General features: G+C 48.5%; 43 protein-coding genes, 3 pseudogenes and 1 riboswitch. Of the genes and pseudogenes, 41 read left to right on the forward strand and 5 right to left on the reverse strand.

Annotated features, from left to right (window positions below; genetic code table 11):
- The 5 genes from ACLTD4_RS12735 to ACLTD4_RS12755 all read left to right on the forward strand — a co-directional run.
- Positions 1 to 294: HisA/HisF-related TIM barrel protein (locus ACLTD4_RS12735; protein ID WP_412331343.1), on the forward strand; the 294-nt coding region annotated here is incomplete at its 5' end.
- A gap of 26 nt (positions 295 to 320) precedes the next feature.
- Entirely contained in the window at positions 321 to 1,610 is a 1,290-nt protein-coding gene (hisIE, locus tag ACLTD4_RS12740) for a bifunctional phosphoribosyl-AMP cyclohydrolase/phosphoribosyl-ATP diphosphatase HisIE (RefSeq protein ID WP_117620800.1), read from the forward strand.
- 250 nt (positions 1,611 to 1,860) lie between these two features.
- Positions 1,861 to 3,087 carry a peptidase T gene (pepT, locus tag ACLTD4_RS12745; protein ID WP_117620731.1) on the forward strand — a complete coding sequence of 409 codons (1,227 nt, stop codon included), beginning with the start codon at positions 1,861 to 1,863 and terminating at the stop codon, positions 3,085 to 3,087.
- Between the two features lie 13 nt (positions 3,088 to 3,100).
- Positions 3,101 to 3,355, forward strand: a complete 255-nt coding sequence (locus ACLTD4_RS12750; protein WP_002604131.1) for a TfoX/Sxy family protein — start codon at positions 3,101 to 3,103, stop codon at positions 3,353 to 3,355.
- A 200-nt stretch (positions 3,356 to 3,555) separates the two neighbouring features.
- A riboswitch (NiCo riboswitch) is annotated at positions 3,556 to 3,650 on the forward strand.
- Positions 3,651 to 3,703: 53 nt separating this feature from the next.
- On the forward strand, positions 3,704 to 6,133 hold the full coding sequence (locus ACLTD4_RS12755) for a cation-translocating P-type ATPase (protein WP_412331344.1): 2,430 nt from the start codon (positions 3,704 to 3,706) through the stop codon (positions 6,131 to 6,133).
- A gap of 241 nt (positions 6,134 to 6,374) precedes the next feature.
- Here ACLTD4_RS12755 and ACLTD4_RS12760 read toward each other — a convergent pair whose 3' ends face one another.
- Positions 6,375 to 7,706 (reverse strand): MATE family efflux transporter, encoded by a 1,332-nt coding sequence (locus ACLTD4_RS12760; protein ID WP_181988558.1) that lies wholly within the window; start codon positions 7,704 to 7,706, stop codon positions 6,375 to 6,377.
- A gap of 187 nt (positions 7,707 to 7,893) precedes the next feature.
- Between ACLTD4_RS12760 and ACLTD4_RS12765 the strand changes: the two genes are divergently transcribed.
- The 7 genes from ACLTD4_RS12765 to ACLTD4_RS12795 all read left to right on the forward strand — a co-directional run bounded on the left by ACLTD4_RS12765 (position 7,894) and on the right by ACLTD4_RS12795 (position 20,201).
- Positions 7,894 to 8,352, forward strand: coding sequence for an Lrp/AsnC family transcriptional regulator (locus tag ACLTD4_RS12765; protein WP_117620729.1), 459 nt, complete (start codon positions 7,894 to 7,896; stop codon positions 8,350 to 8,352).
- A 124-nt stretch (positions 8,353 to 8,476) separates the two neighbouring features.
- Positions 8,477 to 9,076 (forward strand): biotin transporter BioY, encoded by a 600-nt coding sequence (locus tag ACLTD4_RS12770; protein WP_117620728.1) that lies wholly within the window; start codon positions 8,477 to 8,479, stop codon positions 9,074 to 9,076.
- A 269-nt stretch (positions 9,077 to 9,345) separates the two neighbouring features.
- A complete protein-coding gene (locus ACLTD4_RS12775) occupies positions 9,346 to 13,170 on the forward strand; it encodes a diguanylate cyclase domain-containing protein (protein WP_412331345.1) in 3,825 nt (1,274 codons plus the stop codon).
- Positions 13,157 to 15,778, forward strand: coding sequence for a response regulator (locus ACLTD4_RS12780; protein ID WP_412331346.1), 2,622 nt, complete (start codon positions 13,157 to 13,159; stop codon positions 15,776 to 15,778). The genes ACLTD4_RS12775 and ACLTD4_RS12780 overlap by 14 nt, the downstream gene beginning before the upstream one ends.
- Positions 15,779 to 15,806: 28 nt before the next feature.
- A complete protein-coding gene (locus tag ACLTD4_RS12785) occupies positions 15,807 to 16,154 on the forward strand; it encodes a hypothetical protein (RefSeq protein ID WP_147335860.1) in 348 nt (115 codons plus the stop codon).
- A gap of 18 nt (positions 16,155 to 16,172) precedes the next feature.
- Positions 16,173 to 18,284 (forward strand): response regulator, encoded by a 2,112-nt coding sequence (locus tag ACLTD4_RS12790; RefSeq protein ID WP_243008194.1) that lies wholly within the window; start codon positions 16,173 to 16,175, stop codon positions 18,282 to 18,284.
- Positions 18,285 to 18,296: 12 nt separating this feature from the next.
- Positions 18,297 to 20,201: an extracellular solute-binding protein gene (locus tag ACLTD4_RS12795; protein WP_117620723.1), complete on the forward strand. Its 1,905-nt coding sequence runs from the start codon at positions 18,297 to 18,299 to the stop codon at positions 20,199 to 20,201.
- Between the two features lie 52 nt (positions 20,202 to 20,253).
- Here ACLTD4_RS12795 and ACLTD4_RS12800 read toward each other — a convergent pair whose 3' ends face one another.
- Positions 20,254 to 20,760 carry a DUF6512 family protein gene (locus ACLTD4_RS12800; RefSeq protein WP_243008195.1) on the reverse strand — a complete coding sequence of 169 codons (507 nt, stop codon included), beginning with the start codon at positions 20,758 to 20,760 and terminating at the stop codon, positions 20,254 to 20,256.
- 224 nt (positions 20,761 to 20,984) lie between these two features.
- Here ACLTD4_RS12800 and ACLTD4_RS12805 point away from each other — a divergent pair, with 224 nt between their 5' ends.
- The 8 genes and pseudogenes from ACLTD4_RS12805 to ACLTD4_RS12840 all read left to right on the forward strand — a co-directional run bounded on the left by ACLTD4_RS12805 (position 20,985) and on the right by ACLTD4_RS12840 (position 28,391).
- Positions 20,985 to 21,290, forward strand: a complete 306-nt coding sequence (locus ACLTD4_RS12805) for an AraC family transcriptional regulator (RefSeq protein WP_412331349.1) — start codon at positions 20,985 to 20,987, stop codon at positions 21,288 to 21,290.
- Positions 21,291 to 21,438: 148 nt separating this feature from the next.
- Positions 21,439 to 22,422, forward strand: a complete 984-nt coding sequence (locus ACLTD4_RS12810) for a metal ABC transporter substrate-binding protein (RefSeq protein ID WP_117620720.1) — start codon at positions 21,439 to 21,441, stop codon at positions 22,420 to 22,422.
- Between the two features lie 64 nt (positions 22,423 to 22,486).
- On the forward strand, positions 22,487 to 23,194 hold the full coding sequence (locus tag ACLTD4_RS12815; protein WP_117620719.1) for a metal ABC transporter ATP-binding protein: 708 nt from the start codon (positions 22,487 to 22,489) through the stop codon (positions 23,192 to 23,194).
- Complete coding sequence (locus ACLTD4_RS12820; protein WP_117620718.1) at positions 23,181 to 24,017, forward strand: metal ABC transporter permease; 837 nt, start codon at positions 23,181 to 23,183, stop codon at positions 24,015 to 24,017. The genes ACLTD4_RS12815 and ACLTD4_RS12820 overlap by 14 nt, the downstream gene beginning before the upstream one ends.
- A gap of 28 nt (positions 24,018 to 24,045) precedes the next feature.
- Positions 24,046 to 25,023, forward strand: coding sequence for a CobW family GTP-binding protein (locus ACLTD4_RS12825; protein ID WP_117620717.1), 978 nt, complete (start codon positions 24,046 to 24,048; stop codon positions 25,021 to 25,023).
- 1 nt (position 25,024) lies between these two features.
- Positions 25,025 to 26,577: pseudogene (locus tag ACLTD4_RS12830) on the forward strand (permease).
- Positions 26,574 to 27,550, forward strand: a pseudogene (locus ACLTD4_RS12835) (TIGR03943 family putative permease subunit). The pseudogenes ACLTD4_RS12830 and ACLTD4_RS12835 overlap by 4 nt, the downstream one beginning before the upstream one ends.
- Positions 27,551 to 27,863: 313 nt before the next feature.
- Positions 27,864 to 28,391, forward strand: coding sequence for a hypothetical protein (locus tag ACLTD4_RS12840; RefSeq protein WP_243008196.1), 528 nt, complete (start codon positions 27,864 to 27,866; stop codon positions 28,389 to 28,391).
- 107 nt (positions 28,392 to 28,498) lie between these two features.
- Here ACLTD4_RS12840 and ACLTD4_RS12845 read toward each other — a convergent pair whose 3' ends face one another.
- Both ACLTD4_RS12845 and ACLTD4_RS12850 read right to left on the reverse strand, forming a co-directional pair.
- Positions 28,499 to 30,040 (reverse strand): response regulator, encoded by a 1,542-nt coding sequence (locus tag ACLTD4_RS12845; RefSeq protein ID WP_117620713.1) that lies wholly within the window; start codon positions 30,038 to 30,040, stop codon positions 28,499 to 28,501.
- Positions 30,037 to 31,824 carry a sensor histidine kinase gene (locus ACLTD4_RS12850; protein ID WP_181988545.1) on the reverse strand — a complete coding sequence of 596 codons (1,788 nt, stop codon included), beginning with the start codon at positions 31,822 to 31,824 and terminating at the stop codon, positions 30,037 to 30,039. The genes ACLTD4_RS12845 and ACLTD4_RS12850 overlap by 4 nt, the downstream gene beginning before the upstream one ends.
- Before the next feature lie 267 nt (positions 31,825 to 32,091).
- On the opposite strand from ACLTD4_RS12850, the gene ACLTD4_RS12855 reads away from it, so the two are divergent.
- From ACLTD4_RS12855 to ACLTD4_RS12935, 17 genes and pseudogenes are all read left to right on the forward strand, one after another.
- Positions 32,092 to 33,462: an ABC transporter substrate-binding protein gene (locus ACLTD4_RS12855; protein WP_117620711.1), complete on the forward strand. Its 1,371-nt coding sequence runs from the start codon at positions 32,092 to 32,094 to the stop codon at positions 33,460 to 33,462.
- A gap of 166 nt (positions 33,463 to 33,628) precedes the next feature.
- Complete coding sequence (locus tag ACLTD4_RS12860) at positions 33,629 to 34,519, forward strand: carbohydrate ABC transporter permease (protein WP_207729798.1); 891 nt, start codon at positions 33,629 to 33,631, stop codon at positions 34,517 to 34,519.
- 1 nt (position 34,520) lies between these two features.
- Complete coding sequence (locus tag ACLTD4_RS12865) at positions 34,521 to 35,363, forward strand: carbohydrate ABC transporter permease (RefSeq protein ID WP_117620710.1); 843 nt, start codon at positions 34,521 to 34,523, stop codon at positions 35,361 to 35,363.
- A gap of 16 nt (positions 35,364 to 35,379) precedes the next feature.
- Complete coding sequence (locus tag ACLTD4_RS12870) at positions 35,380 to 37,785, forward strand: glycoside hydrolase family 65 protein (RefSeq protein ID WP_117620709.1); 2,406 nt, start codon at positions 35,380 to 35,382, stop codon at positions 37,783 to 37,785.
- Positions 37,751 to 38,623, forward strand: coding sequence for an HAD family hydrolase (locus ACLTD4_RS12875; RefSeq protein WP_117620708.1), 873 nt, complete (start codon positions 37,751 to 37,753; stop codon positions 38,621 to 38,623). Before ACLTD4_RS12870 ends, ACLTD4_RS12875 begins: the two co-directional genes overlap by 35 nt.
- Positions 38,624 to 38,977: 354 nt before the next feature.
- A pseudogene (locus ACLTD4_RS12880) lies at positions 38,978 to 39,381 on the forward strand (hypothetical protein).
- Positions 39,382 to 39,737: 356 nt separating this feature from the next.
- Complete coding sequence (locus ACLTD4_RS12885) at positions 39,738 to 40,223, forward strand: hypothetical protein (protein WP_055652752.1); 486 nt, start codon at positions 39,738 to 39,740, stop codon at positions 40,221 to 40,223.
- A 51-nt stretch (positions 40,224 to 40,274) separates the two neighbouring features.
- A complete protein-coding gene (locus ACLTD4_RS12890) occupies positions 40,275 to 40,493 on the forward strand; it encodes a hypothetical protein (protein WP_055652753.1) in 219 nt (72 codons plus the stop codon).
- A gap of 31 nt (positions 40,494 to 40,524) precedes the next feature.
- On the forward strand, positions 40,525 to 41,166 hold the full coding sequence (locus ACLTD4_RS12895; protein ID WP_117620707.1) for a Vat family streptogramin A O-acetyltransferase: 642 nt from the start codon (positions 40,525 to 40,527) through the stop codon (positions 41,164 to 41,166).
- Between the two features lie 50 nt (positions 41,167 to 41,216).
- Entirely contained in the window at positions 41,217 to 41,705 is a 489-nt protein-coding gene (locus ACLTD4_RS12900) for a prolyl-tRNA synthetase associated domain-containing protein (protein WP_117620706.1), read from the forward strand.
- A 445-nt stretch (positions 41,706 to 42,150) separates the two neighbouring features.
- Positions 42,151 to 42,801, forward strand: coding sequence for a hypothetical protein (locus ACLTD4_RS12905; protein ID WP_055652755.1), 651 nt, complete (start codon positions 42,151 to 42,153; stop codon positions 42,799 to 42,801).
- A gap of 45 nt (positions 42,802 to 42,846) precedes the next feature.
- On the forward strand, positions 42,847 to 43,104 hold the full coding sequence (locus tag ACLTD4_RS12910) for a hypothetical protein (RefSeq protein WP_147335861.1): 258 nt from the start codon (positions 42,847 to 42,849) through the stop codon (positions 43,102 to 43,104).
- A gap of 461 nt (positions 43,105 to 43,565) precedes the next feature.
- Positions 43,566 to 45,431 carry a TIGR03960 family B12-binding radical SAM protein gene (locus ACLTD4_RS12915; RefSeq protein WP_117620703.1) on the forward strand — a complete coding sequence of 622 codons (1,866 nt, stop codon included), beginning with the start codon at positions 43,566 to 43,568 and terminating at the stop codon, positions 45,429 to 45,431.
- Complete coding sequence (locus ACLTD4_RS12920) at positions 45,415 to 46,125, forward strand: TIGR03936 family radical SAM-associated protein (protein WP_117620702.1); 711 nt, start codon at positions 45,415 to 45,417, stop codon at positions 46,123 to 46,125. Before ACLTD4_RS12915 ends, ACLTD4_RS12920 begins: the two co-directional genes overlap by 17 nt.
- The gene (locus ACLTD4_RS12925) at positions 46,118 to 47,317 is read left to right on the forward strand and encodes a ribonuclease E/G (protein ID WP_412331347.1); all 1,200 of its coding nucleotides are present in this window, start codon (positions 46,118 to 46,120) and stop codon (positions 47,315 to 47,317) included. The genes ACLTD4_RS12920 and ACLTD4_RS12925 overlap by 8 nt, the downstream gene beginning before the upstream one ends.
- Positions 47,314 to 48,669, forward strand: a complete 1,356-nt coding sequence (gene trkA / locus ACLTD4_RS12930) for a Trk system potassium transporter TrkA (RefSeq protein WP_055652760.1) — start codon at positions 47,314 to 47,316, stop codon at positions 48,667 to 48,669. Before ACLTD4_RS12925 ends, trkA begins: the two co-directional genes overlap by 4 nt.
- Positions 48,670 to 48,684: 15 nt before the next feature.
- Positions 48,685 to 50,124 carry a TrkH family potassium uptake protein gene (locus tag ACLTD4_RS12935; protein ID WP_117620701.1) on the forward strand — a complete coding sequence of 480 codons (1,440 nt, stop codon included), beginning with the start codon at positions 48,685 to 48,687 and terminating at the stop codon, positions 50,122 to 50,124.
- Between the two features lie 175 nt (positions 50,125 to 50,299).
- Here ACLTD4_RS12935 and ACLTD4_RS12940 read toward each other — a convergent pair whose 3' ends face one another.
- Entirely contained in the window at positions 50,300 to 51,475 is a 1,176-nt protein-coding gene (locus tag ACLTD4_RS12940; RefSeq protein WP_117620700.1) for an MFS transporter, read from the reverse strand.
- A gap of 225 nt (positions 51,476 to 51,700) precedes the next feature.
- On the opposite strand from ACLTD4_RS12940, the gene rplU reads away from it, so the two are divergent.
- The 4 genes from rplU to cgtA all read left to right on the forward strand — a co-directional run.
- Positions 51,701 to 52,009, forward strand: coding sequence for a 50S ribosomal protein L21 (rplU, locus tag ACLTD4_RS12945; protein ID WP_002604079.1), 309 nt, complete (start codon positions 51,701 to 51,703; stop codon positions 52,007 to 52,009).
- Positions 52,010 to 52,023: 14 nt separating this feature from the next.
- Positions 52,024 to 52,353, forward strand: a complete 330-nt coding sequence (locus ACLTD4_RS12950) for a ribosomal-processing cysteine protease Prp (protein WP_002604078.1) — start codon at positions 52,024 to 52,026, stop codon at positions 52,351 to 52,353.
- 3 nt (positions 52,354 to 52,356) lie between these two features.
- Positions 52,357 to 52,647 carry a 50S ribosomal protein L27 gene (gene rpmA, locus ACLTD4_RS12955; RefSeq protein WP_002604077.1) on the forward strand — a complete coding sequence of 97 codons (291 nt, stop codon included), beginning with the start codon at positions 52,357 to 52,359 and terminating at the stop codon, positions 52,645 to 52,647.
- Between the two features lie 74 nt (positions 52,648 to 52,721).
- A partial coding sequence (gene cgtA / locus ACLTD4_RS12960) for an Obg family GTPase CgtA (RefSeq protein ID WP_412331348.1) occupies positions 52,722 to 53,298 on the forward strand: 577 nt, incomplete at its 3' end.

Raw genomic sequence — 53,298 nt, forward strand, 5'->3', positions numbered from 1 at the left:
GAGAAGGTCAGCGAAATAACGGCGGCGGATCTATGCGGTCAGATGAAGGAATACGGCGTCCGCCATGTGGTTTATACCGATATTTCCAGAGACGGCATGCTCACCGGCCCCAATGTGGAGGCCACAAAGGCCCTGACAGAGGCAACCGGCATGGACATCATCGCTTCCGGAGGAATGTCTTCCATGGACGATTTGAGACGCCTTCATGAGGCTGGTGTAAAGGGAGCAATTATTGGAAAAGCTCTGTATGAAAACAGAATCAATCTAAGAGAAGCGGTGGAAGCATTCGAATGACAGTGGTGCGGAAGGAGAATGATGTTATGAACGAATATAAAAAGGTGATTCCGGGATTCGGTATCCGCGAGGGAAAAGCGGCCGCACTGTGGGGTGCAGACTGCTGTGAGAATGATGTCCTCGCGCTTTCCCGGTATTACGGTGACAGCGGCGCCGATGAACTGTTCCTCTATGATCTGTCCGAAACGGATGAGGATCACGAGCGTTCCATCGGACTGATCAAGGAAATCGCCAGAACGGCCGATGTCCCCATTATAACCGGAGGCCGCGTCAGACGTCTGGAGGATGTGAAGAAATACCTCTACGCAGGCGCAAAGGCCGTATTTCTCAATGTAGATGTAGATGAAAATGTAGACCTGATGAAGGAGGCCTCCGACCGTTTCGGTGATGATAAGATCTACGCCTGGCTGCCGGATTTCACCTGGCTGGAACGAACTGCGGAATACAGCCAGCTGGGCGCTTCCGTCATGATTCTCGGATGTGTTTGTCCATCGGAAGCGGAGATCGCGCGGCTGGAGGAGAAGGAAGAGACGTTTATCCTCTCATCGGATTGTCCCGACGCGGCTGTATTTTCCTCCATGATGGCTTCTGGCCGTGTATCCGGCGTCATCGGTTCCATGACCGGAAAATCACCTTCCTGCATGGAATTAAAGCAGCAGTTAAAGAAGAACGGCATTGCAGTCGATACCTTTGAAAGTGTGGTGGCGTGGGAAGACTTTAAGCTGAACTCCGACGGACTGATCCCCGTGATCGTCCAGGATTACCGGACCTCCGAGGTTCTTATGATGGCATATATGAATCAGGAAGCCTTTGAGGCGACGCTTCACAGCGGCCTCATGACGTATTTCAGCAGAAGCCGCCAGAGTCTCTGGCTGAAGGGTGAGACCTCCGGCCATTACCAGTATGTGAAGTCTCTCTCCTTAGACTGCGACAACGATACCCTGTTGGCAAAGGTCAATCAGATCGGCGCGGCCTGCCATACGGGAGCGCGCAGCTGCTTCTTCCAGACGTTGGTAAAGAAGGAGTATCAGGAGACGAATCCTTTAAAGGTATTTGAAGACGTTTTCGCCATTATTCTCGACCGTAAGGAGAATCCGAAGGAGGGCTCCTATACCAATTATCTGTTCGACAAGGGAATCGATAAGATCCTGAAGAAGCTGGGCGAGGAAGCGACAGAGATTGTGATTGCGGCTAAAAATCCTGACCCGGAGGAAGTGAAGTATGAGATTTCCGACTTCCTGTACCACATGATGGTATTGATGGCGGATAAGGGTGTAACCTGGGAAGATATTACGCGGGAGCTGGCAAACAGGTAAGTAAGAAATAAGATAGAGGCGATGAGTCGACATAATAATTTTATGTTAATCTGCATGGAAAAATCCTTTGAGAGAAGATAAATGCTATTTTCTTTTAAAGGATTTTTTGTGTTGAAAAATGAGGGCTTTCACCCTGTTCGTGTTTATGTTATAATTAGAAAATTGAGAGAAGAAGGTCTGAAGGGACAGAAACCGTCAGATACTTATCACAACGATACAGAGATCTATAGCTCAAAGGAGGACATGAATCATGTCAGAAGTTTTAAATCACTTTTTAAAGTATGTTTCCTACGATACCGAATCGAAGGAAGACGTGGAAGAATTTCCGAGCACGGAAAGCCAGCGTGTCTTAGCGGAGGTTCTGGCGGAAGAACTGCGCGCCATGCATGCACAGGACGTGCGCGTGGATCAGAACTCATACGTATATGCCACCATACCGGCCACCATGGACAAGAAGGTTCCGGTAATCGGTTTTATCGCTCATATGGATACGGCTCCGGCTTACTCCGGCGCCAATGTACACCCGCAGATTGTAAAACAGTATGACGGCGGAGACATCCTGATGAATCAGGAGACCGGTCTCACCATGAAGACAGCCGATTTCCCGGATCTGTTAAAGTATAAGGGACAGGACATTGTCACCACGGACGGAACCACACTGCTTGGTGCGGACGACAAGGCCGGTGTCGCAGAAATCATGACCATGGCAGAGTATCTTCTGGCTCACCCGGAGATTCCCCACGGAACGATCCGCATTGGCTTCACACCGGATGAGGAAGTGGGACACGGAGCAGATTTATTCGATGTGGCAGGATTCGCCGCAGATGCCGCCTATACCGTGGATGGCGGAGGATTAGGCGAATTGGAATATGAGAACTTCAATGCAGCCTCCGCGAAGGTGGATATCCACGGCTCCAGCATTCATCCAGGCTCCTCCAAAGGAAAGATGAGGAATGCGATACTCATGGCCATGGAGTTCCACAACATGCTTCCGGTCTTTGAAAATCCCATGTATACAGAAGGCTATGAAGGATTTTTCCATCTGGATTCCATGCGCGGGACCGTGGAAGAGGCTCATTTAGACTACATCATCCGCGATTTTGACGAGAAAAAGTTTGCGGAGAAGAAAGAGTTTATCACGCGTGTTGCCGTCTACTTAAATGACAGATACGGAAAAGGCACCGTGAATCTGGAACTCAAGGAAAGCTACCGCAACATGAAAGAAATCATCGAGCCGAATATCTATCTGATCGACATTGCCAAAGCGGCGATGGAAGAGATCGGCATCGAACCGATCGTAACTCCGATCCGCGGAGGCACCGACGGCGCCCGTCTTTCCTACATGGGCCTTCCGTGTCCGAATCTCTGCACCGGAGGCTATAATTTCCACGGTAAGTATGAGTTTATTCCAGTACAGTCCATGGAAAAAGTGGTTGAGCTATTGTTAAAAATTGTAGAAAAATTCGCAGAACGCTAAAGGAGGATTCTTTATGGGAGAACTGGCGAAACTGCCGAATATCGGCAAAGTAGTGGAGGAACAGTTAAACCAGGTCGGTATCACGACTTATGAGGAACTTAAGGAGCTCGGAAGCCGTCAGGCCTGGCTGCGTATCAAGGCCATCGATGACTCTGCCTGCATTCATCGTCTCTATTCGCTGGAGGGAGCCATACTCGGCATAAAGAAAACGGAGCTTGACGCGGAAACAAAGGCGGATTTGAAAGACTTTTATAATTCGTTTCGTTAGAATCGGGCTGCCTGGTTTTTCCGAAATTTATAAAGAACGACAGAGTGTACCGTGTTGTGCGGTATCCTCTGTCGTTTTTTATTGTAATCCCGCATTCGATCCTTTTGACAAATCCTTTGTCACATCTTTCTCACCTCCATCATAAAATAACATCAGATAATCTCTTTGCACTGCATTCCATCTGAAAGGATGCGGGATCAACAGTACAAACTGAGCAGGCAATGTCTGTAAATGACATGAAGCCGGGCCGTCGAGACGGCAGCAGATGGGTATCAGGCGCATCTGTGGGACAGTAGTATGTTCCACAGGTGCGCCTTTTTTGTCGTATTTTATTATGGGAGGTTCCTTATGGAGACTTGGAACAATGGAATGCCGGAAGGTCTGACAACCGCCGGGGCACAAAAGCTTCTCGAAAAATACGGAAGAAATGAACTGACTCCGCAAAAGAAAGAAAGTTTTTTTAAGAAAGCACTCCACGTCATGGCGGAACCCATGTTTCTCCTTCTGATGATCGCCTCGGTGATCTACTTCATTTTAGGAGAGCCACGGGATGGTGCAGTGATGCTCCTGTTTGTCACCTGCATGATTACCATTGATGTGGCCCAGGAATGGAAGACCGACCGCACGCTGCGTGCGCTCAGGGATTTGTCTGCTCCGCGTGTAACGGTGATCCGCGACGGTATCAGACAGGAGATTGCCAGCGCGGAGCTGGTACCCGGGGATATCATGGCGCTCTGCGAGGGCATTAAGATTCCGGCCGACGGGTCCATCGTATCCTGCAGCGATTTCTGTGTCGATGAATCAACGCTTACCGGTGAACCGGTCCGTGTCTGGAAGCATGCCCGGTCGTCGGAACCCGATCCTTCCCCGGAACCGGAGAGCAGCGAAGGCTACTGGAAACACGATTTCTGCTACGCGGGCACCCTGGCCGTGCAGGGAAATGCTTATGTTCTGGTGGAAAAGACAGGCGCAGCCACGGAATATGGAAAGGCGGGAAGCCACGTTCTGGAAGCGGAAAAGGTGATGACTCCGCTTCAGAAGCAGACGAAGAGCCTGGTCACCGTCTGCGCGGGAATCGCAGCGCTGTTATTTCTCCTCGTCAGCGCCTTCACTTACATCAATCTGACTGGTTATCCCTTCCAGGAACGGCTGATCAAGAGCATTTTGTCGGGAGTCACTCTGGCCATGGCCATGATACCAGAGGAATTTCCCGTGGTTCTCACCGTCTTTCTCTCTATGGGAGCATGGCGGCTGGCTAAGAAGCACTCTCTGGTGCGTCATCTGCCGTCGGTCGAGACACTGGGAGCCGTCTCTGTCCTCTGTGTGGATAAGACCGGAACCATCACGAAGAACCATATGGAAGTGAAAACGTTGTGGCCCGGGGCCGCCAAAGACAGCGGTCTGGTATTCCTTATGGGGCTGGCCTGCGAGACCGACGCCTATGACCCCATGGAGAAAGCCATGCTGGAATACTGTGAGAAGTCTGGAGTTACAAAGGAGAATCTCTTTCGCGGCACGCTTATTAAGGAGTATGCATTTACCAACGAATCCAGGCGAATGGGGCATGTCTGGGAGCTGGATGGGGAACGCCTCGTGGCTGCCAAGGGGTCTCCGGAAGCCATTCTCGAACTCTGTTCTCTCTCTGAAAATGAGCGGAAGGCGGTGGAAGAGAAGGTCGCAGAGCTGTCCGGCGAAGGACTCCGCGTCATCGCCATGGCGTCTGCGGCCCTGCCTCCGGATGAAAATATTCCAGACTCTCTGGCTGGGTGCAGCCTCCTGTTTTCCGGGCTTGCAGGACTTTATGATCCGCCGAGGGAAGGCATAAGGGAAGATATTGCCCTCTGCCGGAGGGCAGGTATCCGTATCGTCATGATCACCGGAGACAGCAGCTTAACTGCGGCGGCCATCGCCGCACAGACCGGAATCGACTGGGAGAGCGGCAGTGTAACCGGTGAGATGCTGGACCGCATGACAGAGGAAGAGCTGCTGCAGGCCGTAAAGTCGGTATCGATCTTCGCGCGGGTCATTCCCGAGCACAAAATGCGGATTGTCAAGGCTCTGAAGGATAGCGGGGAGATCGTCGCCATGACCGGGGACGGAGTCAATGATGCGCCTGCGCTGAAATATGCGGACATTGGAATCGCTATGGGAAAACGGGGAAGTGAGGTATCCAGGGAGGCCGCAGACTTAATCCTGATGGATGATAACTTTCACACCATTGTCGAGACCGTGCGGGATGGGCGGCGGATCTACGATAATATCCGAAAAGCGGTAGGATATATCTTCACCATCCATATCCCCATTGCCCTGGCCTCCCTGTCGGCCTCCATGCTGGGGATCGCACCTTCTGCGCTCATGTTTCTGCCTGTACACATCGTATTAATGGAACTGATGATTGATCCGACCTGCTCCGTGATCCTGGAGCGGCAGCCTGCGGAATCGTGCGTCATGTGCAGACCGCCGCGGAAACGATCGGAAAAGCTGCTGCGCCTTTCCTCTCTGACGAAAAGTATCGTGCAGGGGCTCGTCCTTTTCGGCACCTCCTTCGGAAGCTATTACCTGACGCTCTGTCAGGGTGAATCTGCCCCGCAGGCGCGCTCCATGGGGCTTTCCATCGTGATCCTGGGCAATCTGTTCCTTGTGCTGGTCAATGCTTCCGAGTGCGACAATGCCTGGTGCTCCGCGAAGAAACTGGCGCGGGACCGCGTCATGCGTCTGGCCGCCTTTATGACGCTGCTGCTTCTGGGAGTCAGCCTTTACAGCCCGATTCATTTTTGAAGCTGGCGCCCTTATCCCTGCTCCAATTCTTTACAGCACTCTGCATCGCTGCCGTTTCTGTACTCTGGTATGAGCCTGTAAAAGCAGTAAGAAATCGAAAATGCAAAGAAACGTGATCGCCCAAAGCATAAAATAAAAAGATGAAGTCCGGACCCTGTGATCCAGACTTCATCTTTTCATAATGACCGTAATATCTGTAATACGTATAATTCCCTTTCTATAACGTCCTGGCCTGACGCTTCTACAGCAGCCGCCGTCTGTACCGGATAAAGTACCCCAATCCGACCGCGTCCGCCAGAAACCACCCAATAGGCACCGACCACCAGATTCCAACCACGCCGACCGCCGGAATGGAAGACAGAACATGGGCGAGCAGGACGCGGGTTCCCAGGGAGATGACCGTAAGCACCACGGACATGCCTGGCTTTCCCAGCGCACGGTAAAGTCCGTAGAGCAGAAACAAACAGCCGATTCCGCAGTAAAAAGCCCCCTCAATATGAAGATAACGAATTCCTTCCGCAATAATAGCCGTCTCCCGTTCACTGACAAACAGAAGCATCAGCGGACGCGCAAAGATCCAGATAATCGCGGAAATCGCAAGGCAGAACAGAAAGGAGACGAGGACCGCTCCCTTAAATCCGGTCTGAATCCGGTCCTTCCTTCCTGCGCCGAAATTCTGGGCAATAAAGGAGGAGAAGGCGTTGCCAAAGTCCTGTACCGGCATATAGGCAAAGGAATCTATCTTCACAGCGACCGCAAATGCCGCCATCACCGTTGTACCAAAGCTGTTGACAAGGCCCTGCACCATCAGGATGCCGAGATTCATGACGGACTGCTGGACACACGTCAGCACGGAAAATCCGGCAATCTCTTTTAAACAGGAGCGGCGGATTCTCCTGTGTTCTTTTCCGATACGCAGCCATGGGCAGGAAAACCAGGAATAGACGGCAATTCCAATCCCTGAAACGTACTGGGAGATTACGGTGGCTTCGGCGGCTCCGGCGACACCGCGGTGAAGTCCCAGCACAAACCAGAGATCCAGAGCGATATTCAGCACGGCGGAAACAGCTAAAAACAGCAGAGGCGTGACGGAATTACCAATGGCGCGCAGGAGACAGGAAAAATAGTTATAGAGAAACACCGCCATGATACCGCAGAAAATGACGATCAGGTACTCCCGCATCATCCCCCGTATTTCCTCCGGCACTCTTAAAAAAACAAGGATCAGATCCGCACTCCAAAAGGCCAGCAGATTCAGAAGGATACTGATTACCGCAATGAGAAGAAAGGAGGTAAAGATACTTTCTTTCAGCCCGTCAAAATCCTTCTGCCCAAACCGGATCGAAAAGACGGCGCTGCTTCCCATACAGAGTCCCAGCAGGATCGAGGTCAGAAAAGTCATCAGGGTAAATGCGGATCCCACCGCCGCCAGTGCGTCCGGCCCGAGGAAACGGCCCACAATGAGAGTATCCGCCACATTATAGCACTGCTGTAAAAGATTGCCTAAAATCATGGGAACCGCAAAGAGAAGCATGGTTTTCATCACCGGCCCCTGTGTTAAATCACCTTTTATCATCGCGCAAAAACCTTTCTATATGTAATTTATAACTTACGTTTCGTAATTATTATATCGGTTAAAAGAGCGCATGTCAATTAATAGATTGCCTTTTGCAGCAAATGATTTTATAATATCAGGAGAGTAACTGGTGAAATGATTGTATCTATGATTGTAAAAAACGATCGTAAAAGAAGGAGATAACATGTTTCTTGAAGGTCTGGATGAATTGGATCAGAAGATTGTACAGCTGTTGATTAAAAATGCCCGCATATCCTATTCGGAAATAGGCAGCCTGGTCGGTATCTCACGGGTGGCCGTCAAGATGCGGGTCCAGTCGCTGGAAAAACGGGGCGTCATCGAAGAGTATACCACCATTATCAATCCCCAAAAGATCAGCGGAGCCGTATCCTGCTACTTTGAGATTGAGACAAGCCCGGACACACTGGCCCAGGTAACAGAGACACTGCGCCGGAACGAGACCATCACCCAGATCTACCGTGTCACCGGAAAGAACAAGCTGCATGTCCACGCGGTCGCCGCGTCGGGAGAGGAGATGGAGCAGCTGATCGAGGAAGTGATAGACCCGCTTCCCGGAGTACTCAGCAGCAGCTGCAATATGATTCTGTCCCGGATCAAGGATATCAAGGGGCTGCGGCTGTGACGCTGCGGTTTACGCCTTCAGTAAACAACGGGGGCCGTCTAAAAAAAGATTGTAAAAATTATTAAAAAAGTGTACAATCATCATGAGCACTGGCGAAAGGTGAGACAGAAAGGTGAGGATACAGATGAGAGAAAAAAATGGAGTGATGGCTCAAAGAAGAGAACTGACGAAGGATATGGCGATTTGCGGCCTTTTTGCCTCATTAATCGCGGTAGGGGCCTTTTTAAAAATAGTAATTCCGGTAGGCGTGGATACGATGAATTTTACACTTCAATGGCTTTTCGTGCTTCTGGCAGGTCTTCTGCTGGGATCGAAGCGGGCGTTTTACAGTGTCACAACGTATCTGGTCATTGGATTGGTAGGATTTCCGGTTTTTGCACGCGGCGGCGGCCCTGCCTATTTAATCCGGCCGACCTTCGGCTTTCTGCTGGGCTTTGCTTTTGCGGCCTATGCGATGGGAAAGGTATGTGAGATCCTGCATTCGTCGAAGATCAGGACCTGGATCCTTGCGGCAGCGATCGGTTACGTCATTTATTATGGAACGGGAATCTTATATTTTTACTTTATTACGCATTTTATCGTCGTTACACCGAACACCGTAGGCTGGGCGGCGATTTTCGCAGTCTATTGTCTGCCTACCATGTTTCCGGATGGCCTGCTGTGCATTCTTGCCATTATGCTTGCCGCAAGGCTGCGTCCGGTGGTGTCGCAGATGCTGTCATAGAAATGAATAAAAGAGGATAGATGGCGATTCTTTTATCTTCCTTCCATAGAATCAGGATTATAAGCAGCGGACTCTTCGGAGTCCGTTTTTCTATTTCGTGCGTTTATATCCCGTCTGCTGCCAGTTTCACTTTCCGGCTTCACTTGCTGCGTTCATTTGCCGATTTCACTCGCCGATTACTCTGTCCATATGTGGTTGAGTTTTTTTCGGTTATGCTTTATAATTATTATTTATATGATATGTCAGCGGAGAAAAAGTGAGGTGATCCTTTGGACGGGAAAGAAACTATATTAATTGCAGATGATGCAGATCTCAACCGGGCTATATTAAGAAACTTATTCGAGGATGAATATAACCTGCTGGAGGCAGAGAACGGAGAGCAGGCCCTTATTCTGCTGCGGCAGTACCGCGAACGAATCACCGTGGTTCTCCTTGATCTCGTCATGCCGGAAAAAGATGGCTACGAGGTATTAAAGGAGATGCAGGAGACCCGTTTTCTTTACCACTCACCAGTCATCGTGATCACGGCGGACGACAGCATGGGAAACCGCACCAGGGTATTTGAACTGGGCGCATCCGATGTCATCGCCAAGCCCTTCGATCCCGCTGAAATTAAAAACCGTGTTAAAAATATTATAGAACTGGGCCGTTACAGGCGGCAGCTGGAGACCATGGTCGCGGAACAGTCTGCCCGCACACGGGAGGCCAATGCCGCGGTGATCGATATGCTCACCTCAGTCATCGAATACCGCAGCCTTGAATCCGGTCAGCATATCCGCCGCATCCGGATGTTCACACAGATTCTGCTGGAGGACGTAGCGGAAAACTATCAGGTCTACAACCTGGACAGCCGGAAGATCCAGCTTATTACAGAGGCCTCTTCCCTGCACGACATCGGTAAGATTGCCATTCCCGACAGTATTCTCAACAAGCCCGGAAAGCTGACATATGAGGAATTCGAAGTCATGAAGACCCATACGCTGAAAGGCTGCGAACTTCTCACAGACCTGGACAGTCTGCGTGATCAGGAGTATTTTGAATATGCCTACCGGATCTGCCGCTATCACCACGAGCGATGGGATGGAAACGGATATCCGGATGGCCTGAAGGGGGACAGCATCCCCATCTGCGCACAGGTGGTGGCCATCGCGGACTGCTACGATGCGCTCACGACAGACCGCGTGTATAAAAAAGCCATCGCCCCCAGCCAGGCCTTCAGTATGATTCTGAATGGAGAATGCGGGAAATTCTCTCCGCGGCTTCTGGAATGCTTTAAAAATGTAAGGGATAAATTTGCGCAGCTTTCCGCAGAGTATGCCGACCATCTGCCCGGCAAGCTCAAGACGGCTCCGCATATTCCCTCCGCCTCCCTCTATGATACCGGAGACAACACGCTGGAACAGAGCCAGCTTAAATATTTCACCCTGCTGCGCCATATGGATTCAACGGTCATGGAACTGGATTACGATACCGGTGTCTATCATCTGGTCTACTTAGCGGATCAGGATTTTTCCGCACTACGGTCAGGCAACCGTTTCGAGGACGCCATCCGCAATTTTGCGGAAGCGGCGGTTCATCCTGAAGACCGTGCGCAGGTATTAGCCCTGCTGGACAATTATATCAGGGAGCTTTTCGACGAAGGACTGACCTGCCGCGACCGGAGGTACCGGATCCTGGACCGCATCAGGGATACATACGTCTGGTGCAGAGCCTCACTGCTTCGTATCAATCTGGAGAATCCCCGTCAGCACCGGGTACTGCTGGTGTGGCGCAAGGAAGAATTTCCGCAGACGGTTCAGACGGATCAGCCAGGCCATCCCGTTCCATTCGAACCGCTGCCAGTCGCTTATCCGGCTGCCGACCTGCTCTTAGGCGGCATTCAGAAGTGCCGGTGCGATCAGCATTTTACACTGATCCAAATCAGCCACAGCCTCGTGAATCTGCTGCATTATTCCGAGCGCGAGATCGAAACGCAGTTTCACAACCATCTGATGGAACTCGTATATCCCCCTGACCGGGAAAAGCTGGCAAAGCAGTTTAAGGAACAGCGCAACGAGGGAAAGATTCTGGAACTCGAATACCGTCTTGTGGCAAAGGATGGCCATACGGTCTGGGTATCCGATCACTGTATCATCACGGTGGAGAACGGTGCCGAGGTTGCGTATTGCGTGATTCTGGATGCAGCCCGACACCATCAGGCGGAGGAGCAGCTGCGTCTGTCCCTGGAACGGCACAATATCATCATGGAACAGACGAATGATATTATTTTTGAATGGGATATCCGTAATGATGAACTGTATCTCTCCCCCAACTGGAAGAATCTGTACGGTTACCAGCCTATTACTAAGAATGTGAGCAGTGATATCTCCAGAATATCGCATATCCATCCGGACGATGTTCCGGTATTCCAGGATCTGATGCAGACCATGAGAACCGGCCTCCCTTATAAGGAAGCCGAATTCCGTATTGCGGATGGAGCCGGCGTCTATCGCTGGAGGCTGGCGCGCGCCACCGCTCAGTTTGACAGTGACAACAAGCCATTTAAGGCTGTCGGGGTGATCGTGGATATCGATTCGCAGAAGGCCGAGAAAGCGTCCCTGGAGGACCGGGCGGCACGCGATGTACTCACCGGCCTCTATAACAAGGTTTCTGCCCAGGGCAGGATAGAAGCACACTTTTCGGTCTGCGCTCCCGATGACCTGTCGGCCCTGATGATTCTGGATGTGGATGATTTTAAACAGATCAACGACCGATACGGCCACATGTTCGGGGACGCGGTACTGGTGGAGCTCTCCTCAAATGTGGCGAAGCTGTTCCGCGGCCAGGATACGGTCGCGCGGATCGGCGGCGATGAATTTCTGATCTTTATGCCAAACGTCCGAAAGGAAGAGGTGGCAGAGCAGCGTGCAGAGGAAATCCTTTCGGTTCTGAGGGATCTGCTTCATGAAAACATGAGAGATATGACCTTTTCGTGCAGTGTCGGCCTGGCCTTTGCCAGGGGCGGCGCCTTGAGCTTCCGGGATTTATTTGAACACGCCGACCGTGCCCTTTACAGGGCCAAGGCAGCAGGCAAACAGCAGGCGGTCTGCTATCAGGATGAGATGCTGAATGGGCTTGTCGGCAGACCGGAGGAGGAAGCGGCAGTCTGCCGGACGGAGATTGATTCGGACCGTTTGAAGCAGTGGAATCTTCCCACCCTGATTTCGAGGGCGTTTGATATTCTTTACGGCGCTAAAGATTTCGGGAAGGCGGTGCAGTCCATTCTGGCCCTGATCGGGGAGATGTTTGAAATCAGCCGGACTTATATCGTTGAAAGCAGCAAAGATGGGCGGCGCTGCAACAACACCTTTGAGTGGTGCGCCGAAGGCATCGAGCCGCAGATCCATTACCTCCAGCAGGTTCCCTATGTGAGCAACGGCTTTGATTACCGGAAGAACTTTGGTGAAGACGGACTCTTTTACTGTCAGAATATCAGCAAACTGGCGGACCGGGAAAAGGGATTTCTGGAGGGGCGGGCAGTTGTCCACCCCTGGTACGCCATACGGGAAAATGGTATCTTCTACGGTCTGGTAGGCTTTGATGACTGCGGAATCCGCCGTTTCTGGACCAGGGAGCAGATCGAGGCGCTGACCTTTACAGGCAAGCTGCTGTCCGTGTTCCTACTCAAGTACCGGACCCAGGATGCCCTGAGTGAATCCGTGCTGAACCTGCACAGTGTTCTGGATCAGCAGGAGGTATGGCTGTATGTCCTGGATCCGGACACCTACACCCTGCGTTACCTCAATCGAAAGACAAAGGAACTGGTGCCAGAAGCAGAACCTGGCAGGCCCTGCTATGAGGTGTTTTATAAGCGGGACAGTCCCTGTGAAAACTGTGCGCTTAAACAAGCCCGTGAGACCGGCCAGAGCACCATGGAGCTATACAATGATATTCTGGGGATTTGGGTTCTGACTGACGCTTCGATTGTACAGTGGAACCGGATGGAAGCATGCCTTGTGTGCTGCCGGGACATTTCCCGTTACAAGGATAAGAAGAGCCAGGATTTGAAACAGCAGACGAAAGAATCAGGCGGAGGAGCATATGAATACAGATAATTACAGCCAGTTAAAGACACGAATCCTGGACATTCTATGGAACGAAACGGATTTTGATGCGGCAGTCCGCCGCGTGCTGGTATTAGTAGGAAACGAATTTTCAGCGGATATTGTATACATTTCGGAATATTCCGTTTCCGACAGTCAGTTTATCAACACCTATCTCTGGACCGCTCCGGGCTTCATGGATTCCGCCTGGAACAGGAAGGACACCGATCAGAAGAGACTGGACGCGCAGAGGGGAGCCTTCGCCATGGGCAGTACTACCGCCTTCTGGAGCACGGACACCCTGCCTGAGGAATCGGCTGCGATTCTGAAACGGCTGGGCACCCGTTCATTGCTTCAGGCGCCGATTAAGGCTCAGGGCCGTCTGGCCGCCTGCATTGGTTTGTCCGACTCCGTCCGCTTCCGCACAGACTGGGAAGGCGACACGAAGACCAGGGAATGCGTCATGACGATCGCCCAGATCATCGGCATCTTCCTGCTGAAAACCCGGTATGAACAGATCAATGGAGACTACCAGAATAAACTGGAAAAATCGCTTCTGGCGTCACAGAAACGGACGGACGCAGCATACGATCTGCTGGATTCCATTTCATCGGGTGTCATTCTCGTGCGTCTCTATCCGGATGGAAGGGCAAAACCGCTGTACGCCAACCTGGGGATGTACCGGCTTCTCAGAATCCCCCGGACCGCGGAGGATGCCATTGTTCCTGACCGTAACGCCGCCGTTCTGGAAAGTGAATATTTTGACGACTTTTTCGCCAATATTCCGGAGCCGGATAACCAACGGGTACGTCAGGAATATCGGGAAGGTTTCAAAACGGATCACTTCAGTGTCAAAAAGTACCGGCTGCTCCGCGGTGACGGTACTTACGTATGGGTCAGCTCAAATTTGAGCCTGCGTGAATCGACAGCGGAGTGCCGTATCTATTACGCTACCTACACAGATATGTCGGAGGAGATCAGCCTCCAGACGAATTTAATGGAGATGCTTCAAAAAGAAAAGCAGATAACGGCCGATTTAGAGAAAGCCAACCGGGCAAAATCAGATTTTCTGTCCCGGATGAGCCATGATATCCGCACCCCCATGAATGCAATCATGGGGCTGTCGTCCATTGCGAGAACTCACTTAAATATACAGGAGCGTCTGGTGGACTGTCTCGATAAGATCGATTCCTCGGCCAAGCTGCTGTTAAGTATTATCAATGAAGTTTTGGATATGTCCAAAGTAGAGAGCGGTAAGATTACGCTGTCTGAGGAGGAGGTTCATCTGGCGGAGCTGATTCACAGTGTGGTATCCATGGTGCAGCCTCTGGTCGATGAAAAGCAGCAGCAATTTCAGATCCATGTCAACGATATAGAGCATGAGTCTGTGCTCGGTGATGTGCAGCGGCTCCAGCAGCTGATCATGAATCTGCTGACCAATGCAATCAAATACACCCCGACGGAAGGGTTAATCCGGCTGGATATTTTTGAAAAGCCATCAAACGATCCGGAGAAAAGCTGCTATGAGTTCGTGGTGGAGGACAATGGAATCGGGATGCACACCGAATTTCTGACACGGGTCTTTGAGCCGTTTGAACGGGCGGAGGAGAAGCAGATCGACGCCGTACAGGGTACTGGCTTAGGCCTTGCCATCTGTAAGAGTATTGCAGAAAAGATGGGTGGCAGCATACAGGTAGAGAGCGAATACGGCGCAGGCAGCAGATTTACCGCCTCGGTGACATTAAGGAGAAGCGACGGAATTGCTGACGACGAAGCGCTCAGGGGACTGTCTGTCCTGGTGGCGGATGACGATGAAATCACCTGCCTCAACACCTGCACCCGTCTGGAAGCGCTTGGCATCCGGTGTGAATGGGTATTAAACGGCCAGGATGCGATAAAACGGGCCTCTGCGATGCATGAGAGCGGACGCGATTACTTTGCGGTAATCCTGGACCTGAAAATGCCGGAACTGGACGGAATCGAGACGACACAGAGGTTACGGGAGGTGTTGGGTAGCCGGATACCGATTATTCTGATATCCGCCTATGATTTCTCTGCGTATATAGACAGGGCAGCGGCGGCAGGAGCTAATGACTTCATTACCAAACCACTGTTTCGTTCCCGCCTGGTTTCGAAGTTGAAGCAGTTTCTGGACAGCGAAAGCACCGTACAGCCGGAAGTGCAGACACAGACCGGCTCACTATTTATGGGAAAACGAATCCTGCTGGTGGAAGACAACGATCTGAATCAGGAAATTGCCTCCGAAATGCTGGAAACGCTGGGAATTACTGTGGAGGTCGCCGGAAACGGGAAAGCTGCCCTGGAGCGTTTCATGGAATCCCCTCCCGGATACTACGATCTGATTTTTATGGATATGCAGATGCCGGTGATGGATGGCTGCACCTCAACCCGGAAAATCCGGGCAATAGAGAGAGACGATGCCAAAAGCATACCGATTATAGCCATGACCGCGAATGCCTTTGCCGATGACCGTCAGAAGACGGCGGAAGCCGGAATGAACGAACACCTGGCAAAACCCATTAATATGGAACAGTTGAAGAGGGCGCTGGACCAATGGCTAAAAAATAGTGCAGTGAGGTTTAAAACCGCTGATGAATAATAAAGCAAAATTTAATTGGAAGTTTCTTTTGGTAACAGCATTTACGCTGATTATCGCAATCATCCTGATTCTCTATCTTTCTATTATCCGGCAGACCATGTATCTGGAGAGCTCCGAGCATCTGGATGAGATTTCCCGTCAGATGGCTGTCTCCATAGAAAAGCAGTCTGAGAACCAGTGGAATATGGTGAATATCATCTACCGGTACTTTTCCGCTAATGCCGATCAGGAATGGAGCAGCATTAGCGATTATACAAAGGAAAAAAAGGAAGACTGGGGATTTGATTCTCTCTGTTTTGTGGATGAAAACGCCACCTATTACGATAAAGATAATTCGGTCTCCCTTCTTTCTTACAAAGAGGTCACCACGGATTAGCTCACGAATCACAAATCCGTGATTCTGGATAATACCATTTTTGAAGATGAGAACAAGCTGATCTTTCTGTCCCCGGTAAAAGATATGACCATTCATGGGAAGACATTTAAAGCCATAGGCGCGGCGTACAACAGCCGGAACATCTTTGATATTCTTGATATTAAAGCCTTTGACGGCAGGGCGGAACTGTATATCACCCACGGTAATGGAGTCGTGCTTTTCCGCACGGCCCAGGAACATGTCATGACCGGCTACAATCTGTTTAACAGCCTGGAGGAAGAACGATTCAGCAGAGGTTCGGTGCACCAGCTGCGGGAAAATATTAATACCGGTCACCAGCAGCTGATGACCGTACAGATAGGAGGTCAGGAGTACTATTTAAATCATACTCCGGTAGGCGTTGATGACTGGCAGCTGACTATGCTGGTGCCGGTGAAGGTAGTCAGCGGAAGAATGCAGCAGTCAACATTTATTACGTCTGCCTTCTTTCTCCTGATTGCCGCACTGATTATAGCAGCCTTTATTGTGCTTTATACCGATTCTGCAAGAAAGGTTCTTCAGGCAGAGGAATCGGCCCGAAAGGCGGCGGAAGGCGCGAATCTGGCCAAAAGCCAGTTTCTGTCCAACATGTCTCACGATATCCGCACCCCCATGAATGCAATCATCGGAATGACCAAAATCGCTTCTACGCATATGGAGGAGCCGGAAAAAGTAAGCGACTGCTTAAGAAAAATCGAACTTTCGGGACGGCTGCTGGTAGGACTGATTAATGATATTCTGGATATGTCCAGGATTGAGAGCGGCAAGATGACCCTGAATAATGACACAGCCTCTCTGGTGGAGGTCATGGAAAATCTGGTAGGCATTACCCAGCCCACCGTTCGTCAGAAAAATCAGAATTTCAATATCAGACTTCACAATATCGTCCATGAAAAACTGGTGTTCGATTCACTGCGTCTGAGCCAGATTTTGATTAATTTGTTGGGAAATGCGGTAAAGTTTACGCCTGACGGGGGCAGTATCAGCACAGAAGTAACGGAACTGCCGTCTCAAAAAGCTGGATACGCCCATTTTCTATTCCGTGTATCCGATAATGGAATTGGAATATCGCCGGAATTTCAGAAAAACATGTTCACTTCCTTCATGCGGGAGCGGGACAGCCGGATTGATAAGATCGAAGGCAGCGGTCTGGGCATGGCGATCACAAAGATGATTGTGGACATGATGGGTGGAACCATCGAAGTGGAGAGCGAATTGGGGAGAGGAAGTTCCTTTACCGTAGAACTGGATTTTCTGATTGACGAGAAACCGGAGGAACTGATTCTGCCTGCCATGCATATTCTGATTGCCGATGACGATCCGGATACCTGCCGCTCTGCATCCGATTTTTTAACAGAGATGAGAGTTGCAGCGGACATGGCCTTAAGCGGCTCGAAAGCCGTAGAGATGGCAAAGGCAGCCCATGATTCAGGAAACGACTATCAATTTATCTTTCTGGACTGGAAAATGCCTGATTTAGGTGGGGTCGAGGCAGCGAAATCCATCCGCAGATATGTGGGGGAGGAGGTCCCAATTCTGATTATCAGCGCCTATGACTGGTCTGGCATTGAGCTGGAGGCAAACGCGGCGGGAGTTAACGGATTCATTCAGAAACCATTTTTCAAATCAACGCTGTACGGCTGCATCCAGAAGTACTATCTTGGTCAGGAGGCGGAGGCCCCTGCTCCGCAGCAGGAGAAGCTGATTCTGACAGGACGAAGGATTTTGCTGGTGGAAGACAACGAAATCAATCAGGAGATTGCCAGAGAGTGGATGACGGAACTGGGGGCTCAGGTGGAAACGGCATGGAATGGGCGCGAGGCGGTGGAACGCTTTGGCAGCTCTCCTGTCGGTTACTACGATCTGATCCTTATGGATATCCAGATGCCGGTTATGAACGGTTATGATGCCGCGAAGGCAATCCGTGCATCGGACCGGAGGGACGCCCGGAGCATTCCTGTTTTTGCAATGACTGCAGATGCATTCTCGGAAGATATTGCGCTGGCCAAAGCGGCCGGAATGAACAGTCATCTGGCGAAACCTCTGGATTTGACTGTTGTATTAAGGGAGATCAAAAAATATTTTGAATAGTCGAGGGGCGAGATGAAAAGAAACAGAAATAAAAGTCGTCGGTTATACAAGAACGGAATACTGCTTTTGACCGCTGTCCTCTGGGTCTGTGTTATGCTGGGAGGCTGTACGGTTAAAAAGTCCGGAACAGATGAAAATATGCTGGGGGCCGATCTGGAATCTGAACCGGACCGAGTGGTGATCACCGTGACGACAAGCGTCAGCCTGGAGCATTTTGCCGCTGCCGTAGAAGAACGCTTCCCGGATATCCGCCTGGTACAGGACAGCTATATGGGGGATTTTCGTATTAATGAACACATTGCCCGGGTCAGCAACCGGGACTGGGGCGACCTGGTAATAATCGCTGCCGGACTGATCCCAAAAGCCGATATGTCCGGACTGCTGATGGACCTTTCCACCCAGCCATTCCCAGCCGGATATAACTCAAACTCGCTGCAAATGGATCATGAAGGGCATATCTATCTGCTTCCCGGTCCTCTTAATTTTAACTGCAATATCTACAACAAGACCTTGTTTGATGAAAACGGATGGACGGTTCCGGAAAGCTATGAAGAACTAATAACCCTTTGCCAGACGATTGACGAAAGCGGAATCCGTGGATTTCAGTACGTTCTTCGTGATACAAGTACCCAGAGCTATCAAATCTACAATTACTGCGTCCTCTCAGCACTGGATACTCTCACGCATCCGGATGGGCAGACCTGGCATAATCAGCTGATGGAAGGGAAAGCGGTTTCCCTGGAGCCAATGAAGGTCTCATTTCAGAATTTACAGCGTCTGATTGATGCCGGCATGGTCCGTGCCGAGGATATGGAGGTCACCGACACGATCCGAATGGAGCTTATGAAGAACCGGCAGACCGCCATTACACCCGGAGCAGTCAGCATCCTGAATCAGCTCAACGACGAAAGCGGCGATGAGTTCCGTTTCATGCCCCATTTCAGTATGACAGACAACCAGGGGTGGCTCTTAAATCTGGGTTATTATTTTGGTGCAAACCAGAACCTCCGGCAGAGCGGCAGCGAAAAGGAGCTGGAGGCTGCGATGAAGATTCTGAAATTTGTCGCGTCAGAGGAAGGGCAGCAGGCGCTGATTGAGGACCGGCTTGGCATCGTCCCTGCCACACGCGGCGCATCTCTGCCCGAACTCCCGGCATACGACGGGATCCGCGCACAGGCGGAGGGTGGGTACTACATTATGCGGCCCACCTATGATATGTTTACTTCTGTACTGGAAACAGAGATCGCCTCATTTATCCGGGGTGAGACTACCAGCGACGACATATTAGAAAAATGCAGCGCGCTTCTGAAAAAGGGCGCGCCCACAGCAGAAGCAATCGGACAGGCATCATCTGATTTTACAGTCCTGCAGACAGGCCTTTTAAAAGCAGACGCCCTGCGCAGCGCCGCAGGTACTGATATTGCCCTGATCAGTATGGCAGAGCCAGACTGCTTCGTTCCCATTGGAGGCACCCGTTCGAAACTCTATAAAGGGAGAATCACAGAGGACGATATCATCAGAATATCACAGAATACGTTGGGAGAAGATGTAATGTGCAGCCGCGCATCGATGACCGGTGCAAAATTGCTGGAGCTTTTGGATTACGGAGCGGCTTCTGCGAAAGAGCAGGAGAACGGCATGACTAACGGCTTCCATCCGTTTGCCGTTTCCGGTATCACACTTTCCTATGATTTAAATGGTGTAAAAGGGCAGAGAGTCCGCGGCGTAAAGCTGACGGATAAAAAGGAACTCAACCCGGAGGCAGTATATACGGTTGCATTTCTGGACGGTATGCTGACGGAGAGATTTTCATCAGAGCAGGAGAAGACCGGCTTGTCCATGACAGAGGTTCTAAAAGAGTATATCCGGTCGAAGAAAACCGTGTCCCCTGATTCTCACAGAATTACGTTTCACTGACCGGAAGAAAACCGATAAACCGTGATGAATCACGAGTTTATCGGTTTTTTATTCATAGCCCCGGTTCTGCAAATAATCCGATATCCGGCGGACAGTATGTGAAAACGAAAAACAGCACTGCAATCAGCGCAATTACGGCCACAAGAACAGGTTCATACTTTCGAACTTTCCCATTTGGAGTCAGACGCAGGGCAAGGACGAAGGCGGCCAGAACGCTCACCAGAAAGGTGATGATATCCAGGGAAAGCAGATGAAATCCAAGGACTCCCGAGTATGTGTAAAAAATGGTGGGGATCAGCGCACAGCCCGCAAGGTTTCCGACAGCCAGCGCCGATATGACACCAGGTTCTTCCTTCCGAAGACGAACTGACATCCACAGAGAATAGAACAGCATCGGGAAAAATAAAAGCTTGATATGTTCCCAGGTAGACTCCCCTACGGGAGCGAACAGTCCGACCAGAAAGCTGTTTCCCGACAGCTGATAGAGAAAATGTGACAAAGTACCGATCACGGAAACAAAAAAGATTCCAGCCAGTGTATAACGCTTAAGACGGTTCATAGAAAGCCTCATAACATAAAATTTCTCTTTATAGTATGCAGGAAGAGGGGAGAACTATGCCAAATCATGCCGGCGGAACCGGTGTACCGGTATGTGTATCCCTATAAGCAGCGGAAGCGAAAATGATTCCTTGACAATGACATAACTGTTGTTATAATATATAAAATGTAAAAATGCTGGAATGAAAATGCCAGTGAGATGGAAAGGAGGAGAGGAAGTGAACCATTTTTAAAAAAAACACACGACTCTATGCATTTCTTGCTGCGTTTCTTGTGACCGCAGTGATGCTTCTCTCCGGTCTTTTTATCGTCACACATGCTGAGCATGACTGTACGGGTGAAAACTGCCTTGTCTGCGCGGAGATCGAAGCCTGCGTATGTACCATACAGCTGTTGTCAAAAGCAGTTGGAACAGGAGCAGTTGTCATCTTTGCATATCTTGTCATTTCAAAAATCTTATCACTCTGTCAGACCGGACTCTTTCTGTGCCCGGTTTCTTTGGTCAGCTTAAAAATCCGTTTAGACAATTGAATCATCCTCCCACAAGGCAGTTAGCCGTTCACTTTATGTGTATGGCTTGACAGGATACGTCTGTCATGAAATCTGCCTTTTTTTGTGTACCCTTTTTCTCTGCCCTAAGGGCTGAATGACTGAAAACACAATCTGGAGGATTTATTTTATGAAATTTTATTCTATTAAGACGCTGCGTGCGCTGGCTATGACAGCGCTTGTTTCCGCTGCCATGCTTACCGGCTGCACAAGAGCCGCGGCGCCGAACCCGGCAGCAAAAACAGAAGCCATGGAGAGCAAAAAAATGCTGAAGGTCATGGCCAGCTTTTATCCCATGTACGACTTTGCAGCTAAAATCGGCGGCGACAAGGCGGAAGTGATTACCCTGGTTCCGTCCGGCACAGAACCCCATGACTGGGAGCCGGCTGCTGCCGATATCAGGAATCTGGAAGAAGCCGATCTGTTCATCTACAGCGGAGCCGGAATGGAGCACTGGGTGGACGATGTGCTGGCCAGCTTAGATAACAAAGACCTGATATCGGTGGAGGCTTCCAAGGGGGTGGCGCTTAGAGACGGCCACAGCCACAGCCATGAGGAGGAGGAAGGCGCCGGGGAACCGGAAGAAGAGGGGCCGTATGATCCCCATGTATGGCTCAGCCCTCTGAATGCGGAAAAAGAGATGGAAAATATCAAGAATGCCTACATAAAAGCAGATCCTGACAACAGGGATTACTATGAAGCCAACTACGAATTGTACGCCTCCAGGTTTGCTGACTTAAATCAGAAATTTAAAGATACCCTGTCTTCCCTGCCGAACAAGGATATTGTGGTTTCCCATGAAGCCTTCGGCTATCTCTGTGACGCCTACGGTCTCAATCAGGTGGGAATCGAGGGACTGTTCCCGGATTCTGAGCCTTCCCCTGCAAGAATGGCGGAGATTATCGATTTCGTAAGAGCCAATCATGTCAGGGTTATCTTTTTCGAAGAGCTGGTAAGCCCAAAGGTTGCCGAAACCATCGCAAAGGAAACCGGTTCGTCAGTACAGGTGTTAAATCCGCTGGAAGGCTTAAGCGATGAGGAACTGGAAAGCGGCGCCGACTACTTCTCGGTGATGGAGGAGAACTTAAAACGGCTGGAGGCTGCGCTGAAATAAGAAAACTGAATAAAAATGACAAAAGACAGACAAATGACAAAAGACAGACAAGGAGTATAACGTGATGGATGCCATTGCAGTCAGAGGACTGAACTTCTCTTATGGAAACACTCAGGTCCTGAAACAAATTGATTTTACGGTTCCCGAGAACCGTTTTGCGGTTCTGCTGGGGCAAAATGGAGCAGGGAAAAGCACTTTGTTAAAGCTATTGCTGGGGGAACTATACCCCGGTGAAAAAAAAGGGGGAATCTCTATCTTCGGATGCGATATCCGGCAGTTTAAAAACTGGAAGTGCTTAAGCTATGTCCCCCAGAGCGGCATGGCATCCTGTCAGAATTTCCCGGCCTCTGTGGAGGAGATCGTCCAGGCAAACCTATATGCCCAGATCGGACTCTTTCGTTTTGCCGGAAAAAGAGAAAAAGACCAGGTCCGCCAGGCACTGTTTCAGGTTGGGATGGAAGATTATGCAAAGCGGTTGATTGGACGGCTGTCCGGCGGCCAGCAGCAGAAAATCCTTCTGGCAAGGGCGCTGGTGAGTCAACCCAGGCTGTTGATTTTAGATGAACCGGCAACGGGAATGGATGAACGGAGCACGGAGGATTTTTACCGGCTGGTAAAGAGGATTAACCTGGAACAGGGGGTAACGGTACTGATGGTTACCCATGACCGGAAACGGCTGGAAGCCTTTGCAGATGATATCTGGCTTTTGGAGGATGGGGGCATGGAACTGATACGGGCCGGAGAGGGGGAATGCGCTCATGGAGATCTTTAATTACGGCTTTATGCAGCGTGCCTTTGTTGTCGGAATCCTTCTTGCGGCCGTTATTCCCTGTATTGGAATTGTCATTGTATTTAAACGGCTGTCCATGATTGGTGATGCGTTGTCCCATACTTCTCTGGCCGGAGTTGCGGCCGGACTGATTCTGGGCATAAATCCGGTGGCGGCCGCCGCGTTTGCCTGTATCGCCGCCTCCCTGGGAATTGAACTGATCCGCAGGAAGCTGCCGCGTTATTCCGAGGTATCCATTGCCATCATCATGTCCGCAGGAGTGGGGCTGGCAGGCGTCCTGTCCGGATTTGTAAAGAATGCGGCAAACTTCAACAGCTTTCTGTTTGGCAGCATTGTGGCAATCAGCGATATGGAGCTGCGTCTCGTGGTGGCAGTCAGCGCCGCAGTGCTTCTGATGTTCCTGCTGCTCTATAAAGAATTATTCTACGTGTCCCTGGATGAACAGAGCGCCAGGCTCGCCGGAGTGCCGGTGCGGACGGTAAATTTTCTGTTCACTTTTCTGATCGCCGTGACGGTTTCCGTCGCAGCCAGAACCGTAGGGGCGTTGATCGTGTCCTCCATGATGGTAGTTCCGGTGGCCTGCGCCATGCAGTTCGGTAAAAATTACCGCCAGACTGTTTTATGGGCGGTGGTACTCGATGTGATCTTTATGGTTACCGGACTGTTTGCCGCTTACTATCTGGGATTAAAACCGGGAGGAACCATTGTTTTAGTTGGCGTCTTATTCCTGCTTCTGGTATTTGCAGGAAAAAGGCTGTTCAGGAGGATTGGAAGTCAACTGAAACAGGAAGCCGGCCTGCTATGATAGGAAGGCTGGCAGAAAAGGAGAGTAAATGACAGATATTTATATTATATCCGGCTTTTTAGGCGCGGGTAAAACAACATTAATTAAAACCATGGTACGTTCTGTATTCCGTGATAAGAGGATCGTTGTCATTGAAAATGATTTCGGGAAGGCGGGGATTGACGCGGAGCTGCTCCGGGAATGCAGACTGACGGTCACCAGCTTGAATGCAGGCTGTATCTGCTGCAGCCTGACCGGCGATTTTGAAAAAGCCCTGGAACGGATTCAGAAGGATTATGCGCCGGACGCCATTGTGGTGGAACCGTCCGGCGTGGGGAAGCTCTCTGACATCGCCAGACTATGCTTAAAACAGGAGGATAAAGGAAACCTTCACCTTCAAAGAACAATTACCGTGGTGGATATCCGTTTCTTTGATAAGTATTTGAAAAACTATGGAGAGTTTTATAAGGACCAGATATCCTATGCAGATCTAATCCTGCTGAGCCACCAGGAGGAGTGTCAGAAAGAAATCGGACGGGTAAAAAAGAGTATTCTGGATATCAATCCACAGGCCAGAATTGAAGCGGACTTCTGGGATTCCATTCCACGCCCTGTCTTCCAGTATGGGCCGCGGAATATTGCCCTGTTTAAGCTGGGTATGGAGCAGTCGGTATCCATGAAACCGGTTCGGATCAGAACGGGATACCGGAAGGACAGCAAACAGAAAAACGGGATTCTTTTCCGTCATTTTGCCAGAGCGGTCTTTTCGGCAGTAACACTGGAGTGTGCGGAACCGCTTTCAGAAGCACAGCTTCGAAAAAAGGTGCTGCATGTCGTAAAACAGGCGGATGGAGAGATTCTGAGGGGAAAGGGAATTGTAAAAAGTTCTCCTCATGGTCTGATCTTTCATTTTATGCCGGGCAGCCTGGAGATAGTGCCTGCAAATATAGAAGGAAACCAGCTTTGTTTCATTGGAACAGGGCTTGACAAGCAGCAGATCAAGACATTATTCAGCGAGGAATTGTGATATGAGGACACCCACATGGGTCATAACCGGATTATTGGATTCGGGAAAAACAACACTGATTAACAAGTTGATAGAAGAGGTGCTGCATGAGCGAAACGTCCTGGTTATCCAGTTCGAGTCCGGGGAAGAGGCGCTCCGAAATGACAGGCAGATTCAAAAGCTGGTGTTCTCCAAGAGCCGGCTGGAGCAGTTCCCCATGAGTATTACCGACCGGATTCTGGAGTATTTAGAACAGTACAATCCGGATTTGATGCTGGTAGAATGGAACGGGATGGAGCACTTCCACAAACTGGAGGAAATGTTGCTCCAGTTTTCAGCCGCACCGATGGTGAGCGTGGAAAAAGTAATCTATATGGCGGATGAGACCGGACTGCAGCACAGGATTCCCGATGCCGGAGCCGCGGCGTGCAGGAAGCGACTGCGCTTACACAGAGCCACAAAACACATGGCAAAACAGACGCCAGTCTCCTTTATAACTGCAATCCGGATATCCGGGTGTTTTCCGAGCGGAAATGGGAGCGATTTGTCCGTGAAATGTTTCACTTCAACGCACAGCCGGGACACTGGTTCCTGATTGTTCTGACTGCTGCGTTGGCTTATCTGTTTGCGTTTAACCTGCTCGGAGATTTCGGGGTTCCTGTTGGACGTTATGCCAGCAGATTTCTCGGAGTATTTTTACAGGCAGCCCCGTTTCTGGCAATCGGAGTTTTGCTTTCCTCCGCCATCCAGGTTTATATACCACCGGACTGGATTCAGAGAAGGTTCCCGGAAAAAGTTCTGACAGGCCAGTTGTTTGCGATTCTGGCTGGCTTCTGCCTGCCAGTCTGCGACTGCGCCTCCATCCCGGTCTTTAAAAGTCTGGTTAAGAAAGGCGTCCCTCTGCCTGCCGCGGTAACCTTTATGCTGGTATCCCCGGTTATTAATCCTGTGGTAATTCTCTCCACCTGGTATGCCTTTAACGGCAATTACCGAATGATTGCGGTCCGCTGCGGTCTGGGGATTCTGTGCGCGGTGATCTGCGGACTGACCTGCCTGATCCGGACACCGGGGGATTATCTGCTGGAGGAGGCTGTGCCGGTACAGTCCGGCTGTGGAGATTACAGGCTTCCCACCGGTAATGAAAACACCCGGGCGGCCCGTTTTTCCATGATGATCCGTCATGCGCAGAACGAGTTCTTTGCCGTGGGAAAATATCTTCTCACTGGCATTTTTGTATCAACTCTGTTTCAGGACATCATTCCTTCTGCCGTATTGGCCGGAAGCGGGTCTGGCCCGTGGAAAGCCCTTCTTCTGATGATGGGGCTGGCCTTTATTCTGTCCCTCTGTTCATCCTCCGACGCGGTGGTGGCGAGAAGTATGGCGGGAAGCCTCCCCGCCGGGCCGCTGATCGGATTCCTGGTATTCGGACCGATGATGGACATGAAGAATGCTGCCATGCTGCTGTCAGGCTTTCGGTCTAAGTTTGTGGTCCGGCTGGCCGTGACTGCGTTTCTTGTCTGTTTCATTGTAGTCGCACTGTTTATGCTGTGCGGAAGCGGAGGAATATGGATATGATGCTGAAAGGAAAAGGCTGGAACCTCCAGGTGCTGACAGAATGCTGCTGTTATCTGATTTTCGGATATCTGCTTTTTCGTTTGACATACTCGGGCGAATATCTGAACTATGTGACGCCGAGAATGAAGCCGTACCTCTACGGAATGTCGGCTCTGATGCTTCTCTGGACTTTATGGGAAGGAAGAAATCTGCTGACACCGCAGTACAAAGCAAACCTGTCACGCTCCTTCGTTTTTATTATACCGATTCTGCTGCTCGCCGTTCGTCCGGCTGCACCGGGAGGAAGCAGTATGATTCAAAATTACGACGGTCCCGGGATCTCGATGGCAGCAGGAAATGGTGGCGGGCTTCTGTCTGCCAGAGGAAATCAGACGACGCCAAGTGAAAAAAAGGATTCCATGGCAGACAGCCAGGAAGCTTTTGAAACCGATACACCGTCAGAAAACAGAACAGCAACAAAAAACACAGGATCCCCGGAAGGAATCACGGAAGGAATCGCGGATGAATCCGTCGATGAATCGGCCGATGAAACAGTCGATGAATTCGTCGATGAAACAGCCGCCAGGGAAGACGAAAGTCCCTGGTACGACTTAAACGGTTTGGACGAGGATACAAAAACCATCATAATCGCAGACGAAGATTACTATACCTGGATGTATGAGCTGAGTTCCTTCTACGAAGGTATGAGGGCTACACCGTCGTGATGAAAGGATTTATATATAAAGACCCTGAGATAGAAAAAATCAGTGATTTCGCTTTGGTTCGTCTGTCTATGTGGTGCTGCGCGGCGGATTTATCACCGATCGGCTTCCTGGTAGACTGCAGCGGGACTTTGGATTTTAAGGAGGACGACTGGGTGGTCGTAAGAGGAACGCTCGAAGCCAGCACGGACGGCGAGAGCCTGATGCTGAAAGCACAGAGTATTGACAGAGCGGAGAAGCCGGCAACAGAGTATGTCTATCCATACTTTTAACCCTTAAAAAGGAGAACTGAAAATGGCAAAGGAATCGAAAGCCGAGAAAATAAAAAGGTAGCAGAAAACAACAGAACAATACGGGAATCAGCGCCTGAAAATAAAAGCAGAAAGAGACTATGCGTCTCTGGCTATGCTTCCCAGAGACGCCTCTGTGGTCAACCCTCAGAACCGCGGCTGGATTTCAGGGCGCCCTCCGGGGCAGCGGCGCAGATATGGAAGGGTCAGGGTTTTATTTCGGAAGCTCACCTGCCAGGGCGTGCTGTCAGTATTCCGAAACCTGCTGCCAGAACGAACCATGCAGCAAAACTGTATGAATTGTGTGTTGGAACAATGGAATCAGTACGAAGAGGCGGTCAAACGGCGCGCTGTTCAGAATCGGCGGATCACTGAGCTTCAGAAGCTGATCGGAGAGGTGCCGGTTGCTCAGCCGTCTGACCGCCAGTTCATAGATACCCGTTCGCGAAAAGCAGAAGCAGAAAGCAGAAGAATGGCTATGAACTGCGGACTCATGGTGATTGAACGTAATATTAAGCTTTTCCATACGACACTTTCCAGCCTTGACAAACCCGTCTGTCCCATATCCGATCAGTTGGTTTGCTCGACAGACAAAACGGATGTCCGTGAGGAGGTGTCCGCTGCTCTACAGAATAACCATCTCCTGCGCAGTTCCCTGAAAGAAAGAATAGAAAGCCAGAATACGATCATACAGGAATGCATTGCGGAAGAGCAGAATTACGTTTCCCAGAAGGCCGCATATGAGCAGTATCGAAGCTGGATTACGGAGCTGGACATTTATAATAATAATCTTACTATCATACCGCCCGAACCAATTGTCTGAATGTATTTTTGGCAATCCGCTCTCTTGAACGTAGAACAGGCGAACATGATTACAACACCTCCCCCTGCGGCATTTATGGCGTCCTCCTTAGCCCCCGGTTAAAGCCATCATATAGAGTGCATCTGCTTAAATTCCTTAGGACTCAGCCCGGTATATTTCTTGAAGATAGAAGAGAAGTATGACGGGTCATTAAACCCAACCTTCTCGGCCACTTCATAAGCCAATGTATTCGAAAAAGACAGCAGCTCCTGGGCCTTCTCTATTCTCACCTTGTTGATAAATTCTGTAATACTTTCCCCACACTCTTTTTTAAACGTCCGGCTCAAATGTGTTGGGTTCACATGGACATGGTCTGCAATGGTCTCCAACGACAACGCTTCATCCAGATGCAAGTGAATGTAAATCATAGCTTTTTCAATTAATGGGCTTAAGACCATACCTTTGTTGGCCAGCATTTCGGTTACCTGGTCAAACAGATGATTGATATTATCTTCCAGCTGGCTCAGCGTGGTACAGGACTGCAGCTGCTCGATCATAGCGGGAGAGGGCGGGATCAGATTCTTTTTGATCAGTATGCGGGAGCATATATAATAGATCTGTACGCACACACTTTTCACGTCAAAGGAGCGGGTCAGATTGACGCGGAGCCTTGAGAACAGGACGTGAATCCATTTGCGGGCGTCCTCAAACGCCCATTCTTTCATCATATTTTCAAAATGGTACAGTTCCATGGTGAATTCCGATTCCGTGTCAAAATACTCCCTCTCCATCCTTGTTTCAAAGACGGAGATGGAAGAGTCATTATAAAAATTCATGTTTAGGGCACCGATGGCCTCAATCGCAGCAGCAGATAATTCGCCCAGTCCGCGGTGAGGCAGACTGATTCCGGCGTTCAATCGGATATCATAGAGGGACTGCATACTGCTCAGCAGTTCATCACAGGTGTTCCTTAGCTCCTGAAGCCGCCTTGTATCCGCAGACTCTGTCCGGTACAGCCAGATCACCAGACGGTTCTCATAGCCATAGACGTAGCCAGTCTCTGACTGCCCTGCGAGAATGCTCTTCAGGGCGGAGATATCATGTTCGTTTACTTGATTGTGCGGTGCGTTGATCTGGAATGCTGCGGCGTAATACCTGTCTAATTCAATCTTATAGTTTGAACTGCGCTCCAGAAGCTCGATGTCGGTTCTGAGGGTGCTGGTGACCTCCGCCAGATATTGCTCCTGAAGGTAGGAGAAGTCTTCCTTCTGGATGACGGTTCGGTTCCGAAGTTCTGCGATGGCGGCCTGGGCTTTCTTCACGGCTTCAATCAGCTTATCCTTTGAGGTTGGTTTCAGTAAAAAATCGCTGACGGCATAGCAGATTGCCGACTGGGCATACTGGAAGTCGGCGTAGCCCGTCAGCAGGATCACTTTGATCTGAGGATATTCTTCGTATATGAATTTAGCCAGGGCGATACCGTCCACCTGAGGCATACGGATGTCTGTAATTACGATATCCGGCTGCTTCAGGCGAATCAATTCCATGGCCTCAGCTCCATCGCAGGCTGTGGCATCCACGATACTGTCTAAGGTGTCCCATTTGATAAAACTAGATAATCCTTTTCTTATGGTAGGTTCATCATCTACTATCATCAGATGAAAGGTCATAGTTCGTTTCCTCTTTCTTTTGGAATTTTAAAAGTAATAGTGGTGCATTTGTCCGGGATACTCATGATCTGCAGACGGCAATTCTCACCATACAGAAGTATCAGGCGCTTGTTTAGATTGCGCAGACCGATATGGGTGCGGGAGTCTTCCTTCGAGGGTTTCAAGGTATCAATATTAAGCGGTGAGTCTGCACTGCCGTGCTCTGTGGAAGATTTGGAATCTGCAAATCCTACGCCGTTATCTGCCACATTGATCTCTATAAAATCATCCTGTTCAATGATGTTCACGGCCAGTCTGCCAAAGGTTGCTTTCGGTTCCAGCCCATGGACGATGGAATTCTCCACAAGCGGCTGAATGCAGAAACGCGGCACTGTGATGTGTTTTGCGTCCAGGTCTGCGTGGATCTCCGCGGTAAATTTGTCCTCAAATCTGGTCTGCTGAAGGTAGATATAGAATCTTACATAGGTAAGTTCCTCCTCCAGACTTACAAAATCCTTTTCGTGGGACAGAATGTTGGAGCGAAGCAGCTCACCCAGGGATATGATCATCTGGTAAATGTCTTCATTTCCACTCATCTGTGCTTTCCAGGCGATGGTATCAAGAACATTGAACAGAAAATGGGGATCCATCTGTGACTGGAGTGCCTTGATCTCTGAGTTCTTCAGCAAAAGCTGTTTCTGGTAAATATCATTGTAATAGATATCAAGCTGTTCAAGCATGGCCTCAAATGCTCCCGCCAGATCATTAAATTCTGAATACAGGCTGACCGGAGCGCTTCCGGCTTGTTCCCGTTTGCCATCGGCGATACATTTAATGTGCTGTATCATTCGCTCGATGGGTGCCGTGATCAGATGGCTCAGAAGAATGGTGAAAACCAGTGTAATCGAGATGATGATCAGGAAGATAAAGAGGAAGCTTCGGAGCGTCTGGTTCAAATCCTTTAATAAGTACGGTTTTGGAACTGCCACAGCGGAGGTGATTCCGCTGGTACCCAACTGCTGGGAGGCCATGAAATAGCTGGTCTTGTCCAGCTTGATTTCCCTGAATGGACTTCCTCCGGTGGAAGCCTGTTCCATCAGACCTTGAAATACGGCAGTGTTGCTGGACTGTGCATGGCTTAACACCTGCATATCCTTGTTAAAGATGCAGATCAGCCAGTTCTCGTCCGTATTTCTACTGTATGACTGCTTCCAGGCCTCCTGGCTGATATCAAGGATAATGGTGCCAATCTGACTGCCTGTGTACATACTGTTCACGTTCCGCGAGAAATAGATCGAGTGGTTATCGCTGTTTAATGTCTTGATCTGCAGGGAGGCACCTTCCTTGGATACCTGGTCATATATGGTTTTTACCTGGTCCAGTTCTGAATTATTCTCATATAAGGATACTTTGGAGTAGCCTCCGTTCATATCAAATATATAGACGGAATTGACAAACTTTTCATCCCAAAGGTAAGTGCTGATCAGAAGGTAGCTCATCTGGCGCTCGATCTCCAGTCGCTTCTCTACCGGGCTTTTGCTGGTGTATACACTGCTGGCCGGGTCCAGATATTCACGGATCAGATTGTTGGACATGAACAGTGGATATACGGAATCTATGATGTCGATCTGATCTTCGACCTGGTTATTGATCTGATTCAATTGTCTGGTGATATCTTTACTGTAATTGTCCTTGAGTGTGTCCGCACTTTTCGTATAAAATAAAGTAGCGGCACAAAACAGAGCAGCAGCCACGGTTGCGGATACAGCCAGTGTGATAAAGGAACGAAGCGTGTTGATTTTCATGTTGATTCCCCTCTTCCAGTGAATGAAAGTAATTGCATTAATTATCTCATAGGAATTGGGGGGATTCAACGGAATTTGAAGAATGCGCAGATATTTCACAGAAAATGTCAAGATTTTCATAGTTTTAGTAAAATGGTGCTAATTTCGTGCAAAATCAATCGAAACTTATGCAAATATTTCATAGAAACGGGCAAGAATCTGAATTCAAATGAACTCTCAGAACCGATATAATACGATCATAACGATATAATACAAGGAGGAAATGATATGAAAAAAAGTTTTCTGAAACGTGCAGCAGCCATGACATTGGCAGGCGTGATAGCAGCAGGTATGACAGCGTGTTCATCCGGTACCAGCACACAGCCGGCGGCGACTGAAGCCACAAAAGCGCAGGAGAGTGGTTCAGCAGATAAAGGTACTACTGCAGACAAGGTAACATTAAATGTGATCAACTACCACGTAGGTACAGATTACGCAGCAGAATATTATTCCTATCTGTTTGACGCATTCAAGCAGACGGACGCAGGCAAGAATGTAGAATTCAACTTTGAGGAAATTCCTACAACAGATGCTTACAACCAGAAAATTAAATTATTGATCTCCAGCGGAGATTTACCTGATATCGTTCTGAACGGTGGAAATAATATCACTGAGATGGCAGCTAAATCCGGTAAGGTAGCCGATCTGACACCATATTTTGAGAAGGATCCTGAGTGGAAAGCATTATTTGATGATAAATCTCTGGAGTTCAATACGGTTGACGGTAAGATCTACGGTGTTCCGGTTTCCAAAGAGATTTCTTCCATCTACTATAATAAAGAACTGTTCCAGAAAGCTGGTATCGAGGCTCCAAAAGAAGGTTTTGCTACCTGGGATGATTTCTTTGCAGCATGTGAGAAGTTAAAAGCAGCTGGCTGTATCCCGTTAGGTATGGATACAGCAGACAGCGGCTGGCTGACCAACCTCTGGTACAGCGGACTGATCGGAACTGCCGGCGATGCAGGAAATACCTGGATGAACACCATGTACCCGACAGATTATGCTACACCGGAAGTGATCAAAGCAACCACAGATTTACAGAAAATGCTGAGCGAATACACCACAGCAGATGCTGTTGGCGGCAAATACGATCCGATGGCTACCCATTTCTTCAATGGCGAAGTTGCTATGTTCCCGAATGGCCCTTGGATGATCCCGGATTTCAAGAACACAGAGAAAGCTCCGGAAGGCTTCTATGACAAGGTTGGCGTTATGCTTCTTCCATGCAGCGGTATGGAGATGGTTCCAACTCCTGGCGACATGGTAGGCGCAAAAGATCCGGCTAAGATTGATGCAGCAGTTGCATTCTTAAAATTTGAGACAACCGTAGAAAATCAGGTCAAAGCGCTTGAGATGACAGGCTTACAGCCAGTATCCTCTCAGATCACCATTCCTGACAGCTTAAAGAGCAGTGATCCTCTGATGGCAGAGGTACTTGATTTACAACCGCTTGCAAAATATACATATGGACAGAACCAAGCATATTGGTATCAGAACGTAATCGATACATTCTCTACCGTACTTCCAGAGCTGGCATATAAGAATATGACACCGGAAGAGTTCTGCAACAAGCTTAGTGAGTCAGCAGCGAAAAATTAAAATTCATGATTCGAGAGCGTAGAATGCTTGTAATCTGGGCGGGAAAGGGCCGTCGGCCTTTCCCGCTATATTTATGCTCATATAAATAGTTGTTTACAATGGTTTGGTAACTTACACATTTTTATATTTACATATTTCCACGAAAGAATTGTGAAAGGAGTTCATTATGGTTAAGAAAAAGAATTTGTGGATCACGCTTTTTGTTATGCCCTGTATGGTACTGTTCTGTATTGTATATGCAGTGCCTATCGTGACGGTGCTCTTCACCTCATTCTGCGATTACACAATCACAACGAAACCGGCATTTTCAGGGCTGAAGAACTTCCAGCTTATTTTCGGCGATAAGGATTTTCTGATCTCGATAAAAAATACGCTGGTATGGGTAGCTCTGCAGTCTACATTCCACGTTATGCTGGGACTGTTGATGGCTCTGGTATTGAGAAGAAAACCGAAGGGCTGGAAGTTTGTGAGAACAGCTTACATGATCCCCAATATTATTCCGACAGCAGCGACCGGCGTTATGTTTACACTTCTGTTAAACCCCAGCTTTGGTATCCTCAAATCTATGTACGGCGTGTTCGGCCTTGATATGTCAAAGATTCCCAACTTGTTCGGCAACTCCAAATTTGCATTCTGGACTGTGACCTGCACCTGGATTTTCTACTCTGCGTTTAACACGATTATATTCCTGGCGGAGATGGGAGCTATCGATACCTCGATCTATGAGGCGGCCAGAGTGGACGGCGCCAAACCGTGGCAGCTTGACCGTTACATCACGCTTCCCCTTATGAAAAATGTGGTGGGAACCTGTGTGGTTCTGGCATCTGTAGCTATGGTATCACAGTTTGACATTATCTATGTGACCACAAAAGGCGGCCCCGGCACTGCGACGCTGAACCTGCCAATCTATCTGTACAAGACGGCCACGCTGGAGAATAACTACGGAAAAGCCAACGCCGTAGGTGTTGTTCAGATTCTCGTAGGTCTTGTGCTGGTTGTTCTGATTCAGGGATTGTTTGCCATGGGCAAGGAAAAGATCAAGAAGGAGGTAAAGTAAGATGAGAGAGACTCCAAAACCGATTCGGGTAATCTGCAGCATTTTTAAATATGCTTATATGATCTTTTTCGTTGCTATCGCCATTGGTCCGCTCATCTGGGCATTTTTAAGCTCCTTTAAGACTTATGCGGAGATCAACTCTTCCGCAATCTCTTTGCCAAAGAGCATTACATTTAAGAACTATGCCTCTGCATTCCAGTATGCGCCGATAGCAAAATATTTCTTTAACAGTGTGATGATTGTAGGCTGCAGTGTGTTGGTGACAGTGATGTTTGTGGCTATGTGCGCCTACGTGACGTCCAGGTTTGATTTTAAGATGAAGGCAGTGATCGTGCTTCTGATCTCTGCATCTCTGATGCTGCCGGCACAGGCGATCTCACAGCCGCTGTTTACGATTATGAGGGCGCTTAAGATATTTGATACGAAGCTGGGACTGGTGATTGTGTATTCGGCGATGGGAATTCCTATGTCGTTCTTTGTTATGATGAGTTATTATAAGACCATTTCTCCGGCGCTTGAAGAGTCCGCGTATATTGATGGAGCGACATTTTTCAAAACATTTGTCTATATTATTCTGCCGCTTGCGAAACCGGGGCTGGTGACCATAGCTATGCTTCAGTTTATCAATACATGGAATGAGTTCTATTTCGCACTTATGTTGACCAGTGGTGACCGTGCGAGGACGATCCCCATTGCTTTGAATTATTATATGGGTACCTTTGCGAATAACTATTCGGCGTTGTTTGCGGCTGTAGTCATGACGGTGTTGCCGACTATTGTTATATTTATTATTCTGCAGAAACAGGTGATGGAGAGTCTGACTGCGGGGGCTGTGAAAGAGTAAGGAATGAGGAGATTTTATGGAACAGTATAGAGAACCAATCTATCCCATCGAACCATGGGATGTGACAGAGACAGAATATAACCCACAGAATAATTACCGGAATGAGACAACCTTTGCCTTGTCAAACGGCTATATTGGGACCAGAGGAACCTATGAGGAAGCCTATGATTTCCCTGCGACGGAAGGGCTGGAGGGGAATTTTATCAATGGATTCTATGAGAGCGAGGATATCCGGTACGGGGAGTGGAATTTTGGCTTCCCTGATAAGAGCCAGTCGCTGCTCAATCTCCCGGATGTAAAGGCTGTGAGACTGTATCTGGATGATGAGATGCTGGATATGCGCGAAGGGGCTGTGACTGAGTACAGCCGCGCGCTTCACATGAAGGAAGGCACCGTAACAAGGGAGTTCGTCTGGACGTCACCAAAAGGACGAAGTGTGAAGGTGGAACTGGAACGCTTTGTATCATTCACGGATAAGAATCTGATGGCGATGAGGTATCGGGTGACAGCGCTGAATTTCAGCGGAACGATCCGGTTTGTATCTGAACTGAATGGGAATGTGGAAAATCATACCAGAGTGACGAATCCTCTTGTGGATTATGGACCATTTGGAAGAAGGCTTGTGCCGGAAGCTTTGGAGGCAGGCGATGATGGGCTGTTTTATCAGGGGCATACGTTGAAAAGCGGACTGACGATGGCCTGCGGGGCGACTCATACCTTGTCGCAGGTCGTGCCCCTGCCCGAAGGGCATAAATTAACGGGGTACCCGGCAGAAAATTATTCAGTATTTTTTAAAACAGGAGAATACACGGCAGATGCTGATTATCAGATAAAAATAGCAGAGCAGGAAACTGTGTGCCTGGAGAAATTTATCGTCTATACGTCAGATCTGGACATGGCAAAAGATGATCTGCATGAATTTGTGTTATGCAAATTGAAATCAACACAAAAAGAAGGTTACGATTCACTTAGCGCATCTCACAAGAACTATGTCCATGATTTCTGGAAAAACGCTGATGTTACAGTGGATGGTGATGATGCTCTGCAGCAGGGAATCCGTTTTAATTTATTTCATATTATGCAGGCCGCCGGGCGTGACGGGAAGACCGGCATGGGGGCCAAGGGGCTGACTGGAGAGGGTTACGAAGGCCATTATTTCTGGGATACGGAAATGTATGTCATGCCGGTATTCATCTACACAGCTCCAGATATAGCGAAAAAACTGCTGGACTACAGATTCAATACTCTGGATATCGCAAGGGATCGTGCCAGGGTATTGGGGCACCAGACCGGCGCACTCTACCCGTGGAGAACCATCAATGGTGAGGAAGCATCCACATATTTCCCGCTGGGAACAGCCCAGTATCACATCAATGCGGACATCGCATATGCATTCTGGCTTTATGTGACTGTGACCGGAGATATGGAATATCTGAAGGATTGCGCGGCGGAGGTATTGTGCGAGACGGCCAGAGTGTGGGCAGATGTGGGCAGCTTTGCGGAATGCAAGGGGAACCGGTACTGTATCTGCGCGGTCACCGGGCCGGATGAGTATAATGCTATCGTTGACAATAACTTCTACACCAATCTGATGGCCAGAGAGAACTTAAGGAATGCTTTGGAAGCTTTGGAGCTTTTGAAAAAGTATGAGCCGGCTGCCTGTCAGCAGTTGATAGAAACGCTTGGACTGACCGGTGACGAGACCGTCTACTGGCAACGGATCATTGATAATATGTATTTCCCATATGATGAAAAACGTCAGGTGTACCCATTGGATGACGGTTTTATGATGCGCAAGCCCTGGGATGATTCTAAGATTGCCCCGGAAAAACGTCATCTGCTGTATGAGAATTTCCACCCGCTTTTTGTGTACCGCCAGAGGATGTCAAAGCAGGCGGATGCCATATTAGGCATGTATCTGCACAGCAACTTATTTACGGAAGAGGAATTAAAACGAAATTATGATTTCTATCAGGAGGTCACGTTACATCATTCCTCGCTCTCGACCTGCATCTTCGGTATCCTGGCTTGTGAAATCGGATATTATGAGGAAGCGTACACATATTTCACCCAGTCCGCGAGAATGGATCTGGACGATTATCATAATAACTTTTACGCAGGAATCCATGCGGCCAATATGGCCGGCACCTGGCAGGCGATCGTCAATGGTTTCGCAGGACTTAGAACGAATGCCGGGTACCTGGAATTACATCCGTATCTGCCGTCACAGTGGAAAGGCTATACCTTTAAGATTAATTATCAGGGAAGCCGCCTGGAAGTATCTGTAAAGGAAGATGGCACCCAGATCACACTGGAGCAGGGAAACGCTGTCTCGTTTAAACTTAACAATACGGAATACCATCTCGCAAAGGAGGGGGATATCGTCCATGAGTCAAAAACAATACAAAGCAATTTTCTTTGATTGGGATGGCACTGCTGTCATCTCGCGGAAGGCGCCGGTGGATGACGCGGTAGCAGTGATGAAACCTCTGTTGGCCAAAGACATAAAGCTGGTGGTGGTCAGCGGAACAACATATGAGAATATAGCCGGGGGGCGTCTGCATGAATATTTTACACCGGAGGAGTTAACGCATCTGTGGCTGGGTCTGGGCAGAGGCGCATATAATTACCGTTATCACGAGGACGGTTCACCGTATATCTGGAAGCACTGCATCCCTGGAAAAGAGGAGATGCTGGCCATTCATGATACGGCCTACGCGATTCACCGTATATTGCTTGAGCAATACGGCTATCCCACCGATGTGGTGTTCAGCCGCCCCAATTACTGCAAGATCGATCTGATGGTGGATAATAACCGTGGTGATCAGTTGTTCTTCCAGTCCAGCGAACTTGATCAGGTGAAACAGACTCTGGAGACCCATAATTTTCATGGAGGGCTCCTGGGACTTGTGAAGCTGGCGGATGAGACGGCGGCGGAGTACGGCGTAAAAGCTGCATCTACGACCGATGCAAAATACCTGGAAGTGGGTGTCTCCAGCAAAAGTGACAATGTGAATACTATATTGACACAGTTGATGGAAGAAGACGCAATAGCGCCGGAGGACTGCGCTTATTGGGGGGACGAATATATTGGGCTGGATGATGGTTTGTTTGGCAGTGATAGTTATATGAAAACGCCTTTGACCGGAGACGGGGATTTCTTTGATGTCTCAGAGGCGGCTGGCGCCAGACCAGATAAGGTACAGGTGCTGGGCGGCGGCGTGGAGAAGTTTTTGGAGTTTCTGCGGAGCCAGGTATAAGAGATATATGTGCATATAGTCAATGAACGAAAAGAGTTCTAAACAGTGGACTGCCCGTTGAAAACGGAGCGTTGGAGCAGGTATATACCAGGGCAATATGGTCTATGCCATACGAGCGCTTTTTGCTGCCTAATGCGATAGGGAGCGGTCAAAAGAACGCCTACTTATTGAAGCAATATTAGCCCCCTGACTGCTTTGTTTCACAAGTCTGAATATATCCTGTAGAGGCCATGGGCTCTTTCACGCTCACGCTATACATATGTGGAAAAATGAAGTATAATTAATCCAACGATAAATAGGCTACGTTTTTTGCAGAGAAGTTGTATTTCAGATTGAAAGGGCAGCCAGGTGAAAATGAAAGAAATTATCAACTTCATTGAAGCAAATGTGGATGGTAAAACGTTGTTTACAAATGAATTAGTTTACAAGCTGGAAAATGGGGCGTTACAGGGTGTTTTCGTTTCATTTCGGCTTCGGGAAAAAATGTGGCGGCAGAGGCTATCGTAAGTGGTATTTATGATTTGCGACTTGAAAATGATGTGCTAAAATTCTCAGAAGACCAAGTATTGTATCGTGACCAGCCGATACAGGGAGGGCGTTTTAAGCCCGTTGCATTTCAAGCGGAACATCGTTTTTATGTTAAAAATGAAAAGCTTCACTATGAATATGATGGCAGGTCTTTTGAGGTGGATACAAGAACCATGCAACGTAACGATAGCTCCGACACCTTTCCTCCGTTTATTTCAATAGAGAAGTAATATAACAAATCCCCAGCTTATCGGGCAGAAAAATAAGAATTTGCGGAGGGAATCGTTATGGGGAAAATTCCAAAATACAAATTGGGAATTGGGGGGGTAGCAATTTACAAGAATTAGCTTTCAGAATTAGCTGAGGCTATTTGATAAAGTAAAAAGCGATAGGGCTGGAATAAAATCACAAGGACCGGCTTATCAGCGGGAACATGGTTTTAATATTTATAAACCATGATTTCAATTAGTGAATTTCCAGTTTGACAAACTGGATAAATTTGAATTGAACAAAATCGCTGCGCCACAGCCTTGGAAGGCCAACGCGCAGCGATTTTGTTCAATTGGAAGTTGAGGGAGAAAAGATAATGGCAAATGAAAAGGCTTCATTTAGAGAGTTTCTAACGGCAGTTGAACCAAAACACCGTGCGTTTGTCGAGAAACTTAATTATAAACTTATAGAACAAGGCTGTAACCTTGTAATTAAAGAAGTAAAGAGCGGTTATGCTGCTTCATATCAATTAGAGAAGAAAACAGTAATGAATTGGGTGTTTCGGAAGTCGGGTGTATTAGCACGGATTTACGGTGACAACGCTGGCAGGTATAGAGATGTAATCGCTTCTCTGCCCGCTGATATGCAAAAGAAAATGACTGCTTCTCGTGATTGCAAGAGACTGATTGATCCTAATGCTTGTAGCAGCACCTGTGTGAAAGGTTTTGTTTATACCTTGAATGGTGACACATATAAAAAATGCCGGAATGATGGAATGTTCTTCCTACTCACAAATGAAACAGCGGAGCAAATAGCCAGGCTGGTCTGTGCGGAGGTTGCTGCCCGCAAGTCGGCTTCATAGAGACAGAATATTTTGCCTGATAAGTTTGAATTTGTACGGGAGATAATGTAGATGAAGAAGAAATCAAAAATTATTATTGCAGTTATTATTTTACTTGTGCTTTTGATGCCTGTTCCAACAAGATATAAAGATGGCGGCAGTGTTCGTTATAGAGCTGTTTTGTATGACATTTCAAAATATCATCAGTTAGATTTAGAATCAGAAACAGGTTACAATGATGGGTGGAATATAAAGATTTTAGGGATATCAGTTTTTAATAATTTTGATTAATAACTTTGAATTTATCAAGGAGGATTTGAATATGCAATACGGACCGAATCCAAATGCAGTTTATCCAAATGAAGCAATTAAAAGTGTCTGCTTCATTAAAAATATAATCACTCGCCCTAATATTACAATAGGCGATTATACCTACTACGATGATGTAAATGGTGCAGAAAAGTTTGAAGAACATGTGACCCACCATTATGAGTTTCTCGGAGATAAGTTGATTATTGGGAAATTTTGTGCCATTGCAAAGGGCATTGAATTTGTAATGAACGGTGCTAATCACAGAATGAAAAGTGTAACGACCTATCCATTTAATATCATGGGATGTGGTTGGGAAAAATGCACACCTGCCTTGGAAGATTTGCCATACAAAGGCGATACAATTGTTGGAAACGATGTCTGGCTCGGTCAAAATGTTACTGTTATGCCAGGTGTTCATATTAGTGATGGGGCTATCGTTGGGGCAAATTCAGTTGTAACAAAAGATATTCCTGCTTATCATATCGCAGGCGGAAATCCTTGTAAATTTATTAGAAAGCGATTTGATGATAAAATTATTTCATATTTGCAGGAACTAAAATGGTGGGATTGGTCACCTGAAAAGATATTCAGAAACCTTGAAGTCTTATGCAGTGGTGATTTAGAACAAATCAAAGATATTTCAGAAGTGTAAATTCCAGGTTATTGGGCAGAAAAATCGGAATTTTTGAAAGGGATAGATTGATGAATAAGCAGCAAATATACGATTATCTAAATCAAGAAAATGTGTGGTACGAGATAACGGAACACGAGGCTGTTTACAATATGGCGGAACTTTCTAATATAGAGATACCATATCCTGAATACGATGCAAAAAATCTATTTGTTCGGGATGACAAAAAAAGAAATTATTATCTCATTACTGTCAAAGGCGATAAACGAGTGAATTTGAAAGAGTTTCGTAAAAACAACAATACAAGACCATTATCCTTTGCATCGGCAGATGATTTAATGGAGATTATGGGCTTGATACCCGGTGCGGTAACCCCTCTTGGGTTATTAAATGACACCGAATGTAAGGTGACACTGTTTTTAGATAATGATTTTATAGGTGATTTAGGTTTAATAGGTGTTCACCCAAATGACAACACTGCGACGGTTTGGATTAAAGCAAACGATTTAGTTACACTTATTCAGCAACACGGAAATACAGTAAATTTTGTTCGGATATAAGCTACAGACAAATTTCAGTTTAACAAACCGTACAAATCGAAAATTGTTTTTGTACGTCTTTGGTAAATCAGGCGCATTTGATAAATAATGATATAAGGAGTTTATAATATGAAAACGCAGGTAATTATCATTCCATGACTTTCTACATCCTGTCAGATAATGAAAAAAAGACTTTGTTGACTAATGCAGTGCAAGATATGACAGGTGGGACGATAAATATTTCTGGTGAAGTTGAAAACAATCTTTTTTTGAACTAAAAACAACTAATTTGAATGGCGAGGAAAATGAATACCAGCTTTTATGACTTTAACAGAAGTCATAAAAGCTGCAGACAATTAATATCCTGTTGTCTAACTAATTAAATGCGCCTTATTTGTGGGAACATTGTTTGAACTGCCGTAAAAGGGCTATCGTGTCCTTGATTCGTTTTCCTGGAGGTGGCGGAATGAAAAAACTATATTTCTTTGCTTTTACACTCACAATTGTGTTATGGGTAGCCGCTTGCAGTGATGGTAAGAGCACATTGCCGGACGATAACAGCAATATTGTCCTGTTTCAGCTTACCCCGTCTGCCAATGGGGTAGAAGAATTCCTGGAAATCAGTGAAATAAAAATGTTGTATCAGAATGAGTTTTGCTATAATGTTACACCACAAACGATTTCCGATGAATACGGCTTTCAAATTTTCAAGCTGGATCAATGCTGCGCGGGTTTTCTTTTGTATGAAAACGAGATATATACTCTTGGCGAGTACTTCGGCGGATTAGGAATCACATCGTTTGCTGTTGCAGATATCGACCAGAATGGTAAAAGCGAACTGTACTTTACTTACTCATGGGGATCAGGTATCCACCGGTCATTGGCCGGATATTTTGACACACATAATAAAGAGGTTGTTCTGTTTGATTATTCCTATTTTAATAAGGATATGGTTTTTGTTAATGAGAACCATTCATTATCGCTCTATGAGGCAGACGTAGACGTGAAATCTTTTGTGGATATCTCTCTGCTGCAAGGCGAAGAAAAAGTCGGCGATATTGTATTTGATTCGGATAAAATACAGCTGATAACATCACAGGAAGCCAATTCAGGCTAAGAAGGATAATTTAATTTTGACAACTTTAAGCAAATGACAAGTATTTTGCGTGACACACTGCTTGAGGTGCTGAACTGCATAGAGGCTTTAGGAGTCCTTGAAAGTGCTTACGCCGTCATAGGAGGAGCATTCAAGTATGCAAAGAGTAAAAAAAATCAATTAGGCCGGAAACTTGTTGACACTGGTGTGAAAACAGGAGACATCTGCAAACAGACTATCAAGACTAAATCACATGCCGGCGAACGGAAAAGCGCAATCCCGGAATTTGTTGTTGAGGAGATTATCGTTGCCAAAGAGCGGTAGAGAATAAGGCAAACTTAAAAGAACTGTCCATAGCGCTGATACATTATGATGAGTTGTTTACATTAAATGTCTATACGGACTCGGATCAAATTATCAGCCAAGGGGTTCCGGAATTTGACAGCTTCATTGACGAGATTCTTCCGTCTGATGAGCCACAGGTGATCGATTGTGCATTTTCACCGTCCTTTCTTGATTATGTTCTGCCGAATGGTGTTGCTTAATACTGTGAAATGCCTTATAATTATGCATTGTGGCATATTGTGTTATCCCATGTTAAGTAGTCGGGATAAAAAAGATTTGTCGTTTTTTTCAAAAAAGGGCCCGATTTTCTTGAAAAAAGGGGTGAAAAAGGAACAAATAAGAGCAAATCAGGATGTATTTTCAAGCTCTTTTCAATTCAGTTTGGCCCTTTGCGCAAACCAAAAATACTGTGCAAATAGCACAATAAATAAGGAAAAAAAATGAGAAAACTAGCTTTAAATGATGAAATATTACTAAGTATCCAGCAGCCTGCCCGTTACATCGGGGGCGAGGTAAATACAGTAAATAAGGACCCGAAAAAAGTGGACATCCGCTTTGCCATGTGTTTTCCCGACGTGTACGAAATCGGTATGTCGCATCTCGGCATGCAGATTCTCTACGATATGTTCAACCGCCGGGAAGACATCTACTGCGAACGTGTTTATTCCCCATGGACCGATTTAGACAAGATCATGCGGGAAAAAAAGATTCCGCTGTTCGCCCTGGAATCGCAGGACCCGGTCAGAGATTTTGATTTCTTTGGAATCACGCTTCAGTATGAGATGTCATACACGAACATTCTGCAGGTTCTGGATCTGGCACAGATTCCGCTTCACGCGGCGAACCGGACGGAGAGTGATCCCATTGTCATCGGAGGCGGCCCCTGCGCCTATAATCCGGAGCCCCTGGCCGATTTCTTCGACATGTTCTATATCGGTGAGGGAGAGACGGTTTATTTCGAACTGATGGACCGCTATAAAGAAAATAAGAAACAGGGCAGGAGCCGCCGTGAATTCCTGGAACAGGCCGCCGAGATTGAAGGCATCTATGTTCCGGCCTTTTACGATGTGGAATACCATGAGGACGGAACCATAAAAAGCTTCCGCCCCAATAACAGCCATGCGAAGGAGACCATCACCAAGCAGCTGGTGGTGAACATGGACGACGCATACTATATCGAGACTCCCGTGGTTCCTTTTATCAAAGCGACTCAGGACCGCGTGGTTTTAGAGATCCAGAGGGGCTGCATCCGCGGATGCCGTTTCTGCCAGGCCGGCAACGTATACCGTCCGCTGCGCGAGCACAGCCTCGAATATTTAAAAGATTACGCCTATAAGATGCTGAAAAGCACGGGACACGAGGAGATTTCCCTGAGTTCCTTAAGCTCCAGCGATTATACGTACCTGGAAGGGCTTGTGAATTTCCTGATCGATGAGTTCAAGGGACAGGGGGTGAATATTTCCCTGCCATCCCTCCGAATCGACGCGTTTTCCTTAGACGTCATGAGCAAGGTACAGGATGTGAAGAAGAGCAGCCTGACCTTTGCCCCGGAAGCCGGATCTCAGAGACTCCGCGACGTAATCAACAAGGGACTGACGGAAGAAGTGATCTTACAGGGCGCGAACGACGCCTTTCATGGCGGATGGAACCGTGTGAAGCTTTACTTCATGCTTGGTCTTCCGACGGAGACGAAGGAGGACATGGAAGGCATTGCCGAACTCTCTGAAAAAGTGGCGGAAATCTACTATGAGATTCCGAAGGAACAGAGAAACGGTAAGGTAAACGTAGTGGCCAGTTCTTCGTTCTTCGTACCAAAGCCGTTTACTCCATTCCAGTGGGCCCGCATGTGTACGAAAGAAGAGTTTATCGAAAGGGCTTACATCGTCAAGGACAAGTTCCGGCAGATGAAGAACCAGAAGAGCCTTAAGTACAATTACCACGAGGCGGATTTAACCGTATTGGAAGGAGTTCTGGCGCGCGGCGACAGAAAGACCGGTGCGCTGATCGAGGAAGCCTATAAAAACGGTGCCATATACGACTCCTGGTCCGAATACTTTGACAACCGAATCTGGATGAAGGCCTTTGAGACCTGCGGCCTTTCCATAGATTTCTATACGACGAGAGAGCGAAGCCTGGACGAAGTTTTCCCATGGGATTTCATCGACGCGGGTGTTTCTAAAGAATTCTTAAAGAGAGAGTGGCTGAACGCCATTGATGAAAAATTAACGCCGAACTGCCGACAGAGATGTTCTGCCTGCGGCGGGATGCGTTTTGGAGGAGGTGTCTGCTATGAAAGTAAGAATTAAGTTCTCGAAGCAGGGCCCCGTTAAATTTATCGGTCATCTCGATGTCATGCGGTATTTTCAGAAGGCCATACGGCGTGCCGGCATTGATATTAAATACAGCGAGGGCTTTAGCCCCCACCAGATCATGTCCTTTGCGGCTCCCCTTGGACTCGGCCTGACGAGCAACGGAGAGTACATGGACATTGAGGTAAATTCCATGAGCAGCTGCGAAACCATGGTGAAACAGCTGAATGCGGTTATGGTGGAAGGAATTGAAGTTCTGGAGTGTCATAAACTGGAGGACAATGCGAAAAATGCCATGTCCATTGTGGCCGCCGCGGACTATACGCTTACGTTCCGCGAAGGAAAAGCGCCGGAGGATCTGGAAGCCTTTTTTGCAGGCCTGAAGGAATTTTATCAGCAGGATCAGATACTCGCAGTGAAAAAGACGAAAAAGGGTGAGCGGGAGATGGATTTAAAGCCGGCCATCTACGAGCTTACCACAGAAGGAGACCGTATCTTCATGAAGGTTTCCGCCGGAAGCCAGGACAACTTAAAGCCGGAGCTGATCATGGAGACGTATGACCGGTGGCGGGGCGAGTCCTGCCCGGAATTCGCCTTTTTAATCCAGCGGGAAGAGGTCTACGGCAATACCGGTGATGAAGAACACAGAAACCTGGTGCCTTTGGGACTTATAGGTGAAGAAGTTGAATAAGCTCATCATTACGAGATGGAACGGAGCAATCCTTACGATGGTTCAGTCAGACGGTGATACCGTGTCCCTGAACCTCGAGCCGGAGGAAGAGCGTTCCATTCTCGGCAGCATTTATATTGGTAAAGTAAAGAACATCGTGAAAAACATTGGGGCGGCCTTCGTCGAGATCGGAGACGGCTGTATGGGATATTTAAGCCTTGCGGACGGCTATATTCATCATGCCTCCGCAGCCAGTCCGGATGGCAGGCTGAGGGCCGGCGATGAAATCATCGTACAGGTTGACCGGGACGCAGTCAAGACAAAGGCGCCCGTCCTTACCGGCAATTTAAACTTCACAGGGCGCTACATCGTCCTGACGGCCGGTAAACGGCAGCTGGGGTTCTCCTCAAAGCTGTCGGATCTGGAGTGGAAGAAACAGATCAAACCCATTCTGGAGGCAGAAAAGGAAGAGGATTTCGGTATAATTGTGAGAACAAATGCGCCGGAAGCCTCTTTTGATGCGATTCTGGAAGAGCTTAAGAAAGGAGCATTATACCGCAGAGTCATGGAGGACGCCCTTCACCGGACATGCTACAGTCTCTTATACAAGACCCCTCCGTCGTATCTGACCGATATCCGTGACAGCTTTCACGGTTCTCTGGGAGCGATCGTAACGGATGAGACCGATATTTACGAGGCCATTCAGGCTTATCTCAAAAGCTTTCAGCCCGGAGACTTACAGAAGCTGACATTTTATGACGACGCCCTGCTGCCGCTGTCCAAGCTTTACAAAGTGGAAAAATCCATGAGTGAAGCGCTTGGCAAACGGGTATGGCTGAAATCCGGCGGCTATCTCGTCATCGAGCCTACGGAGGCGCTCTGCGTGATCGACGTCAACACCGGGAAGTACTCCGGCAAAAAGAATCTCCATGACACGATTATGAAGATCAACACGGAGGCGGCCGTGGAAATCGCCCGCCAGCTGCGGCTGCGCAACTTATCCGGAATCATCATCATCGATTTCATCGATATGGAGACAGAAGAGGACCAGCGGGAACTCTTATCCGTATTGTCCCGGGTTCTGGCAAAGGATCCGGTTAAGACATCCGTTGTGGAAATTACAAAACTGAATCTGGTGGAAGTCACCAGAAAAAAAATACGCAGGCCGTTCCATGAACAGGCCGCGCTTATAAAAGGGAAGGCAGACACATGAAAATCATAATTGTCGGGTGTGGGAAGGTAGGAACTACCCTGGCCGAACAGTTGAACAACGAACATCATGACATCACAATCATTGATAAGAACACAGCTGTTCTAAGCGCTATCACTGAGCGGATCGACGTCATGGGTGTCGTGGGAAATGGTGCGGTTTATAAGGTTCAGATGGAGGCGGGAATCCAGGAAACAGATTTACTCATCGCCACCACCAATTCAGACGAGTTAAATATGCTCTGCTGTCTGATTGCAAAAAAAGCAGGTAACTGTCATACGATCGCGAGAATCCGGAATCCGGAATACAGCTCGGAGACGCGTTATATCCGGGAGGAACTGGGGCTTTCCATGGCCATCAATCCGGAGATGGCTGCGGCCATGGAGATCTCCAGACTGCTTCGTTTTCCGTCGGCCATCAAGATCGATACCTTCGCCAAGGGCCGTATCGAGATTTTAAAATTCCTCGTTCCCGACCACTCGAAGCTCCATACCATGAAGGTCCGTGACGTTCTGGACAAGCTTCACTGTACCGTCCTGATCTGTGCGGTGGAGAGGGGAGAGGAGGTCATCATCCCCAGCGGTGATTTCGAGATGCAGGCGGGAGACAAGATCTCCATCATCGCGCCTCCTGCAGAATCCACGGAATTCTTCAAGCAGGCCGGAATCATCAATAATACCATCAAAACCGCCATGTTTGTAGGAGGCGGCAAGATCACGTATTACGTGGCAAAGCTTCTGGAAAACACGAAGATTCAGATCAAAATCATCGAACAGAACGGCGAACGCTGCAACGAGCTCAGCGAGCTGCTGCCAAAGGCCATGATTATCCACGGCGACGGTTCTGATCAGGAGCTGCTTTTACAGGAGGGCGTCCGCCAGACAGAGGCATTTGCATCCCTGACCGGATTCGACGAGGAAAACATCATGCTGTCGCTGTATGCGGCCAGCCAGTCAAAGGCGAAGCTGATCACAAAGGTCAATAAGATAGCCTTTGAAAATGTAATTAACTCCATGAATTTAGGCAGTGTGATCTATCCCAAGTTAATTACCTCTGATTCCATCCTGCAGTATGTGCGCGCCATGCAGAATTCCATGGGCAGCAATGTGGAGACACTCTATAAAATCGTGGCTAACCGCGCCGAGGCGCTGGAATTCCGCGTGATGAACGATCCCGCGATCGTCGGCATTCCGCTGGAGAAGCTTCGCTTAAAGGACAATCTTCTGGTTGCCTGCATTAACCGCAATGGAAGGATCCGGAGCCCCCGCGGAAAAGATGTTATTGAAACCGGTGACCGTGTAATCATCGTTACCACCAATACCGGATTAAATGATTTGAAGGATATACTAAAGTAGGAAAAGGCGAAGGAAATGAATAAGAAAATTATCGTCTATCTTCTGGGATGGATTATGAATATGGAAGCCATCTTTATGCTGCTTCCATGTGTGGTTGCTGCCATTTACCGGGAAAGCAGCGGAATCTGGTTCCTGGCCGTCATGGCGGTATGCGGAACGACCGGTCTTCTTCTGACACGCAGGAAACCGGATAATATGGTATTCTTCGCCAAGGAGGGCTTTGTCTCTGTTGCAATGAGCTGGATTGTGCTCAGCTTTTTCGGGTCCCTGCCCTTTTACTTAAGCAGGGAGATTCCCCGGTTTGAGGATGCCATGTTCGAGGTAATCTCCGGTTTTACGACGACGGGAGCCAGCATTTTAACGGATGTGGAAGGTCTGTCCCACTGTATGCTGATCTGGAGGAGTTTTACACACTGGATCGGAGGCATGGGCGTTCTCGTGTTTATTCTCGCCATCCTTCCGCTGGCAGGCGGTTATAACATGTACCTCATGAAAGCGGAGAGCCCGGGGCCATCTGTAGGGAAGCTGGTTCCAAAGGTAAAATCCACCGCCAAGATTCTCTACGGAATCTATTTTTTCATGACAGTGGTGGAGGTCATCCTCCTGCTTGTCGGCGGTATGCCGCTGTTCGATTCGCTGGCAACCAGCTTCGGTACGGCCGGTACCGGTGGTTTCGGCATCAAAAACAACAGCATTGCCTTCTATGACAGCTATTATCTCCAGGGAGTCATCACCGTGTTCATGATACTCTTTGGCATTAACTTTAACGTGTATTACCTATTCCTGATTCACCATCCGAAGGACGCGCTTCGCTGCGAGGAGGCGAGGGCTTATCTGGGAATTATCGGCGTAACCGTTCTTCTCATCACCCTCAATATCCGCGGAAGCTTTACCAGTATCTTTGCGGCCTTCCACCATGCGGCATTTCAGGTAGCATCCATCATCACGACCACCGGCTTCTCCACGGTAGATTTTGACAAATGGCCGGAATTCTCCAAGGGTCTGCTCGTCGTATTGATGTTCATCGGCGCCTGCGCCGGAAGTACGGGCGGCGGCCTCAAGGTATCCAGGGTCATTATTCTGCTTAAATCGGTGAAAAAGGAGTTATTTTCCCTGCTTCATCCGAGGAGTGTCAAGATCATAAAGATCGAAAGCAAACCGGTCGAGCATCAGGTCATCCGGTCCATCAATACATTTCTGGTGGCTTACCTGGTGATTTTCGTTCTCTCGACCGTGATCGTCAGCCTCGATAACTTTGATTTTACAACGAATTTCACCGCTGTGGCGGCGACCTTCAACAACATCGGCCCGGGACTCGGCGCTGTCGGCCCCACCGGCAATTTCTCCGGCTTCTCGGCCATGTCGAAATGGGTGATGATGTTCGATATGCTGGCCGGACGTCTGGAGGTTTTCCCGATGCTTCTGCTGTTTGCACCATCCACATGGAAAAAGTAAATATTTTTGTCAAAAAAAGCACAGGGGGCTGAATGGATATTCTTTCCCCTGTGCTTTTTGCATCCTGTTCGCAGTCGCGATACTTCCTTCTATTTATCGCAATCTCAGTCAATATACCTATTCCTATTCCTATGCCTCAGCCTCAGTCACAGTTCTACTTCCTATGCTCTCAGCCTCAATCACAGTACTTCTTCCTATTAATCCCTGCAAGCAGGATCACCAGAATCACATTCACCACCAGGATCCCGATCGCGGCCACGATCCCGACATGATCCGCCGCGCCGCCCACTATCTGGGGTGTCAGAATGCCGCCCATGGCGGAGATCGCCGTAAGCACCGACATGCCGAAGGTTGAGCCCTGGATCAGCGGTCCCGCGTCGGCGATGCAGGTGGGATAGATACCCGCCAGGAAAAAGCCGAAGCCGATCAGCGCGAGGGTAATGAGCGGAAGGCTCTTCGTAGAGATCAGCAGGAAAAAGCAGATACCGCTTCCCAGTGCGTTCATCAGTATGAGAGAGCTGCGTCTCATCCTTCCGGACAGTGAGGCGCAGACCAGCCTGCCCGCCATGATGACCAGCCAGGTCACCGACACCAGTGTGGTGGCATACGTCTCGCTCATGACCCCGGTATTCTGCAGATACGTGACAAACCAGCCGTTGATACAATTTTCCACACCCAGATAGAAGAAGAGGATCAGGGCGATACAGTGAAACTGAAAGGACTTTAAGAATCCCCGCCCTTCCCGTTTTCCGGATTGTTTTAAAGGTGCCGCATCTCTGGCCCGTTCATTTAACAGACTGTAATCCATGGTTCCGTAAGTGAGTGCAGAGGTGGCGGTGATGAAGATCAGGAGATAGACGACCGACCGCCAGCCAAATCCCAGCTTCAGCAGGACTGCGGTGAGAAATGGCGCCAGGAACGCCCCGACCGCGAAGCTGCAGTGCAGAAGGTTCAGCTTCCCGGCTGCGCCTCCATCGTAAATATCGTTGACGGCGGCGTTATTTATAATTGTAACAGAACCTCTCACAAGGCCATAGACCAGCATAATGCCGTACATGACAGGAAGCGGCGGCAGAAGAGTGAGTCCCAGCAGACAGAGCGGCGCCATGGCGGTCATCACTGTGATGGAGAACCGTCTTCCCATGGCGGGAACCATGACGGGGAAGAGGAAGCTGGCCAGAAGATTCCCCACCGCCATCACGGAGAGCAGTCCGCCCGCAGCCAGAAAGCTGATTCCGGCCTCCGCGATCACCGACGGCAGAATCGCTCCGATCACCAGCACCGCCATCCCGCTGACCGAATAGCCGTAGCAGCAGCGGATAAAAATTTGTTTCCTTCTATCTGTTTTCATGGGTATTACCCCTCCTTGTCAAACCAAACTTTTTCCAGTATACTAAGAAGAAAGTGGAAATACAAGGCAAAAACCCAGAAAAACTTTATAATTTTGTATTATTTATGTTGACTTTACAAAAGACAAATGGTATTATGTTACAGTATGCCGCACAATGAGGTCTAAAAGTTTTCGTGTAAAAGCGAAGCACCACAGTTGGCGAGTAATGATAATAGGAGGTGCCATATGTACGCGATTATTGCAACAGGTGGTAAGCAGTACAAAGTAGCTGAAGGCGATATCATTAAAGTAGAAAAGCTTGGTGTTGACGCTGGTGAAGCAGTCACATTTGATCAGGTACTGGTAGTAAACAACGGCGAATTAGCAGTTGGATGCCCGACAGTAGCAGGTGCTACCGTAACAGGTACAGTTGTGAAAGAAGGCAAGGCGAAAAAAGTCATTGTTTACAAGTATAAGAGAAAATCCGGATACCATAAGAAAAATGGTCACAGACAGGCTTATACCCAGGTGAAGATTGAAAAGATCAACGCTTAATTCAGGCAGAGACTATGATTAAAGTAACAGTTTTGGAAGATTCAGACAGAGTGGTCCGCGAACTTAAGCTTACAGGACATGCCGGGTACGGTGAGGAAGGGCAGGACATCGTCTGTGCCGCCGTTTCAGCCCTGGTATTCTCCGCTTATAACTCGATCGAGACCTTTACGGAAGACGATTTTGAGGGAAGTGCCGATGAACGTTCGGGAGACTTTCAGCTGCGTTTTTCAGGAGAGATCAGTCCGGAATCAAAACTCCTTATGAATTCTCTGGTGCTCGGGCTTACGAATATCATGGAATCATATGGGAAACAATATATAAAAATTCGATTTGAGGAGGTGTAAGTGATGTTAAAGATGAACCTTCAATTCTTCGCTCATAAAAAAGGTGTTGGATCTACAAAGAACGGCAGAGACTCCGAGTCTAAGAGGTTAGGTGCTAAGAGAGCCGATGGTCAGTTCGTATTAGCCGGCAACATTCTCTACAGACAGCGTGGTACTCATATCCATCCAGGTCTTAATGTAGGCCGCGGCGGAGACGATACACTGTTCGCTACGGTGGACGGCGTTGTCAGATTTGAAAGAAAAGGCAGAGACAAAAAGCAGGTTTCTGTTTATCCAAGAGTAATAAGCGAATAATTAGACCGGCTTCATACCTCACCGTATGAAGCCGTTTCTTTTAAAATGCCAATGGAAAGGAAACAGGTGAATTCATGTTTGCCGATAGAGCAAAAATATTTATTAAATCAGGAAAAGGCGGCGACGGTCACGTCAGCTTCCGCCGGGAACTCTATGTTCCCTGCGGCGGTCCCGACGGCGGTGACGGAGGCGACGGCGGCGATATTATCTTTGAAGTGGATGACGGTTTAAATACCTTAAGCGATTTCCGCCAGGTGCGCAAATACGCTGCCCAGGACGGAGAACAGGGAGGCAAGAAGCGCTGCCACGGGAAAAATGGCGGCGATCTCATCGTCAAGGTTCCGGAAGGAACGGTCATCAAAGAGTTTGAATCAGGAAAAGTCATCGACGATATGTCCGGTGAAAACCGGAGAGAAGTCATCTTAAAAGGCGGCCGCGGCGGTCAGGGCAACATGCATTACGCCACTCCAACCATGCAGGCACCGAAATACGCCCAGCCTGGACAGTCCGGCCAGGAGCTCTGGGTCCAGCTGGAACTCAAGGTTATCGCGGATGTCGGTCTCGTAGGATTTCCGAATGTTGGAAAATCCACGCTGCTCTCCCGTGTCAGCAATGCACGCCCGAAGATTGCCAATTACCATTTCACAACCC

It is taken from the genome of Hungatella sp. (genome assembly GCF_046966825.1).

Bases quoted from the DNA above. Each gene is read 5' to 3' on its own strand.
- ACLTD4_RS12935 (WP_117620701.1), top strand. From the start codon at position 48,685: ATGAATAAGAAAATTATCGTCTATCTTCTGGGATGGATTATGAATATG.
- ACLTD4_RS12840 (WP_243008196.1), top strand. From the start codon at position 27,864: ATGAATTGTGTGTTGGAACAATGGAATCAGTACGAAGAGGCGGTCAAA.
- rpmA (WP_002604077.1), top strand. From the start codon at position 52,357: ATGTTAAAGATGAACCTTCAATTCTTCGCTCATAAAAAAGGTGTTGGA.
- hisIE (WP_117620800.1), top strand. From the start codon at position 321: ATGAACGAATATAAAAAGGTGATTCCGGGATTCGGTATCCGCGAGGGA.
- ACLTD4_RS12915 (WP_117620703.1), top strand. From the start codon at position 43,566: ATGAGAAAACTAGCTTTAAATGATGAAATATTACTAAGTATCCAGCAG.
- ACLTD4_RS12900 (WP_117620706.1), top strand. From the start codon at position 41,217: ATGAATAAGCAGCAAATATACGATTATCTAAATCAAGAAAATGTGTGG.
- ACLTD4_RS12765 (WP_117620729.1), top strand. From the start codon at position 7,894: ATGTTTCTTGAAGGTCTGGATGAATTGGATCAGAAGATTGTACAGCTG.
- ACLTD4_RS12825 (WP_117620717.1), top strand. From the start codon at position 24,046: ATGACAGATATTTATATTATATCCGGCTTTTTAGGCGCGGGTAAAACA.
- ACLTD4_RS12850 (WP_181988545.1), bottom strand. From the start codon at position 31,824: ATGAAAATCAACACGCTTCGTTCCTTTATCACACTGGCTGTATCCGCA.
- ACLTD4_RS12820 (WP_117620718.1), top strand. From the start codon at position 23,181: ATGGAGATCTTTAATTACGGCTTTATGCAGCGTGCCTTTGTTGTCGGA.
- ACLTD4_RS12750 (WP_002604131.1), top strand. From the start codon at position 3,101: ATGGGAGAACTGGCGAAACTGCCGAATATCGGCAAAGTAGTGGAGGAA.
- ACLTD4_RS12875 (WP_117620708.1), top strand. From the start codon at position 37,751: ATGAGTCAAAAACAATACAAAGCAATTTTCTTTGATTGGGATGGCACT.
- ACLTD4_RS12940 (WP_117620700.1), bottom strand. From the start codon at position 51,475: ATGAAAACAGATAGAAGGAAACAAATTTTTATCCGCTGCTGCTACGGC.
- ACLTD4_RS12905 (WP_055652755.1), top strand. From the start codon at position 42,151: ATGAAAAAACTATATTTCTTTGCTTTTACACTCACAATTGTGTTATGG.
- ACLTD4_RS12855 (WP_117620711.1), top strand. From the start codon at position 32,092: ATGAAAAAAAGTTTTCTGAAACGTGCAGCAGCCATGACATTGGCAGGC.
- ACLTD4_RS12865 (WP_117620710.1), top strand. From the start codon at position 34,521: ATGAGAGAGACTCCAAAACCGATTCGGGTAATCTGCAGCATTTTTAAA.
- ACLTD4_RS12815 (WP_117620719.1), top strand. From the start codon at position 22,487: ATGGATGCCATTGCAGTCAGAGGACTGAACTTCTCTTATGGAAACACT.
- ACLTD4_RS12885 (WP_055652752.1), top strand. From the start codon at position 39,738: ATGGCAAATGAAAAGGCTTCATTTAGAGAGTTTCTAACGGCAGTTGAA.
- ACLTD4_RS12895 (WP_117620707.1), top strand. From the start codon at position 40,525: ATGCAATACGGACCGAATCCAAATGCAGTTTATCCAAATGAAGCAATT.
- ACLTD4_RS12920 (WP_117620702.1), top strand. From the start codon at position 45,415: ATGAAAGTAAGAATTAAGTTCTCGAAGCAGGGCCCCGTTAAATTTATC.
- ACLTD4_RS12780 (WP_412331346.1), top strand. From the start codon at position 13,157: ATGAATACAGATAATTACAGCCAGTTAAAGACACGAATCCTGGACATT.
- ACLTD4_RS12845 (WP_117620713.1), bottom strand. From the start codon at position 30,040: ATGACCTTTCATCTGATGATAGTAGATGATGAACCTACCATAAGAAAA.
- ACLTD4_RS12890 (WP_055652753.1), top strand. From the start codon at position 40,275: ATGAAGAAGAAATCAAAAATTATTATTGCAGTTATTATTTTACTTGTG.
- ACLTD4_RS12870 (WP_117620709.1), top strand. From the start codon at position 35,380: ATGGAACAGTATAGAGAACCAATCTATCCCATCGAACCATGGGATGTG.
- ACLTD4_RS12795 (WP_117620723.1), top strand. From the start codon at position 18,297: ATGAAAAGAAACAGAAATAAAAGTCGTCGGTTATACAAGAACGGAATA.
- ACLTD4_RS12770 (WP_117620728.1), top strand. From the start codon at position 8,477: ATGAGAGAAAAAAATGGAGTGATGGCTCAAAGAAGAGAACTGACGAAG.
- ACLTD4_RS12755 (WP_412331344.1), top strand. From the start codon at position 3,704: ATGGAGACTTGGAACAATGGAATGCCGGAAGGTCTGACAACCGCCGGG.
- ACLTD4_RS12810 (WP_117620720.1), top strand. From the start codon at position 21,439: ATGAAATTTTATTCTATTAAGACGCTGCGTGCGCTGGCTATGACAGCG.
- pepT (WP_117620731.1), top strand. From the start codon at position 1,861: ATGTCAGAAGTTTTAAATCACTTTTTAAAGTATGTTTCCTACGATACC.
- ACLTD4_RS12860 (WP_207729798.1), top strand. From the start codon at position 33,629: ATGGTTAAGAAAAAGAATTTGTGGATCACGCTTTTTGTTATGCCCTGT.
- rplU (WP_002604079.1), top strand. From the start codon at position 51,701: ATGTACGCGATTATTGCAACAGGTGGTAAGCAGTACAAAGTAGCTGAA.
- ACLTD4_RS12800 (WP_243008195.1), bottom strand. From the start codon at position 20,760: ATGAACCGTCTTAAGCGTTATACACTGGCTGGAATCTTTTTTGTTTCC.
- ACLTD4_RS12950 (WP_002604078.1), top strand. From the start codon at position 52,024: ATGATTAAAGTAACAGTTTTGGAAGATTCAGACAGAGTGGTCCGCGAA.
- trkA (WP_055652760.1), top strand. From the start codon at position 47,314: ATGAAAATCATAATTGTCGGGTGTGGGAAGGTAGGAACTACCCTGGCC.